Raw genomic sequence first — 57,296 nt, forward strand, 5'->3', positions numbered from 1 at the left:
GAACACCCGTTCGCCCATGCGTTTCAGGCCGCCTTTGACCACGCCCAGCGCGAACGAATAACCCAGTGAGCCGTTGGTGTAACTGGAGGTCACGTGCCCGACCATGCTCATCGGAATCGACTGTTTGGTGTCGAATACCAACTGCGCCCCTTCAGGCAGCCATTTGGTCGGATCGATCGGTTTCAGACCAACCAGCTGCTTACGTTGATCACGCACACAGTCTTCGCGGTTCATGCCACGCCAGCCGAGCCACGAGAACGGTTTGGTCCGGCCAACACACCAGCCCATGTTCAGGTCGTCAGGGGTCATCGAGCCATCGGTGTCCTGACCGACAATAATGAAACCCTTCTCGGCCCGCAGGACGTGCATGGTTTCAGTGCCGTACGGCGTCAGGTTGTACTGCTTGCCCGCTGCGACGATTTTTTCCAGCACACCCATGGCGTAGTCAGCCTGGATGTTGACCTCGTACGACAGCTCACCGGTAAAGGAGATACGGAACACCCGAGCCGGCACACCACCCACCAGACCTTCTTTCCAGGTCATGAACGGGAAAGCGTCCTTGCCCAGGTCGATGGCCGTGACTTCGCTGAGCAGCTTGCGGCTGTTAGGGCCGGATAAGGTCAGGGTTGCCCAATGGTCAGTGACGGACGTGAAGTACACCTTCAGGTCTGGCCATTCGGTCTGTTGATAGATTTCCAGCCATTGCAGCACGCGTGCAGCGCCACCGGTGGTGGTGGTCATCAGGAAGTGGTTATCGGCGATACAGGCGGTCACGCCATCGTCGAAGACCATCCCGTCTTCTTTACACATCAGGCCGTAACGCGCCTTGCCCACATCGAGCTTGGTCCAGGCGTTGCTGTAGATACGGTTGAGAAACTCACGTGCATCCGGACCTTGAATGTCGATTTTGCCCAGTGTGGAGGCATCGAGCAGGCCAACGCTGGCACGCACGGCTTTGCATTCACGGCTGACGGCAGCGTGCAGGTCTTCGCCATTTTTCGGGAAGTACCAAGGCCGCTTCCACTGGCCGACGTCTTCAAACTCGGCACCGTTCTTAACGTGCCAGGCATGCAGCGCGGTGAAGCGCACCGGCTCGAAAATGTGCCCGCAATGACGACCCGCTACAGCGCCGAAGGTAACGGGCGTGTAGTTCGGGCGGAACATGGTGGTGCCCATGTCGGTGATCGACATCTTCAGCGAACGGGCGGCAATCGCCAGACCGTTGACGTTGCCGAGCTTGCCTTGATCGGTGCCGAAGCCCAGCGCTGTGTAGCGTTTGACGTGCTCGACCGACTCGAAGCCCTCGCGGGTCGCCAGTTCGATGGCGGCAGCGGTGACGTCGTTCTGCAGGTCGACGAATTGCTTCGGCGCCCGTGCGGTGGCTTTTTCATGCGGCACCTGGAACAGTGCCAGAGTCGCTTCTTCATGGCGGGTCAGTGCTTTTGGCAAGACGCCTTCGACCACCCTAAAGCCTGCTTCGTTGGCTGCGCGAGCGCCGCCCTCGAAACCATCGGCCAAGGCATCAGCCAGTCCGTACACACCGTTTATGCCACCGACGCAGACGCGCTTTTGCGGCGCTTCGCCCGGTACGAAACCGAGGATGTCTTCACGCCAGATCGGCTTGCCGCCCAAGTGGGACGCCAAATGCACGATAGGGCTATAGCCGCCAGAGCTGCCTACCAGATCGCAATCGAGCCATTCGCCGGGGCTGGTAACGCGATGGCCTTTGACGTCGATGGCCGCAATGCGGGCAGCGGTTACATGCTTGCTGCCACGCGCTTCGACAACGGCGCTGGAGGTCAGGATACGAATCCCTTTGGCCCGTGCTTCTTCAACCAGTGCGCCACGCGGATTGCTCCGGGCATCAGCGATTGCCACCACTTGCAGGCTGGCATCGAGCCAGTCCAGCGCTACGCGGTAGGCATGATCGTTGTTGGTCGACAGCACCAGTTTTTTGCCAGGCGCCACACCATAACGGCGGACGTAGGTGGAAATGGCCCCCGCGAGCATGTTGCCCGGCACATCGTTGTTGCCATACACCAGCGGACGTTCGTGAGTACCGGTCGCCAACACCACGCGCTTGGCGCGAACCCGGTGCATACGCTGACGCACTTGACCAATCGGCGCGCGGTCACCGAGGTGATCGGCCAGACGCTCGTGAATGGTCAGGAAATTATGATCGTGATAGCCGTTCACCGTCGCCCGTGGCAGCAAGGTCACTTCCGGCATTTTTTTCAGCTCGGCCAGCACGGTGGCAACCCACTCGGCCGCCGGTTTGCCATCCAGGCTTTCACGGCTGTCCAGCAGACTGCCGCCAAACTCTTCCTGCTCATCCGCCAGAATCACCCGCGCACCGCTGCGACCGGCAGCCAGGGCTGCGGCCAGGCCAGCAGGGCCGGCGCCGACGATCAGCACGTCGCAGTGCTGGTTCATCGCGTCATAGCTGTCCGGGTCGTTCTCGGTAGGCGAGCGACCAAGGCCCGCCGCCTTACGGATGTACTTCTCGTAGGTCATCCAGAACGATTGTGGGTACATGAAGGTTTTGTAGTAGAAGCCCGGCGGCATCAGCTTGCCACCGACCTTGCCAAGAATCCCCATCACGTCGGTGTTTACGCTCGGCCAGCCGTTGGTGCTGGTAGCGACCAGACCTTGATACAGCGCTTGTTGCGTGGCTCGCACGTTAGGAATCTGGGTCGCTTCGGTGGCACCGATCTGCAACACCGCGTTCGGCTCTTCGGAACCTGCCGCGAAAATCCCGCGAGGACGCGAATACTTGAAGCTGCGGCCAATGATGTCGACGCCATTGGCCAGCAATGCTGCGGCCAGGCTGTCGCCTTCAAAACCTTGATACTGCTGACCGTTGAAGGTGAAATTCAGCACCTTGCTACGGTCGATACGGCCGCCGTTGGGCAGTCGATTATTCTGGCTCATACCTTGTCTCCCGCACGCGTACTAGCGGCTTTAGCCGTGAATTGCGGCTTGGCGCCAATCGGGTAGGTTTCGAGAATCTCGTACGTCACGGTGTCACGCGTGGCGTTGAAGTACTGACGGCAACCGGCAGCGTGATTCCACAGTTCATGGTGCAGCCCACGCGGGTTGTCGCGGAAGAACATGTAATCGCCCCACTGCTCATCGGTGCAGGCGTTCGGGTCCAGCGGACGCGGGATATGAGCCTGGCCCGACGCGTGGAATTCCTCTTCGGAGCGCAGTTCGCCACAGTGAGGACAGAAGATGTGCAACATAGGTATTTCTCCTGTAGTGGGCTTAGTGAGCTACGGCCGCGGCGCCGTGTTCGTCGATCAGCGCACCGTTGTGGAAACGGTCGATGGAGAATGGCTTGGCCAAGGGGTGCATTTCACCTTTGGCGAGACTGGCGGCAAATACGTTGCCCGAGCCCGGCGTGGCCTTGAAGCCACCGGTGCCCCAACCGCAGTTAAAGAACATATTCGGCACGGGCGTTTTGGAAATGATCGGGCAGGCGTCCGGCGTGGTGTCGACGATGCCGCCCCACTGACGGTTCATGCGCACCCGGGACAGGACCGGAAACATCTCGACGATGGCTTGAATAGTATGCTCAATCACCGGGTACGAACCGCGCTGGCCGTAACCGTTGTAGCCGTCGATACCGGCACCAATCACCAGGTCGCCTTTGTCCGACTGGCTGATGTATCCGTGAACCGCGTTGGACATGATCACGCTGTCGATAATCGGTTTGATCGGCTCGGACACCAGCGCTTGCAGCGGATGGGATTCAATCGGCAAGCGGAAGCCGGCCAGTTTCGCCATGTGCCCGGAGTTACCGGCCGTCACCACGCCGACGCGCTTGGCGCCGATGAAGCCTTTGTTGGTCTCGACGCCGATGCACACGCCGTTTTCCTTACGGAAACCGATCACTTCGGTCTGTTGAATCAGGTCGACGCCCAAGGCGTCGGCGGCACGCGCAAAACCCCAGGCCACGGCATCGTGACGAGCTACGCCGCCACGGCGCTGAACCGTCGCGCCAATGATCGGGTAACGGGTGTTTTTCGAGCAATCCAGGTACGGGATTTCTTCCGCGACCTGTTTGGCATTGAGCAACTCGCCATCCACGCCATTGAGGCGGTTGGCGCTGACCCGGCGTTCCGAGTCACGAATGTCTTGCAGGGTGTGGCACAGGTTGTACACGCCGCGTTGAGAGAACATCACGTTGTAGTTGATGTCCTGCGACAGGCCTTCCCACAGTTTCATCGCGTGTTCGTACAGGTGCGCCGACTCATCCCAGAGGTAGTTGGAGCGCACGATGGTGGTGTTGCGTGCGGTATTACCGCCGCCCAGCCAGCCTTTCTCGACCACGGCCACGTTGGTGATGCCGTGCTCCTTGGCCAGGTAATACGCAGTCGCCAAACCATGACCGCCGCCGCCGACGATGACCACGTCGTAGACTTTTTTCGGGGTCGGCGTGCGCCACATGCGCTGCCAGTTTTCGTGGTGGCTGAGAGAGTGCTTGAAGAGGCCGAAGCCTGAGTAATGCTGCATGGGGCTACTCCTGACTCAGCGATAAACCGGGAAATCGGCGCACAGTGCCGCAACCTGGCTGGCGACATTGGCCTCGACATCTGCATCGCCGAGGTTGTCGAGAATGTCACAGACCCAGCCGGCCAGTTCGACACATTGTGGAACTTTGAAACCTCGCGTGGTGACGGCCGGGGTGCCGATACGAAGACCCGAAGTCACGAACGGCGATTGTGGATCGTTCGGTACGGAGTTCTTGTTCACGGTGATGTGCGCACGACCCAAGGCGGCGTCGGCGTCTTTACCGGTAAGGCCCTGACGGATCAGGCTGACCAGGAACAGGTGGCAGTCGGTACCGCCGGACACCACGTCGTAACCACGGTCGATGAACACCTTCGCCATCGCCTGTGCGTTATCGATCACTTGTTGCTGATAGACCTTGAACCCTGGCTCCAGCGCTTCCTTGAAACACACGGCCTTGGCCGCGATAACGTGCATCAACGGGCCGCCCTGACCACCAGGGAATACTGCAGAGTTGAGTTTCTTCTCGATCTCTTCGTTGGCTTTGGCCAGGATCAGGCCGCCACGTGGACCGCGCAGGGTTTTATGGGTCGTGGTGGTCACCACGTCGGCGTACGGCAGCGGGTTCGGGTACAGGCCAGCAGCAACCAGACCGGCCACGTGGGCCATATCAACAAACAGATAGGCGCCCACTTTGTCGGCGATGGCGCGGAAGCGTGGGAAATCCAGGGTTTTCGAGTAGGCCGAGAAACCGGCAATGATCATTTTTGGCTTGCATTCAACGGCGATGCGCTCGACTTCGTCGTAATCGATCAAGCCGGTGGCGGTGTCGATGCCATATTGCACAGCGTTGTACAGTTTGCCGGAGAAGCTGACTTTGGCGCCGTGGGTCAGGTGACCGCCGTGGGCCAGGCTCATGCCCAGCACGGTGTCGCCCGCTTGCAGCAGGGCCAGATAGACAGCGGCGTTGGCCTGGCTGCCGGAGTGCGGCTGGACGTTCGCGTAATCGGCGCCGAACAGCTGTTTGGCGCGATCAATGGCCAACTGCTCGACCTTGTCCACATGCTCGCAACCACCGTAGTAGCGCTTGCCCGGATAGCCTTCTGCGTATTTATTGGTCAGGCCGCTGCCCTGGGCTTCCATCACGCGTTTGCTGGTGTAGTTTTCCGAAGCGATCAGCTCGATGTGGTCTTCCTGGCGTTGCTCTTCAGCATTCATCGCCGCCAACAGTACATCGTCATAGCCTTGGATTTTGTCTTGCTTGCTGAACATCGCGGTTCTCCCAGCGGCGGCGCTGCGCCTGACTTATCGATAGGGCGTGTAGAGTGCCCTTTGGATGCGATGTTAGGTCCGACGCAGAGAGGCCAAATGCCTATGGGCGCCACGCAAAGGTGCGTTTACGACATGGCTTGGCGCGCAGAGATAATTGGTAGCTGGGAAAGGCCCTGTTATGGGGCTTGGCGGGAGGTTTATGTTGTCTCAACCGACGCCTTCGCGAAAGAAGCCGGCGCGATCTGACCGATAGAACGCATTCACCCCGCCACCCAAAACCTGACCCCGACCAACAGCAAAAAATGCACGGGGTAGATCGCATACGCCCAGCGCCGCATTGGCCAGACCGCGACAGTCAGCCGGGTCTTCAGCAGTGCCAATCCGACCAGCGGCGCCATCAGGCACACCGCAATGCCCTGTATCGACACACTGTCGCCCCACCGCGCCGCCGCGAACATCTCTGGCCAGGCGTTGCTCGCCAGACACACCAGCCCCGGCAATAGTGCCCCGTACCATGGCCCGCGCAGCACCCACAAAAATGCCAGCGGCAGCGCGACGCCAAAAAAGCCGAACATCAGCTGCGCCTGGAAAACCGCCGCCACCAGCAACACCACGCCCGCCAGACACAACGCCCACGGCGTACGGTCGCGCCAACCCTGCGCCAGCAACAGCCCCAACCCCAGCGTCGGCAACACGTTCAAGGTGTCTGCGTGAAGCATGAACAACCGGTAAGGCAGCTCCGCCAGCCCGGCGAACACCAGCAGCCAGGCCAGATAGCGCCATTGAACGCCCTCAACCTGTCCAGCCCCGCCACGCGCCAGATTGGCGGCGATTGCCAAGCAAAACCACGGAAACGCAAATCGCCCCGGCACATACAGGAAGTCCACCGACCAGCCGACGTAACGCAGGTGATCGAGCACCATGCTCAGCATCGCCAGCCACTTGAGCAGGTCCAGCGCAGCGTCTCGCCCGGTGGTTATCGGATGCTTCAGCAACGACCTCATAAGGCTCCATGCACGTGATGAAAAAAGCGGGAAACAGAACAACGCATGACCCGCGCCAACAATCATGGTTAAAGTGCGACCTTATTCGATCACAGGGAATCGGCCATGACAGATAAAAGCCAGCAGTTTGCCAGCGACAACTATTCCGGGATCTGCCCCGAAGCCTGGGCCGCCATGGAACAGGCAAACCACGGCCATCAGCGCGCCTATGGTGACGATGAGTGGACCGCTCGCGCCTCTGATCATTTTCGCAAACTGTTCGAAACCGACTGCGAAGTCTTTTTCGCCTTCAACGGTACCGCAGCCAACTCTCTGGCGCTGTCGTCGTTGTGCCAGAGTTACCACAGCGTTATCTGCTCGGAAACCGCCCACGTCGAAACCGATGAATGCGGCGCACCGGAGTTTTTCTCCAACGGCTCCAAGCTGCTGACCGCCCGCAGCGAAAACGGCAAGCTGACCCCAGAATCGATTCGTGAAGTCGCACTCAAACGTCAGGACATTCACTACCCAAAACCTCGGGTCGTGACCCTGACTCAGGCGACGGAAGTCGGCAGTGTCTATCAGCCCGAAGAGCTCAAGGCCATCAGCGCCACCTGCAAGGAACTGGGCCTCAATCTGCACATGGACGGCGCGCGTTTCGCCAATGCCTGCGCCTACCTCAATTGCTCCCCGGCAGAACTGACCTGGAAATCCGGGATCGATGTGCTGTGCTTCGGCGGCACTAAAAACGGCATGGCGGTGGGCGAGGCGATTCTGTTCTTCAACCATAAACTGGCTGAAGACTTTGACTACCGCTGCAAACAGGCTGGGCAACTGGCCTCGAAAATGCGCTTTCTCTCAGCGCCGTGGGTCGGGCTGCTGGAGAACGATGCCTGGCTCAAACATGCACGCCACGCCAACCACTGCGCGCAATTGCTCAGCGAACTGGTGAAGGACATCCCTGGCGTAGAGCTGATGTTCCCGGTGCAGGCCAACGGCGTATTCCTGCAACTGTCGGAACCGGCGATCAAGGCGTTGACCCATAAAGGCTGGCGCTTCTATACCTTTATCGGCAACGGCGGCGCGCGCTTCATGTGCTCATGGGACACCGAAGAAGACCGCGTGCGCGAGTTGGCAGCGGATATCCGAACGGTGATGCAGGCGGGATAAAGCCGGTCTTCTGGATGGGATACTGCGCGGTCGCGTAGCAAATACGGCACTTGCAGGAGCGCGCTTGCCCGCGCGCCTGCAAAATAATCGTTTTTGTATTTGCCAGCTCAATTCAACCCTGAGCCAGGGTCTTGGAGATGACTTCAACCGTGGCGCTGACCTGCTCTTGATAACGGTTGAGGTCCATCTTGTGCTGGCGTTTGAGTTCTACCTGCTGCGAACACAGGTTCAACGCCGCCAATACCAGCAATTTATCGCCGATCAGGCTTGGGTATTTCTTTTTGGTGTCAGCCAGGGCGGCCTTGAGCATGACCGCCGCATCCAGCAAGGCCTGCTCTTCCCCCAGGGGGGCCTTGATCGAATAGTCGTTGCCCAGAATAGAGACGACCTTCACTGCATGACTATCGCTACTCATGCGCTGACAGGGTTGACGCTAGTGGCACGCTGAACCAATGCCTGAATACGGGCAGCGGTAGCGCCCTGTTTTTCTTCCTGCTCCAGCAGACTCAATTGCAGGCTGTCGTTGTCATCCTTGACCTGGACCAGCTCGGCACTCAATTGCGCGTTCGCGGCGTGAAGGGTCTGATTCTGCTGCACAAGGTCACTGACCAGTTGTTCCAATTGACTCAGGGATGCTTCCAACATTTTGATTTCTCGAGCAAATTTCAAAGGGCGCACACGATAAAGAAAAGTCACTGCACACGCCAGGCTTATCAAGGCGTTCACGCCTTTGATTCCTCGCCGATGCGCTTCTTTTCAAGAGTTGCCGATGTAAACGCATAGGAATGTTACTGACTGCATTTTCCTTGTGGGGTTCCTGCTGCTCGTCGGACCAAGCCGTCTGCGACAAATACGGACAAGTTCGCCAGCAATGCTCAAGACTTTAGTCTTATGTCCGATAGGTGATGCAAGCCACACTTTTTTGCCTTACCCGCATGGAACGCGCCCTCATCGGAACCCCTTATGTCCCTTCGCAATATGAACATCGCTCCCCGTGCGTTTCTCGGGTTTGCCCTGATTGGCAGCCTGATGCTAATCCTTGGCATCTTCGCCCTGACGCAGATGAGCAAGATCCGTGCGGCTGGCATGGCGATCGAGCAGAACAGCTTGCCCAGCATCAAGGCCCTTGATGAGTTCACCCAACTGACACTGCGTCTGCGCGTCCTGTCTTACCGCTTGCTGATCAATCGCGAGCCCGACGTTCAACAGAAAACCATTGAGTTGTTTCAGCTAAGAAACGAGCAGATTCGCGCCGCACAAAACATCTACGAGAAGCTGATCGTCCGTTCGGAGGAACGTACTGCGTATGACCAATACGTGCAAAAGCTCGCCGAGTACCGCCAGCTTGAAGAGAGAATCAAGACGCTGTCGCGCAACAACCAGGTTGATGAACTGCGTTCAATACTCAACGCGGACCTGCTGAGCAACTCGGAACAAATGAATGCCGTACTGAGCAAACTGGTCGATATCAATACCCGTCAGTTGAGCGAAAGCAACAAAGAAACGAGCGACCAGTACAGCATGGCATTCGATCTTCTGGTCGGGATCCTGATTGTCTCTACCCTCCTCACCGTCCTCTTCGCCTGGCTCCTGACCACCAGCATCACCCTGCCCATCTCCCAGGCCTTGGCCGCCGCCGAAGACATCGCCGAGGGTAATCTGACACGCCCGATCAAAGTCAATGGCAGTGATGAAGCCGGCCGCCTGCTGGCTGCCATGGAAAAAATGCAGGGAAAACTGCGCGATACCCTGCAACGGATTTCCGGCTCGGCCACTCAGCTCGCATCCGCAGCCGAAGAACTGAACGCCGTCACCGACGAAAGCGCGCGCGGACTCTCGCAACAGAACAAGGAAATCGAGCAGGCCGCGACGGCCGTCAATCAAATGACCAGCGCAGTGGAAGAAGTTGCGCGCAATGCCGTGAGCACTTCCGATGCCTCGAAAAGCGCGACCACCTCAGCGGGCGATGGCCGGGAACTGGTGATGGAAACGGTCGGTGCTATCGAGCGGATGAGCGGTGACGTGCAAAGCACCGCCGAGCTGATTGGTAATCTGGCCAACGAGTCGCGGGATATCGGCAAGGTACTTGATGTGATTCGTGGTCTGGCGGATCAGACCAACTTGCTGGCCCTCAACGCGGCCATTGAAGCGGCACGTGCCGGTGAAGCGGGTCGTGGGTTCGCGGTGGTTGCCGACGAAGTTCGCGCCCTGGCGCATCGCACCCAACAGTCGACCAGCGAAATCGAGCGGATGGTAGGCAGCATTCAGGGTGGCACCGAACAGGCTGTCAACTCGATGCGCAACAGCACCGAGCGGGCTGAATCGACGCTGAACATCGCCAAAGGCGCGGGCATGGCGCTGGATACCATCAATCAGGCCATCGTGCAGATCAACGAGCGCAATCTGGTAATCGCCAGCGCCGCCGAGGAGCAGGCACAAGTCGCCCGCGAAGTGGACCGTAATCTGGTGAACATCCGTGACCTGTCGGTGCAATCGGCGACGGGTGCCAATCAGACCAGCGCCGCCAGCAACGAATTGTCTCGCCTGGCGGTCGACCTAAACAGCATGGTTGCGCGGTTTAGTCTGTAAACGCTACACCATCATCGGCAGGCGTCAGCTTGTTGGCGAACGGCCTGATGCGGTGTGCCTGACACACCGCATCAGTAATCGATCCGCACATCACCTTTAGGCACACTGCAGCACGACAGGATATAACCCTCGGCCACGTCTTCATCGGTGATGCCGCCGTTGTGCTCCATCTCTACTTCCCCGCCCAGCTTCAACACCTTGCAGGTCCCGCAGATGCCCATGCCGCAGGCTTTTGGAATCATCAGGCCAAGCTTGGCGGCAGCAGCATGTACGGTTTCGCCCGGACCGACGCGGATGCTCTTGCCGGTCGAAATGAACTCCACTTGATGCAGGTCCGCCAGATCGATCTCAGGGGCGTCGGCCGCTTGCTCGGCTTGTTCCACCGCATCGGCGCGGGCTTCAGGCGGCGTCGCGCCGAACGACTCTTCATGGTACTGATCCATGTTGAAGCCATTGGCTTCGAGCAGGCGTTTGATGGCGTTCATGTAAGGCGTCGGTCCGCAGCAGAACACCTCGCGCTCAAGGAAATCCGGCACCATCAATTCGAGCATTTTCTGGTTCAGGTAACCGCGATAACCGGCCCATGGTTCGCCGAGGCCATGCTTCTCGCACACCAGGTGCAGGCTGAAGTTGTCGATTCGCGACGCCATGTGCTCCAGCTCGCGGTGGTAAATGATGTCTTTGGGCGAGCGGGCGCTGTGGACAAAAACCATGTCGACATTGGCGTTAGTGTCGTAAAACCAGCGCGCCATGGACATGACTGGCGTGATACCGACACCGCCGCTGAGGTAGAGAATTTTCGGGTTGGGGAAATCGATGGCGTTGAACAAACCCACCGGCCCGTGCACCGCCAGCTCCTGGCCTTCATGCAGAGTGTCGTGCAGCCAGTTCGAGACCTTGCCGCCGGGCACACGCTTGATGGTGATAGAGAAGCTGTACGGCACGGAGGGCGAGCTGGAGATGGTGTACGAGCGCATCACTGACTCGCCGTCGATTTCCAGCTCCAGGGTGACGAACTGACCCGGCTTGAAAAAGAACAAAATCGGCTGGTCGGCCATGAAACAGAAGGTGCGCACGTCCCAGGTTTCCTGGATCACCTTGACGACACGAACCAGGTGGCGGCCATTGGCCCAGGTCTGGGTATTTACCGGGCTGAGGAAACTGTTAGACATGCTCATCTCCACGGCCGACTGTCGGCCTTATGTTGAGGATTCTGCGTAAGCCGCAGATTGCCCACTTGCCTATCTGCGACATTGACGTACTTATCGCGACCAGCCCCTAACGACCGGGGTTCACGCGTCGGAAACGGATTCGGCCATGTCGCCCATGGATAAGGTTCGGTCAGCGCCGGACCCCACACTCGGCTCTAAGTATCCATGCCCGCTTTGCAATGAAAAGCGTAACCATGAGCATGAACGGCAAAAGAACCGTCGCCTTACGTGCAACTGACCTAAAGAACCTTATTAGCCACATTCGCCGACCGTTGAAACCGGTCATGAGGACTTGAAAGATGGACGTCACCGCAACCTTGAGCTTGGGCGATCCGCTGGAACCTGCACGTAAGGCCACCGCCGAAATGCTGCAGAACCGCGAACGCACGTTTTCGCTGCCGCAGCCTTTCTACAGTGACGAGCGGCTGTTTGAAATCGACATGCAGGAAATCTTTCAAAAAGAGTGGCTGGTCGCGGGCATGACCTGCGAGATTCCGACCAAGGGCAATTACCTGACCCTGCAAATCGGCAAGAACCCTATCATCGTCCTTCGGGGTCCTGACGGTCAGATCAACGCGTTTCACAACGTCTGCCGCCATCGTGGCTCGCGTCTGTGCACCGGGGAAAAAGGCAAGGTCGCCAAGCTGGTGTGCCCGTATCACCAGTGGACCTACGAGCTGAACGGTCGCCTGTTATTCGCGGGCAGCGAGATGGGCGCCGACTTCGATATGAAGCAGTACGGCCTCAAGCCGGTGAACGTAAAAACCGCAGGGGGTTACATCTTCATCAGCCTGGCGGAAAACCCACCAGCCATCGATGAGTTCCTGGCGACGCTCACTCATTACATGGAACCGTACGACATGGAGAACACCAAGGTGGCGGTGCAAACCACCTTGATGGAAAAAGCCAACTGGAAGCTGGTGCTGGAAAACAACCGCGAGTGTTACCACTGCAATGCATCGCACCCGGAACTGTTGAAAACCCTGCTGGAATGGGACGACGTCACCGACCCGCGTGCCGACCAGGCCTTCAAGGATCACGTGGCCGCGTCTGCCGCTGCCTGGGAAGCCGAGAAGATTCCCTACGCTCACGCCAGCTTCGGCCTGCGTAACCGCATCGTGCGCATGCCGCTGCTCAAAGGCACGGTGTCGATGACCATGGATGGTAAGCAAGGCTGCAAGAAACTCATGGGCCGGATCAAAAACCCGGACCTGGGCTCGATGCGCATTCTGCACTTGCCGCATTCCTGGAACCACTGCATGGGCGATCACATCATCGTCTTCACCGTGTGGCCGATCAGCGCACAGGAAACCATGGTCAGCACCAAATGGCTGGTGCACAAGGATGCGGTTGAAGGCGTCGATTACGACCCGGCCAATATGCGCAAGGTGTGGGACGCTACCAACGACCAGGACCGTCGTCTGGCAGAAGAAAACCAGCGAGGGATCAACTCTACGGCTTATCAGCCAGGCCCGTACTCCAAGACGTACGAGTTCGGCGTGGTCAACTTCATCGACTGGTACAGCGAACGCCTGCTGAGCAACCTCGGCGCAGAGCCGGCAGCGTACCTGAAGGGTGTGCCAGTCAGTCACGAGTAAGGGGAGATGGCGCGGTGTGTCCGTCACACTGCGCCGTCAACGAGTTCGCGCCTACAGCTGATTAATTTTTAACCAATGCCCGCCAACACCAACCCCGCCGACCCCCTCAGCCTTCCGCCAACAACTTATCCACAGACCCACCCACAGCAATTGTGGGCAAGTCGAATTTTGCCTGTGGAAAAACCCAAGAAAAACCGTGACTTATCAGGAAGTACCCTTTCAGGGCACTATTGATTGTTTTTTGATCATGTCGCGCAAAGCCACGTCGATAGTGGCCTGCAAAGGACCGTGAACATGTTATCCACAGAAGCGCCAACAGAGATTGTGGGCAAGTATTTTGATACCGCGCCAGCTTGCTTGCGAAAGCTATTTAACGAACACGCCTTATTCAATCAGCTGCTTAATTAAATTGCAGGAGCGAGCTTGCTCGCGATAGATCGCGAGGCGGTCCGAAGACACTGAACTCAGTTTCAGTCTGAAAATGCATTCACTGGTTTACGACCGCTGTACGGCAGCACGCCTCCTCCAAGAGCTACTTACACGAAGTCCCTGGCTGTTTTTGTGCTGTTTTTCCTGACTCGGCGTATGTTGTTGTCGAGTTTCATCGGTGTGCTGGTGTTTTTTGCAGCCAATGGCTCTTTGCTGGCGTGTGAATGATCGTGAAGGAGAAGAACGATGACAGTCAGGGTTTTGATCTTGCCGGGCCTGTTCAATTCGGGTGAAGCACATTGGCAGTCACAGTGGGAGCGGCAGTTTTCAGGCCTGCACAGGGTCGAGCAGCAAGACTGGGAAACGCCAAACGCGAAGGATTGGGTGGAGCGCTTAAATCAGGAAATTGCTGCTGCCGACAGGGAGGTCGTGCTGGTGGCCCACAGCCTGGCTTGTACCTTGATCACCCGCTGGGCGCAGCAGTATCCCGAGGCGCACAAGGTTCGTGGCGCATTGCTGGTGGCTCCGAGTGATACCGAGGCGGATAGCTATCCGTCAGGCACATCGGGATTTGTGCCGATGTCGACGCAATGCCTGCCTTTTCCAACGATCATGGTGGCGAGTACGGATGATCCGTATGTCACCCAGGAGCGGGCCAAGGCTTTCAGCCAGGCCTGGGGCAGTGAACTGGTCCGGGTGGAAAATGCCGGCCATATCAACGGCCAAACCGGGTATGGGCCCTGGCCCGAGGGCGTTGAGTTGCTGTTCAAACTCACGGGAGATCCGCAGTTCCAGCTTAAGTAGCTCGGGCCATGCAGGCCAGACATTCGCCCCCCCCGGCTGCAACGCCGGGGCGTGATATCCGGAGTAATCATCCAGAAGTCGCAGTGGTACTTCCTGCGCACCTACCGCACCACGCCTTCCTCAATCAACAACTTCAAAATCGCCTCGGCGCCTTCTTTGGCGCCGAGGCCTTTGAGTACTTGCCCACCGCCACCGCTGGCCTTGGCTGTTGCGGCTTTCATGCGGTCGGCGCCGCTTTTGCCTTTGATCACTTTCAGACGTTTTGGCCTTGGTTTGGCGGGTTGCAGTGATGACGCTGCGAGCAGTTCGTCCACCACCACTTCAACCTGATCAGCCGCAAGCACGCCGCGCTGTGCAGGCCCGTAGGCACTCTGCCGGGACTTGGGCGCGGCGTTATCCACAGTCGCGAGAAACGGCAGGCGGACCTTCAGACGACGACGTTGACCGCGTGGCAGCGCTTGCAGCACATGGGCCACGCCGTTATCCAGCGATTCGACCTGCGCCAATCCGACCACCAGCGGCCAGCCCAGTTTTTCCGCCAACAGAAACGGCAACATGCCCGAGCCTTCACCGGTTTCCGCCTGGCTGCCGGTGAGCACCACTTGAACATTGGCTTCGCGCAGATAATCGATCAGCGCTGGCAAGGCATCCGCGCCTGGGGGCTGCTCCAGTACATGCAGTTCGTCCAGGCCCATGCCCAAGTAAGCCCGCAGCGCAGGCTCGTCGACATTGCCCGCGTGCAGCACGTGCAAGTTGTCCCCAGCCAGTTGCAGGCCCAGTTCGACAGCGCGCGCATCTTGTTCGGCGCGGCGTGGACGGCCGGACGTCGGGTGCGCACCGATGGACACCAGGCTGATGATGTGAATTGCACTGTTATCCACAGGGGCCTTCGAATTATGCAGCATCGCGTTTCCCCTCATTGCGGTAAGCCTCAACGGCAACAATCAGTGCCTTGAGTATGTCCGCGCTTTCACCGATCACCGACAGGTCAGCACGTTTGATCATGTCGCACCCCGGATCGAGGTTGATCGCCACCACCTTGTCGCAGGCACCAATGCCTTGCAGATGCTGGATCGCGCCGGAGATACCGACAGCCACATACACCCGAGCTGTGACCCAAGTACCACTGGCGCCGACCTGACGATCACGCGCCATGTAGCCATCGTCCACCGCCACACGGGATGCGCCTTCGGTGGCGCCCAATGCCGCTGCAGTTCGGTGAAACAAATCCCAATCTTTCACGCCATTGCCACCCGAGAAGATGAACTCCGCTTCAGCCATGGGGACGGCTGCCGGGTCCACCGCCACTGCGCCGAGGTCTTCGATACGCGACAGACTGCGAGCGACGGCTGTGGATAACTCCACCGGCAAGGCTTCGTGAAGGGTTTCACTGACTGGCTCGGCGCATTCGACGGCGGCCAGAATCAAGCGAGCCAATGGACGGGCCAAGTCTTCACGACCCGCACCCGCGCGGCCGATGCACTGCTCGTCAGTCACCTGCCAGACCCGTGTTGCCGGACGTTCGCCCAGGCTTGCGGCAAAACGTCGACCCAGCTCACCGCCACCGCTGCGGCTGTCAGGCAGCAGCCAATGACGCGGATTGAACTGGTTATCCACAGCCCGTAGACCCTGAACACGCTGTTCCGGTGAATAACCGCTGAACTCGCTGCCGTCGAGCAGCAACAGACGGTCGACGCCGGCGGTGGCAAACGCAGTTTCCTTGTGCTCGCCGAATACCACGGCCAGCACTGCACCGTCGTTGCCGGCCAATTGACGAGCCTGGCCCAACACGTCGCGGTCGTGACTGCTCAAGCGGCCGCCGACCATGTCCGGTGCGACGCAAATGTAGAACGCCGGTTGCGCGATGACATGCAGCGGCAACTGCACGTCGGCCGCAGCAGAACGTTTGACTGCACCGCCCTGCTGCGCGCCGCTGCGGTCGATCCGCTTGATACCATTGGGGCCAATGAAACCCACGTTGTGCACATCTTTGCGCACGATGCCGTTGGGCCCCATCCAGCGGGTTTGCGCGGGTTGCATGGCCGCGTGCAGCGGGTGCAGGCGGTTACGGGCGATCCATTCGGCGCGGGGGTCGCGGCGGATAATGTCGCTCATCAATTCACCTCCGCAGGTTGGCGTTTAACAGGTGTCGGTTTGCTGGTGACGACGTCTTCCAGCAACGCATCGGCGACCAGTTCAGCAATGTCTTTGATCAGTGGCCGAGGCTCGACCACCCCTTCAAGCATCGCCGTACATTGCGGGCAACCCACAGCCACCAGCTCGGCGCCGGTTTCGCGGATGTCTTCCATGCGCATGTCGGGAATCCGCTGCTTGCCAGGAATGTCGGTGATCGGCGCGCCGCCACCTCCGCCGCAGCAACGGGAGCGAAAACCGGAACGCTGCATTTCCTTGATCTCGATACCCAGTGCGCGCAATACCTCACGCGGCGCCTCGTATTCGCCGTTGTAACGACCGAGGTAGCACGGGTCGTGATACGTCACGCTGGAGCCTTTGTGTTGGCCAAGGTTCAACGCGCCCGCCTGGATCAACTCGGCCATGTAGGTGCTGTGGTGCTGCACTTGATAGTTGCCATCAAAAGCACCGTACTCGTTTTTCAGCACATGGAAGCTGTGCGGATCGCAGGTGACAATACGCTTGAAAGCGTACTTGGACAGGGTCTGGATGTTGCGTTTGGCAAGCATCTGAAACGTCGCTTCATCGCCCAAACGGCGAGCCACGTCGCCACTGTCGCGCTCTTCGAGACCCAACACCGCGAAGTCGACATTGGCGGCTTTCAGTACTTTGACGAAGGCGCGCAAGGTCCGCTGATTACGCATGTCGAACGCGCCGTCGCCGACCCAGAACAGCACGTCGGCGGTCTTCTTCTCGCTTAGCAGATTGAGGTTTAGGTCGGCCGCCCAGTTCATCCGGCCACCCGGCGCAAAGCCGCCTGGGTTGTCCGTGGCGATCAGGTTGTCCAGCACTTCGGCGCCCTTGTTCGGCGTCGCACCTTTTTCCAGGGTCAGGAAACGGCGCATGTCGACGATGGCGTCAACGTGCTCGATCATCATCGGGCATTCTTCGACGCAGGCGCGGCAGGTGGTGCAAGACCACAGGGTTTCGGCGTCCACCAGACCGTTGACGATCGGTTGATGGGCATTGCCGCCGTGTTCGCCGATCGGTTTGCCCCTGCCGTCAAGAGATGGATACGGGCTCCCCGCGAACTTGGCATCGGTGCCGCCAGCCAAGCCGACCACCATGTCTTGAATCAGTTTTTTCGGGTTCAGCGGCTGGCCGGCAGCGAACGCCGGGCAGGCGGCTTCGCATTTGCCGCACTGCACACAGGCGTCGAAGCCCAGCAGTTGGTTCCAGGTGAAATCCTCGGGCTTTTCCACGCCCAAAGGTGCGCTGCGGTCACTCAAGTCCAGCGGTTTCAAACCGGTGGAACGGCCGCCACCAAAGCGCTCGGCGCGACGGTGCCAGGCCAGGTGCAAAGCGCCGGCAAAGGCGTGCTTCATCGGCCCGCCCCAAGTCATGCCGAAGAACATTTCCGTCAAGCTCAAGGCCACGGCCACGCCCAGCAGCACGACGAGAACCCAACCGCCAAAGTGCTCCGGCAGGATGCCCGCCACTGGCAGGGTCACCAGAAAGAAGCTGACGGAAAAGGCCATCAGGCTTTTCGGCAGGCGCATCCATGGACCTTTCGACAGCCGCGCAGGCGGATTGAGCCGGCGCAGTGCCATGAAAATTGCGCCGACAAACATGATCGCCGACGCCAACAGCAAGGCGTAGCCGAGGATCCGGTTATGCAAGCCGAAGCCGTGTACCAGGATCGCCAGTACGGCCGCCAAGACAAAACCGCCCGCCGTCGCAACGTGGGTGTTGGCGATGTATTTATCCCGTGCCACGACGTGGTGCAGATCGACCATATAGCGCTTGGGCATGGCCAGCAGACCGCCGAGCAAGTCGACCTTGGCCGCCCGGCCTTGGCGCCACAGCAGCATCCGCCGCACTGCGCCCAACACGGCCAGGGCCAGGGCGACGAACAACAGGATGGGAAGAAGGGTGTTCAACATGTGGAGCTCCCACCGGGAAAGCGGAGAAACGCATTTACCGTAGGAGTGAACGTGTTCGCGATAAGGCCGGGGCGGCCTTCAGGCGTTCATCAAATGAACAAATCCTTTTTGGCCGCTCCGCGCCCAATCGCGAACACGTTCACTCCTACAGAGGTATTGATTTAAAAATCCTTACACAACCGCAATGCGTCGTAGATCGCCGCATGGATGTTGCGCTGGGCCACGCAGTCGCCGATGCGGAACAGCAAGTAACCTTCGCCCGGCTGACTCAGCGAAGGTTGCGGCTGGATAGCGAACAACGCTTCGATGTCGATCTGGCCCTTGTTACGCGAGGCCTCTTTCAGCGCGTAGTAGATTTCTTCGTCTGGACGCACGCCGTTCTCGATCACCACTTGGTCGATCACCCGCTCCTCTTTGGCGCCGGTGTACTCGTTCTCCAGCACCGCGACCAACTTGTCACCCTCGCGATAGACCTTCTCCAGCATCAGGTCGCCGGTCATGATCACTTCTTTGGGGTACATGCTGCGGTAGTACGTCGGGAACGATGTTCCGCCAATGGCCACGCCCGGTTTGATGTCGTCAGTGACAATCTCGACCTGACTGCCTTTGTCCGCGAGGAAGTCGGCAACCGACATCCCGGTGAACTCACAGATGGTGTCGTAGACCAGCACGTTCTTGCCCGGCGCAACTTTGCCGTCGAGGATGTCCCAACTGCTGACCACCAGGCCTTCATCCGCGCCCCAATGTTCATTCTGTTCCAGGAACGGGTGACCGCCGTTTGCCAGCACGACCACGTCCGGACGCAAGTCCAGGATGGTTGCAGGGTCGGCCGCAGTCCCCAGACGCACGTCGACTTTCAAGCGCGCCAATTCCAGCTGGAACCAGCGGGTGATACCGGCGATCTGATCGCGCTGCGGCGCTTTCGATGCGGTAGTGATCTGCCCGCCGAGCACGTCTTTTTTCTCGAACAACGTCACATCATGCCCACGCTCGGCAGCCACGCGTGCGGCTTCCAGGCCTGCAGGACCTGCACCGACCACCACCACTTTGCGTTTCACGCCGGTGGATTTTTCGATGATGTGCGGCACGCCCATGTACTCACGGGAGGTCGCGGCGTTCTGGATGCATAGCACATCCAGCCCTTGGTACTGACGGTCGATGCAGTAGTTGGCACCCACGCATTGCTTGATCTGATCGACCTGGCCCATTTTGATCTTGGCGATCAGGTGCGGGTCCGCGATGTGCGCACGGGTCATGCCGACCATGTCGACGTAGCCGCCTTCCAGAATCCGTGTCGCCTGGTTCGGGTCCTTGATGTTCTGCGCGTGCAGGACCGGGGCCTTGACCACTTCTTTGATACCGGCGGCCAAATGCAGGAACGGCTCCGGTGGATAACTCATGTTGGGGATAACGTTGGCCAGGGTGTTGTGGGTGTCACACCCCGAACCGACCACACCGATAAAGTCGAGCATGCCGGTGTCGTCGTAGTACTTGGCGATCTGCTTCATGTCCTCATGGCTCAGGCCATCGGGATGGAATTCATCGCCGCACAGACGAATGCCGACGCAGAAATCCGGACCGACTTCCTTGCGCACAGCCTTGAGCACTTCCAGACCGAAACGCATGCGGTTTTCGAAACTGCCGCCCCACTCATCGGTGCGTTTGTTAACCCGAGGGCTCCAGAACTGATCGATCATGTGCTGGTGCACGGCGGACAGTTCGACGCCATCCAGGCCACCGGCCTTGGCCCGCCCGGCAGCGCTGGCGTAGTTGCCGATCACGCGCCAGATTTCTTCCGGCTCGATGGTTTTGCAGGTCGCGCGGTGTACCGGCTCACGAATGCCGGACGGTGACAGCAGGGTCGGCCAATGGTCGCCGTCCCAGCGCGAACGACGACCCATGTGAGTAATCTGAATCATGATCTTGGCGCCATGCTTGTGCATGGCATCCGCCAGGTTCTGGAAGTGCGGGATGATCTTGTCGGTGGCCAGGTTGACCGATTTCCACCAGCCTTGCGGGCTGTCGATGGCCACGCTGGAGGACCCGCCACAAATGGCCAGGCCGATGCCGCCCTTGGCTTTCTCCTCGTAATACTTCACGTACCGGTCAGTGGTCATGCCGCCATCGGTGGCATAAACCTCGGCGTGTGCGGTACTGAGTACGCGGTTGCGGATGGTCAGTTTGCCGATCTGGATAGGCTGGAACATTGCTTCGAAAGCCATGACGGAAACCTCGACTTACAACGGTTTGACGATGAACAGGCCATCGTCGTGGCCTTCTTCAGAACCACCGTAAACCTGCTCGGCCACAGTGCGGATCGGACTGCCTTTGGCGGCCAGGATTTGATCCATGGCACCCGCGAACCAGCCGGTGAACATATAATCGACCTTGCGCCCGACCTTGCCGTACACATAGACGAAGCACGAGTGCTCCAGGCGGATGCTGGCGGTGCCTTTTTCCAGGTCAATGGCTTCGATCTTGAACAGCCCCCAGCCGCGTTGCGACAAACGCTTCATGTAGTGTTCGAACACCGCGACGCCTTCCAGGCCGTGGCATTCAGCTTCTTTCTCGCACCAGTGCCAGGCCGATTTGTAACCCGCCTTGTAGAGAATTTCGGCGTAGGCGTCAGCGCCCAACACTTCTTCGATGCCCATGTGGTTGTTGACGAAAAAGTGACGTGGCACGTAGAGCATCGGCAACGCATCAGACGTCCAGACACCGGTTTCGCTGTCGACTTCGATAGGCAGTTGCGGGGCGATTTTAGCCATGGGGTAACACTCCAGAAATTCGGGTTGCGCCCACTGCGCGGATGGCAGTGGGGTCAGCTATTCAATGCAGATACGGTGTGAGCGTTACTCGCCCCAAACATCCTTGAGGACGCTTACCCAGTTCTCGCCCATGATTTTGCGCACGACGCGCTCGGGGTGGCCGCGTTTGAGCAGGGTTTCGGTCAGGTTGGGGAACTCACCCACGGTACGAATACCCAGCGGGTTGATGATCTTGCCGAAGCTGGTCAGACGCCGCGCGTAGCCCTTGTCGTGGGTCAGGTATTCGAAGAAGTCCTGACCGTGACCCTGTGTGAAGTCAGTGCCGATACCGATGGCGTCTTCACCGACAATGTTCATCACATATTCGATGGCTTCGGCGTAGTCGTCGATGGTCGAATCGATACCCTTGGCGAGGAACGGCGCAAACATGGTCACGCCGACAAAACCGCCATGGTCAGCGATGAACTTCAGTTCTTCATCGGACTTGTTGCGCGGATGTTCTTTCAAGCCGGACGGCAGGCAATGCGAGTAGCAGACCGGTTTTTTCGATTCGAGGATGACTTCTTCGGAGGTTTTTGAACCCACGTGAGACAGGTCGCACATGACACCGACGCGGTTCATTTCGGCAACGATCTCGCGACCGAAGCCCGACAGGCCGCCGTCACGTTCGTAACAGCCGGTGCCGACCAGGTTTTGCGTGTTGTAGCACATCTGCACAATGCCAACGCCGAGCTGCTTGAAGATCTCGACGTAGCCAATCTGGTCTTCATAAGCGTGGGCGTTCTGGAAACCGAAGAGGATGCCGGTCTTGCCTTGTTCTTTAGCCTTGCGGATATCCGCCGTGGTACGCACGGGGATGACCAGGTCACTGTTTTCACGCATCAGCTTCTGGCTGGTGCAGATGCTGTTGATGGTCGCCTGGAAACCTTCCCACACCGACACGGTGCAGTTGGCTGCGGTCAGGCCGCCTTTGCGCATGTCTTCGAACAGCTCACGGTTCCACTTGGCAATGATCAGCCCGTCAATAACGATGCTGTCGGCGTGCAATTCGGCTGGGCTCATCAGGCTGTCCCCTCTGGGTGATTCATGCGCCGAATCGTCTGCCGGCGCTTTGGGGCCAGCATATGCCTGAGGGTTGAGCGAGCCGGGTGCAAAAACGACAGGGGGTTTGCCGAAAGCGTCAAGAAACGACAAAGGGTAAGCGCCGTCTACATAGATAGACCATTGGGCCTCTATTCTTTACGCGGCGGCTGGGGGAAAATCCTTGGCGATTGCTCTGAACAACCGGCGAGGATGTTGCAAATGAGGTCAATGTTATTGGTGCTGGCAGTGCTGGCAACCGGTGCTCAAGCCGAAGACAGCACCCCCTGCGACAACGTGGAAACCACCCAGCAGAGCTTCGAGTGCTCAGCCTTCAACAAAACCACCTCCCAGCACGAGCTGGACAGCGCTTATAAAGACCTGGTCGACCGGATCAGCTCTCAGTACGCCAACCACCCGGCGCAGCTGAACGACTACCTCGCCAAAATAAAAAATGCCCAACAAATCTGGACCAAACTGCGCGAGGCTGACTGCGCGGTACAAACCTTCCTGAGCGAAAAAGGCAGCCAGACCCTAGAAATCGGGCAAAACGATTGCTTCTCGCAGATGAGCGATCAACGGTCGGAGTATTTGCAGTCGATCGGGATGGAGTGAAGCAGCGCCTGATAGTGATTCACGCATTCGTCCGCTGTCGATCCTCTCTCGGGCAGCGCGCAAACCGCGCGCGGTAACTGCGAGTGAAATACGATGGCGATTCAAAGCCGCAGGCCAGGCTGACTTCCAGCACACTCATGTCGGTCTGGCGCAGCAGTTGCCGCGCCTTCTCCAGGCGCAGCCCGAGATAGAAATTGCTCGGTGTGTCTTTCAAATGCAGGCGAAAAAGGCGCTCCAGCTGGCGGCGGGTGACCTGGATGCCTTCTGCCAGGTCCAGGGTGCTGAGCGGTGGCTCAGTGTGCTGCTCCATTTCGCCAATCACCTGCACCAGCTTTTTGTTGTTGATACCGTAACGCGTGGCGATCTGCATGCGTTGGTGGTCTTTGCGTGGGCGAATCCGGCCGAGCACGAACTGTTCCGAGACCTGAATCGCCAGTTCCGGCCCGTGGGCCTGGCCGATCAGGTCGAGCATCATGTCGATGGACGCCGTGCCGCCTGCGGACGTGATGCGGCGACGGTCGATTTCAAACAACTCCTGAGTCACTGCCAGCTGTGGATAAGACTCCTTGAACGCCCCCAGCGCCTCCCAATGCAGGGTCAGACGATGGCCGTCGAGCAGGCCTGCCTGCGCCAGGATAAAACTGCCGGTGTCGATGCCACCAAGGGTCACGCCTTCGTGGTCGAGTCGACGCAGCCAGTGCTCCAGTGCCGGGGTGCAGAATTTCAGCGGCTCAAAGCCAGCCACCACCCACAACGTCGTGCCTTTCTTCAGCGGCTCCAGCGCGGCATCGGCGTTGACCGACATGCCATTACTGGCAACCACCGCCCCGCCATCGACACTCAGCACATGCCAGCGATACAGCTCGCCACCGAAGCGATTGGCGACGCGCAGCGGCTCGACGGCCGAGACGAAGCCCATCACCGAGAACCCTGGCATGAGCAAAAAGTAATAGTCCTGGGACATCGGCGGTACTCGCGAGGTCAGCATCACTCACCACATACGCCAGTTGAATGAGGACAGCAAGAGAACAAGTCGCTACTGTGCAAGAGCGCGTCGCCGCTGTGCGTTTTCCAGGGGCTGCGGCTGCGTAACGTTGCATCACGGCGCGCAGACGTCGGAACCCCACAATAACGACTGCCGAGGGAATCCATCATGAAACGACTGATCAGCTGTTGTTTGCTGGCACTCACCGGAACCACCTTCATCGCCAACAGCGCCAGTGCAGCTGAAGCGGCAACCTGTCAGAACGTACGCCTGGGCGTGGTCAACTGGACCGACGTTATGGCTACCAGCGCCATGACCCAGGTTCTGCTCGATGGCCTGGGCTACAAGACCAAACAGACCAGCGCCTCACAGCAAATCATCTTCGCCGGTATCCGCGATCAGCGCCTGGACATGTTCCTCGGCTACTGGGACCCGTTGATGACCCAGACCATCACCCCGTTCGTGGAAAAAAATCAGGTGCGCATCCTGCCTGAACCCAGCCTCAAAGACGCTCGCGCGACCCTCGCCGTTCCAACCTACCTCGCCGACAAGGGCCTGAAAACCTTTGCCGACATCGCCAAGTTCAAGAAAGAACTGGGCGGCAAAATCTACGGCATCGAGCCAGGATCGGGCGCCAACACCCAGATCAAGGAAATGATCGCCAAGAACCAGTTTGGCCTCGGCGACTTCCAGTTGGTGGAATCAGGCGAAGCCGGAATGTTGTCGGCAGTCACCCGGGCGGTCAATCGCAACGAAGCCATCGTGTTCTTCGGGTGGGCGCCGCACCCAATGAACGTCAACCAGAAAATGACCTACCTCACCGGCAGTGATAACGCCCTCGGCCCGAATGAAGGCGAGGCCAAAGTCTGGACCGTTACCGCACCGGATTACGCCCAGCGTTGCCCGAACGTCGACAAGCTGCTGACCAACCTGAGTTTCACCGCTGAAGACGAGAGTCGGATGATGCAGCCGTTGCTCAACCACAAAGACGCGCTTGAATCAGCCCGGCAATGGCTCAAAGACCATCCGCAAGACCTCAAGCGCTGGCTCGCTGGGGTGAAAACCTTTGACGGCAAAGACGCCGCTGAAAACCTGAAACTTAGCAGCAACCCGTAGCGTATCCGAACCACCGATCCGCAGCCTGAACAGGCTGCGGAAGGGATCACCACACTCTAAAAACCGCCTGTAAGGAACCTGAAATGAACCATGACGTCATCATCACCTGCGCACTGACCGGTGCTGGCGACACTACCGGGAAGAGCCATCTGGTCCCGGTCACTCCCAAACAAATCGCTGCCGCCGCCGTTGAAGCCGCCAAAGCCGGGGCGACCGTGGTCCATTGCCATGTACGCAACCCTGACACCGGCAAGTTCAGCCGCGACGTGGCCCTGTACCGTGAAGTGATGGAGCGCATTCGCGAAGCCGACGTCGACATCATCGTCAACCTCACCGCCGGCATGGGTGGCGACCTAGAGATTGGCGCAGGCGAGAACCCGATGGAGTTCGGTCCGAACACCGACCTGATCGGCCCGCTGAGTCGCTTGGCACACGTCGAAGCACTGCTGCCGGAAATCTGCACCCTCGATTGCGGCACCCTGAACTTTGGCGATGGCGACACCATCTACGTGTCCACCCCGGCCCAACTGCGCGCTGGCGCCAAACGCATTCAAGAGCTGGGCGTGAAAGCCGAGCTGGAAATTTTCGACACCGGTCACCTGTGGTTCGCCAAGCAGATGATCAAGGAAGGTCTGCTCGACGACCCACTGTTCCAGCTGTGCATGGGCATCCCGTGGGGCGCGCCTGCTGACACCACAACCATGAAAGCCATGGTCGATAACCTGCCGGAAAACGCCGTGTGGGCAGCCTTTGGTATCGGCCGCATGCAGATGCCGATGGCAGCCCAGGCCGTGCTGCTCGGCGGCAACGTGCGTGTGGGTCTGGAAGACAACATCTGGCTTGATCGCGGCGTGCTGGCCAGCAATGGCGCACTGGTCGAACGCGCCTCGGAAATCCTCAGCCGCTTGGGCGCCCGGGTTCTGACCCCTGCTGAAGGCCGGGTCAAGATGGGCCTCAAGAAACGCGGCTAACGACACCCCGAACTGTAGGAGCTGACTTGTCACTACGCGTCCCGCTGCGAAGACCATTCAGCGCGGTGTATCTGATAGACCGTGTCGTCTGGCATTCGCAGACAAGCCAGCTACAAAAGCGACTTTTTTCAGGAATTTTCGATGACTTTTATCACTGACATCAAAATCTTCGCCGCGCTCGGTAGCGGTGTTATCGGCAGCGGTTGGGTTTCCCGCGCACTGGCTCACGGCCTGGACGTGATCGCCTGGGACCCGGCGCCCGGCGCTGAGGAGGCCCTGCGCAAACGCGTGGCCAATGCCTGGTCCGCCCTGGAAAAACAGGGCCTAGCCCCTGGGGCGTCGCAAAGTCGCCTGCGCTTTGTCGCGACGATTGAAGAATGCGTGCGTGACGCCGACTTTATTCAAGAAAGCGCCCCCGAGCGTCTCGACCTGAAGCTGGACCTGCACAGCAAGATCAGCGCCGCAGCCAAGCCCAATGCCTTGATCGGCTCCAGCACCTCGGGGCTGTTGCCCAGCGAATTTTACGAAAGCGCCATCCACCCGGAACGCTGCGTGGTTGGTCACCCATTCAACCCGGTCTACCTGCTGCCACTGGTTGAAGTGGTCGGTGGCAAACACACGGCCCCCGAGGCCGTACAAGCGGCGATCAAGGTGTATGAATCCCTGGGCATGCGGCCGCTGCATGTGCGTAAGGAAGTGCCGGGCTTTATCGCCGACCGTCTGCTTGAAGCGCTGTGGCGCGAGGCCTTGCACCTGGTCAACGACGGGGTGGCCACCACCGGCGAAATCGACGATGCGATCCGCTTTGGCGCAGGCCTGCGCTGGTCGTTCATGGGCACCTTCCTCACCTACACCCTGGCAGGTGGCGATGCTGGCATGCGCCACTTCATGGCGCAATTCGGCCCGGCGCTGCAACTGCCGTGGACTTATTTGCCGGCCCCCGAACTGACCGACAAGCTGATCGACGATGTGGTCGACGGCACCACCGACCAGCTCGGCAGCCACAGTATTTCAGCCCTGGAACGCTATCGCGATGACTGCCTGCTGGCCGTACTTGACGCGGTGAAAACCACTAAAGCCAAGCATGGAATGGCGTTTAGCGAGTAGCCCGCTCCTACAGGGAATTCATTCCAGATAAAAATTGATGAGACTGCCATGCCAACACTCACCACCTACACAACCCCAGTCCTCGCCGACTGGGTCGATTACAACGGGCATCTGCGCGATGCGTTCTATCTGCTGATTTTCAGCTACGCCACGGACGCTTTCATGGACCATTTGGGCCTGGACAGCGACAACCGCGAAGCCAGCGGTCACTCGTTGTTCACCCTCGAATGCCATCTCAATTATCTGCATGAAGTGAAGCAGGGTGAAGAGGTCGAAGTCCGCACTCAAGTCATCGGCCACGACCGTAAACGCGTGCACCTCTACCACAGCCTGCACACACCCGGCAGCGACGAACCCTTGGCCGCCAACGAACAAATGCTGTTGCACGTCGACCTGGCGGGCCCACGCTCGGCACCGTTCAGCGAGCCGGTATTGAACACCCTGCTGGCCTTGGTCGAAACCCAAAAAGACCTGCCGCGGCCCGCCTACATCGGCCGCGTGATTGGTTTGCCCGTCTGACCCTCTGCCGCCACCTACGACAATAGAAAAGGAGATCGCCATTAACACTCCCGCCGTCGCCGACTTTCGCAATTACCCGTTGATCAGCGCGTTGACCGCCGTACAACCCTTGGCGGACAGGTTGCACGTGCAATGGGCCGATGGGCGGCTCAGCCCCTTTCATCATCAATGGCTGCGGGATAACTGCCCGTGCCCTGAATGCGTGTACAGCGTGACCCGTGAGCAGGTGCTGGAAATCGTCGATGTCGCTGAAGACCTGGTGCCCAACACCAGTCTGATCGACGCCCAGGGTTGCCTGTGGGTGGAATGGCAGGACGGCCATCAAAGCCGCTTCGATCCTGGCTGGCTGCGTGCCCATGCTTACGACGAGGCATCGCGCGCCGAGCGGTTCGAGGCCACACCGAAAAGCCAACTGTGGACCGCCAACCTGCAACTGCCGGTGTTCGAATATCACGCGATCATGGAGGACCCGAAGGCGCTGCTTCAGTGGCTGCTGGCGCTGCGTGATATCGGCCTGACGCAGGTGCGCGGCGTGCCCACGGAACCTGGCTCATTGGCGCAAATCGCCAAGCGGATTTCGTTTATCCGCGAGAGTAATTTCGGCGTGCTGTTCAATGTGCAATCAAAAGCCGATGCCGACAGCAACGCCTACACCGCCTTCAACCTACCGTTACACAGCGACCTACCAACCCGCGAGCTGCAACCGGGGTTGCAATTTCTGCATTGTCTGGTGAATGACGCGGTGGGCGGCGAAAGTGTGTTCGTCGACGGCTTCGCGATTGCCAATGCCCTGCGCCATGAAGACCCGGAAGCGTTTCGCAGCCTGTGCGAGATTCCGCTGGAGTTTCGCAACAAGGATCGCCACAGCGACTACCGGTGCCTCGCGCCGATCATTGCATTGGACACCTTGGGCCAGGTCCGTGAAATCCGCATGGCAAACTTCCTGCGCGGCCCGTTCGATGCACCCGCAGAGCAGATGCCCGCACTGTATCGGGCCTATCGACGCTTTATCGCCATGACCCGCGAAGCGCGCTTTCGAGTGAGTGCGCGGCTGAGCCCCGGCGACATGTGGTGCTTCGACAATCGCCGCACCCTTCACGCCCGTAATGCGTTCGACCCGGCAACCGGGGCGCGGCACTTCCAGGGTTGCTACATAGACCGCGATGAACTGCTGTCGCGCATTCGGGTATTGCAACGGTAGATGCAGCGCTGCTACAGGTAACTTGAGGTATAAAAAAACCCGCATCGCTGCGGGTTTTTTCAATCAACTCAAACTCAGTTGACCTTGGCGTTCAACTCGCCTTTGGCATAACGCAGGTACATTTTTTCCAGCGACATCGGCTTGATCTTCGATGCCTGACCAGCAGTACCGAACGCTTCGTAACGCGCGATGCAGATGTCACGCATGGCAACGATGGTTTCGCCGAAGAATTTACGTGGGTCAAATTCGCTCGGGTTGGTGGCCATCAGGCGACGCATCGCACCGGTGGACGCCAGACGCAGGTCGGTGTCGATGTTGACCTTGCGCACGCCGTACTTGATGCCTTCGACGATTTCTTCGACGGGTACACCGTAGGTCTCTTTAATGTCGCCGCCGTATTGGTTGATGATTTTCAACCATTCTTGCGGGACCGAAGACGAACCGTGCATCACCAAGTGGGTGTTGGGGATGCGCTTGTGGATTTCTTTGATGCGTTCAATCGCCAAGGTGTCGCCGGTAGGCGGCTTGGTGAACTTGTACGCGCCGTGGCTGGTACCGATGGCGATAGCCAGGGCATCGACCTGAGTCCTTTTGACGAAGTCAGCGGCTTCTTCCGGGTCGGTCAACAGTTGGCTGTGATCAAGCACGCCTTCTGCACCCACGCCGTCTTCTTCGCCAGCCATACCGGTTTCCAGGGAACCCAGGCAACCCAACTCGCCTTCGACCGATACGCCGCAGGCATGCGCCATGGCCACGGTTTGCTGAGTTACGCGTACGTTGTACTCGTAATCAGTCGGGGTCTTGCCGTCTTCGGCAAGGGAGCCATCCATCATGACCGAGCTGAAACCCAACTGGATCGAGCGCTGGCAGATATCAGGGCTGGTGCCGTGATCCTGGTGCATGACCACCGGGATGTGCGGGAATTCTTCGATGGCGGCGAGGATCAAGTGACGCAGGAACGGAGCACCGGCGTATTTGCGGGCGCCGGCCGAAGCCTGAACGATCACCGGGGAATCGGTCTTGTCGGCCGCTTCCATAATGGCGCGCATCTGTTCCAGGTTGTTGACGTTGAAAGCTGGGACGCCGTAGCCGAACTCGGCTGCGTGGTCCAACATCTGGCGCATGCTGATAAGTGCCATTTTAGGTTTCTCTCCCGGTTGGGTCGTTAATCGTGCAAGCCTGCCTTAACGGCGGCTGCTATTCAAATTTTGCGCATCGGACAATGGCCGAGCGCGCTCAACAGGCAGTCGCAAACATACTCAGCGCCGAACTAGGGAGCCTTGCAAGCGCGACCGATCAAATCATTGGTGGCGACCCAGTACACCAGGCCTTCCTCACCCTTTATGTGAAACGCCAAGACACCGTCGCTGTACAACTCCCCGGAAGCGCCAGGCTCAGGCTTCAAACGATAGACCTGATCTTTGCCACCCAGGCGAACATCGACTTGAGTCTTGGTACTGTCGGTGAAATGCCATAGCACTTCGGCCTGACTGTCACACACCCAACGGGTCCACGCGCTCTGTTGTTCCGGTGCATTCATACTGGCGCATCCGCCCAGCACTGCAAATGTCGCAAGGGCGATTAAGCCTTTCATTACTTCTCCTGGCCACCCCATGAAGCTCGGCAAGTGCCAATCACTTCGGTCGATCAGGGGCGGTTTTGTTCCTGATTGCATCATCGTAGGCTCAATCGCACCCCAAGCCTCAAGGACAGCCTGCCTTTACCTCAGCAGGCATGACCTCATACTTGTCCAGTACATCCGGGCCGCCGCGCTTATAGATGATCGGCACGGTTTCCGCCTGCCAGTCAGCTTCGTAACAGCTTGCCCGAGGTGCCTTGGGCGCGGCTTTTGCGTCTTCAGCGCCGGGCTCACTGGCACACCCGGCCATCAGACCGGCAATGACAAACAGTGGTAACCGCTTGACCATGTAAATCCCCTTCACCCACACCGGACGCTCAGGCCTTGGCCCGCTGCTCCAATACTTCAACCGCGGGCAGGACTTTGCCTTCGACGAACTCAAGGAAAGCGCCGCCACCGGTAGAAATGTAGGAGATTTTATCCGCTACGCCATATTTATCGATGGCCGCCAGCGTATCGCCACCGCCCGCAATGGAAAATGCATCGCTAGCCGCAATAGCCTTGGCCAACGTCTTGGTGCCTTCGCCGAATTGATCGAACTCGAACACGCCAACCGGACCGTTCCACAGGATAGTCTTCGACGATTTCAACAAGTCGGCGAAGTGCGCTGCAGTTTGCGGACCGATATCCAGAATCATGTCGTCGTCAGCCACGTCAGCGATCAGTTTGACCGTCGCTACAGCGTTTTCGGCGAATTCCTTGGCCACTACCACATCCACCGGCAGCGGCACGCTGACTTTGGCGGCGATGGCGCGGGCGGTGTCCAGCAGATCAGGCTCGTACAGCGATTTGCCGACATTGTGCCCGGCCGCTGCGAGGAAGGTGTTGGCGATGCCGCCACCGACGATCAACTGGTTGCAGATCTGGCTCAGGCTGTTAAGCACATCCAGTTTAGTGGAGACCTTGGAGCCCGCGACGATAGCCGCCATTGGCTGGGCCGGAGCGCCAAGGGCTTTGCCCAATGCATCCAGCTCGGCAGCCAGCAACGGGCCGGCACACGCGACTTTGGCGAACTTGCTGACGCCGTGGGTCGAGCCCTCGGCGCGGTGAGCTGTACCGAAAGCGTCCATCACGAATACATCGCACAGGGCAGCGTATTTTTGCGCCAGCTCGTCGGTGTTTTTCTTCTCGCCCTTATTGAAGCGCACGTTCTCGAATAGCACGATGTCGCCCGCCTTGATCTCGACACCGTTCAGGTAGTCGGCAATCAGCGGTACGTCACGACCCAACGCCTTGCTCAGGTAGTCGGCAACGGGTTTGAGGCTGTTTTCAGCGGAGAACTCGCCCTCGGTCGGACGGCCCAAATGCGAGCAGACCATGACGGCGGCGCCCTTTTCCAGCGCCAGTTTGATGGTCGGCAGCGAAGCAAGAATCCGCGCATCGCTGGTTACCACACCGTCCTTGATCGGGACGTTAAGGTCTTCACGGATCAATACACGCTTACCTTGCAGATCGAGGTCGGTCATCTTCAACACGGTCATGAGGCTGTCCCTGGTTTACTGTTGTGTGTGAGCAACGCGCAGATAGTGATCGGCGACGTCGAGCATTCGATTGGCAAAACCCCATTCGTTGTCGAACCAGGCCAGCAGGTTCACCAGCCGTGGGCCGGAAACGCGTGTCTGACTGGCATCGACAATCGCCGAATGAGGGTCATGATTGAAATCACAGCTGGCATGCGGCAGTTCGGTATACGCCAACAACCCTTTGAGCGGGCCGCTGGTGGCGGCGTCGCGAAGTATCCGGTTGATCTCGGCGGCATCGGTATCACGCGCTGTCTGCAGGGTGATATCGAGGCAAGAGACGTTAACCGTTGGCACACGCACTGCTTTGGCCTGAATTCGCCCGGCAAGTTCCGGCAAAAGCCGTTCGATGCCGCGCGCCAGACCAGTGGACACCGGAATAATCGACTGAAAGGCCGAACGCGTACGGCGCAGGTCTTCGTGATGATAGGCGTCGATCACCGGTTGGTCGTTCATCGCCGAGTGGATGGTGGTGATGGAAATGTATTCCAGGCCGATGGCCTGATCGAGCAAACGCAACAGCGGCACACTGCAATTAGTGGTGCAGGAAGCATTGGACACCAGCAATTCGGTGCCCGTCAGTTTGTCCTGATTGATGCCATACACGATGGTGGCATCAACATCCGCTTCGCTGGCCATCGGTTGCGAGAACAACACGCGGGGGGCGCCTGCGTCGAGAAAGCGCTGGCCATCTTCCCGTGTGTTGTAAGCACCCGAGCATTCAAGCACCAGATCGACGCCTAGCCCAGCCCAATCGATCCCTTCAGGGGTTGCGCTGCGCAGCACCTTGATGCCGTGCTCGTTGATGTACAAGTAGTCGTCTTCGACCCGCACTTCGCCAGGAAAGCGACCGTGGGTTGAGTCAAAGCGCGTGAGGTATTCGAGACTGGCTATGTCTGCCAGATCGTTCAATGCAACCACTTCAAACCCGGCTTTCGCCCCTCGCTCACACAGCGCGCGCAAGACGCAACGACCGATACGGCCGTAGCCGTTGAGAGCAACTTTATACAGGCGTGGCTGAGGCATGGGGTTCTCGCTGGCAGGTGTTAAAACCTGTAGGAGCGCGCTTGCCCGCGATAAGGCCGGAACGGCCTTCCGATGCAAGACAACATCGTGTGACTGCTGCGCAGCCAATCGCGGGCAAGCGCGCTCCTACAAGGGGAACGCATTACTACTTAGTCTTCAAGCAGCTCTTCAGCCGTACCCAGGATGTTTTCCAGGGTGAAACCGAACTCTTCGAACAAGGCCGGCGCAGGTGCCGACTCGCCGAAGGTGGTCATGCCGATGACCCGACCTTCCAGACCAACGTATTTGTACCAGTAGTCCGCGTGAGCGGCTTCGATGGCGATACGCGCGCTGACTTGCAACGGCAGAACCGTTTGCTTGTACATCGCATCCTGGGCATCGAAGACGCTGGTGCACGGCATGGAAACCACGCGCACGTTACGGCCTTGTGCAGTCAGTTTCTCGTAAGCCAGTACCGCCAGGCCCACTTCGGAACCGGTGGAGATCAGGATCAGCTCAGGCTCACCCACACAGTCGCGCAGCACGTAACCGCCACGGGCGATTTCCGCCACTTGAATGGCATTGCGGGATTGGTGAGTCAGGTTCTGACGAGAGAACACCAGGGCCGATGGACCGTCGTTACGCTCAATCGCGTATTTCCAGGCCACTGCCGACTCCACGGCATCTGCCGGGCGCCAGGTATCGAGGTTCGGCGTGCCACGCAGGCTGGCCAGTTGCTCGATCGGCTGGTGCGTCGGACCGTCTTCGCCCAGACCGATGGAGTCGTGGGTGTAGACGAACAGCACGCGTTTTTTCATCAGCGAAGCCATGCGCACTGCGTTGCGCGCGTATTCCATGAAAATCAGGAAGGTCGCGCCGTACGGTACGAAACCGCCATGCAGGGCGATACCGTTCATGATCGCGCTCATGCCGAATTCGCGAACGCCGTAATGCAGGTAGTTACCGCTGAAATCTTCAGCCGTGAGGCTCTTGCAGCCTTTCCAGATAGTCAGGTTGGAGCCTGCCAGGTCAGCCGAACCGCCAAGGAACTCAGGCAGCAGTGGACCGAAGGCATTCAATGCGTTCTGGCTGGCTTTACGGCTGGCGATGGTTTCGCCCTTGGCATCGACTTCGGCGATGTAGGCATCGGCCTTTTCGGCAAAATCAGCCGGCAGCTCGCCACTCATGCGACGGATCAATTCGTTGGCCAGTTCCGGGTGTTCGGCGGAGTAGGCAGCAAAACGTTGATCCCACTCGGCTTCTACAGCAAGACCCGCTTCCTTGGCGTCCCACTCGGCGTAGATATCCGCCGGAATTTCAAAAGGGCCGTAATTCCATTTCAGCGCGGCACGGGTCAGCGCAATTTCCGCGTCGCCCAGTGGAGCGCCGTGGCAGTCTTCCTTGCCTTGCTTGTTTGGCGAGCCGAAACCAATGGTGGTCTTGCAGCAGATCAGCGTGGGTTGCGCGCTTTTACGTGCTGTCTCGATGGCGATCTTGATTTCTTCGGCATCGTGGCCGTCGACATTACGGATCACTTGCCAGTTGTAGGCTTCGAAACGCTTCGGCGTATCGTCGGTGAACCAGCCTTCGACTTCGCCATCGATGGAAATGCCGTTGTCATCGTAGAACGCGATCAGTTTGCCCAGACCCAAGGTACCGGCCAGCGAGCCGACTTCGTGGGAAATGCCTTCCATCATGCAGCCATCACCCAGGAACACGTAGGTGTGGTGATCGACGATATTGTGGCCCGGACGGTTGAACTGCTCGGCCAGCACTTTTTCAGCGATGGCAAAACCGACGGCATTGGCCAAGCCCTGCCCCAAAGGACCGGTGGTTGTCTCGACGCCAGGGGTGTAGCCATATTCAGGGTGACCCGGCGTACGGCTGTGCAACTGACGGAAATTTTTCAGGTCGTCGATGGACAGGTCGTAACCGGTCAGGTGCAGCAGCGAGTAAACCAGCATCGAGCCGTGGCCGTTGGACATGATGAAGCGGTCACGGTCGGCGAACGATGGATTGCTCGGGTTGTGTTTGAGGTAATCACGCCAAAGCACCTCGGCGATATCCGCCATGCCCATAGGGGCACCGGGATGGCCGCTGTTGGCTTTTTGCACGGCATCCATGCTGAGGGCACGAATGGCGTTGGCACGCTCACGACGGCTGGGCATCGCTGATCTCCTGGAACTGAAAGGATGGGATCGGAAAAAAGGTGAGCATTTTCCCTCAGGCATTGCTTCGGGGCAATGACAGATAGTCGTTGGAAGGCCTTTTTCCTGCGCTGTCCTCGTTATTACACGGCCAAACCGGATATTCCTCAGACACAAACCTGTCTGGCGCGTTCACTCGGTGCCGAATGCGCATGACGGACACCACCCATCGACCAATATCAAAACTTTTTGATATTGGTCTTGCGAGACGAACAATCGCTCTCTAGACTGCCAGCCTTATGAACCTTCGCGTGCCTGCAATCCGCCATGATGACAGCGACGATCTGGCTGCCTTGTGCAAAGCCGGAGGCGATCCGCTGCGACTCAATGTGCTGCGCGCGCTGGCCAACGATTCGTTCGGGGTCCTGGAACTGGCGCAGATTTTCGCCATCGGTCAATCCGGCATGAGCCACCATTTAAAGGTGCTGTCTCAGGCCGAGCTGGTAGCGACGCGCCGCGAAGGCAATGCGATTTTTTACCGTCGCGCCCTGCCCCATACCGAACAACCGGGCGGCAGGCTGCACGCGGCACTGCTCGACGAAGTCGATAACCTGGCCTTGCCCGGCGATGTCCAGGCGCGCATTGGTCTGGTGCACCGGCAACGGGCGACCGCCAGTCAGGACTTCTTCGCGCGGGTCGCGGAAAAATTTCGTGCCCAGCAGGACTTGATCGCCGGTCTGGCGCAATATCGCGAGAGCCTGCTATCACTTCTGGACACGCTGAGTTTCAGCCACGACGCCACTGCGGTGGAAGTCGGCCCGGGCGATGGTGGTTTTCTACCGGAACTGGCGCGGCGCTTTTGCCACGTCACCGCGCTCGACAACAGCCCAGCGATGCTGGAACTGGCCCGCCAGGTCTGCGAGCGCGAAGCGCTGGGCAATGTCGAGCTGCAACTGGCCGACGCCTTGAACAACGTCACGGTGCGCGCCGACTGCGTTGTATTGAATATGGTGCTTCACCATTTTGCTGCACCGGCCGAAGCACTTAAACAGCTGGCCCACCTGGTGCAACCAGGCGGTAGTCTGTTGGTGACAGAGTTGTGTAGCCACGACCAGAGCTGGGCCAAGGAGGCCTGCGGCGATCTCTGGTTGGGTTTTGAACAGGATGATCTGGCCCGTTGGGCCACTGCTGCGGGACTCGTTCCCGGGGAAAGCCTCTATATAGGGCTACGTAATGGTTTCCAGATCCAGGTTCGCCACTTTCAGCGACCGGCTGGCAACACTCACCATCGGTAAATTCAGGAAACCCGTCGATATGAGCGAATACTCACTTTTCACCTCCGAATCCGTGTCCGAAGGACATCCGGACAAAATCGCCGACCAGATTTCCGATGCGGTTCTGGACGCCATTATTGCCGAAGACAAGTTTGCCCGCGTCGCCTGCGAAACGCTGGTCAAAACCGGCGTAGCGATCATCGCGGGTGAAGTGACCACGTCGGCCTGGGTCGACCTGGAAGACATCGTCCGTAACGTTATTCTAGATATCGGCTACAACAGCTCCGACGTCGGCTTTGACGGCGCGACGTGCGGCGTGATGAACATCATCGGCAAGCAGTCGGTGGACATCGCCCAAGGCGTTGACCGCAGCAAGCCTGAAGATCAGGGCGCTGGCGATCAGGGCCTGATGTTCGGCTACGCCAGCAACGAAACCGACGTGCTGATGCCTGCGCCGATCACCTTCTCCCACGCACTGGTAAAGCGTCAGGCCGAAGCCCGCAAATCCGGCCTGCTGCCATGGCTGCGCCCGGATGCCAAATCCCAGGTTACTTGCCGTTATGAACACGGCAAGGTCGTGGGCATCGACGCGATCGTGCTCTCCACCCAGCACAATCCTGAAGTGTCCTACAAAGACCTGCGCGAAGGCGTGATGGAGCTGATCGTCAAACACGTGCTACCAGCCGAGCTGCTGCACAAAGACACTCAGTTCCACATCAACCCTACCGGCAACTTCATTATCGGTGGCCCCGTGGGCGACTGCGGCCTGACCGGTCGCAAGATCATCGTCGACACCTACGGCGGCATGGCCCGTCACGGCGGTGGCGCGTTCTCCGGCAAGGATCCATCTAAGGTTGACCGTTCCGCAGCGTACGCGGGTCGTTATGTGGCGAAGAACATCGTCGCCGCAGGCTTGGCTGAGCGTTGCGAGATTCAGGTGTCCTACGCCATCGGCGTTGCACAACCGACCTCGATTTCGTTGAACACGTTCGGCACCGGCAAGTTGCCAGACTCGAAGATTATCGCCCTGGTGCGTGAACACTTCGACCTGCGCCCTTACGCAATCACCACCATGCTCGACCTGCTGCACCCGATGTACCAGGCCACTGCTGCCTACGGCCACTTCGGTCGTACGCCAGTAGAAATGACTGTTGGCGATGACACCTTCACCGCCTTCACCTGGGAGCGCACCGACCGCGCCGACGCCCTGCGCATCGCTGCCGGTTTGTAATAGCACCAGCGTTTCAGGTTAGAAAAAGCCCCCGTCGACGTTGGTCGGCGGGGGCTTTTTTGTGTCCGCTGGAAATCCCTCCGCCATCGCGGGCACTGCAAAATCCTGTAACCAGTCAATGCTCTTCCCCCCCAACCTAGCAACTAGCCTCATAAGCAAACCCCAAGCAAGGATGCTTCGATGCTGTCCGTTCTGCGTGTATTGACCAGTGCTGTTTTCGCGCTCGCCTCGTTAACCGTCAACGCCGACACCTGCCCCGACTGGCCGCCCGCCAAGGTCCGCACCGAAATAGTTGCTCTGCAACAACACATTGCCCAATGGGATGACAGCTATCACCGCCAGGGAGTTTCTCTGATCGCGGATGAGCTTTATGACCAGTCTCGCGCACGCCTGTCGCTGTGGCGTGGGTGCTTTGCTCAGAAGGCGCCTGACGACAATCCGCTGAAAACAGCGGCCGGTCCGCTCGTTCATCCCATACCCCATACCGGGCTGAGCAAACTGCGCAACGAACGCGCAGTCCAAGCCTGGCTCAAGGACCGTGAGGACGTGTGGATTCAGCCCAAGGTCGACGGAGTCGCGGTCACGCTGGTGTATGAAAGCGGCCAGTTGAAGCAGGTCATTAGCCGAGGCGATGGGCTCACAGGACAGGACTGGACCCACAACGCACGCCAGTTACCCGCCATCGCGCAGCACCTGCCCTGGCGGGAAAGTCTGGTGCTGCAAGGCGAGTTGTACTGGCGGCTGGCAGACCACGTGCAAGCCGACGGCGGCAGCCTGAACGCGCGCAGCAAGGTCGCCGGGTTGCTGGCACGCAAGACCATTACCCCGGACGAGGCGGCAAATGTAGGCCTGTTCGTCTGGGACTGGCCAAACGGGCCGGAGCACCTGACCGAACGCCTCGACGGATTGAGTGCCATGGGGTTCACCGACAGTGCGCTCTATAGCAAGCCCCTGCAAAACTTCGCTCAAGCGCAGCAATGGCGCGAGCACTGGTACCGCAATGCGCTGCCCTTCGCCACCGATGGAGTGGTCATGCGCCAGAGCCAGCGACCCTCTGCACAACGTTGGCAAGCCAAGGCGCCCTACTGGATCGCAGCCTGGAAATACCCCTACGCCCAAGTGATCGCGAACGTGCGCAAGGTCAACTTCAACATCGGGCGCAGCGGCCGAATCACGCCGGTTCTGGACGTGGACCCGGTGCGTCTGGATGATCGGAACGTCAAGCGGATCAATGTCGGGTCCCTGGTACGCTGGCAAAAAATGGACATCCGCCCCGGCGACCAGATCGCAATCAGTCTGGCAGGATTGACCATCCCACGCCTGGACAGCGTGGTGTCACGCAGCGTTGAACGGGCTGAGTTCAACGTGCCGCAGGCGAGCGACTACCACGCCCTCAGTTGCTGGCAGCCGAGCCCGGGATGCGAAAGCCAGTTTCAGGCGCGCCTGGTTTGGCTCGGCGGCAAGCAAGGGCTGGCAATGCCCGGAGTGGGACCTGGCACGTGGGATGCGTTGCTCAGGGCCGGAAAGATTAACGGCCTGCTCGATTGGATGACCCTTGATGCCGTGCAGCTTGCTAACATTGCCGGCCTCGCCGAGCGCAGCAGCGCTAAACTGCTTGGCAGTTTTCAACAGGCTCGACAGCAACCGTTTCATCGCTGGGTGAAAGCGCTCGGGTTACCGCCGACCGCTGGCGTTGACCTCGGTAGCCAGTGGAGTGAACTGGCGGCCAAGAGTGTCGAACAGTGGATAAGCGAGCCGGGAATCGGTCCAGGAAGGGCCGCACAGCTCAATGCGTTTTTTCAAAATCCGCAGGTACAGGCATTGAGTGAGCAATTGCGGGTGCAAGGGATAGAAGGTTTTTAGGTCAATATCATTTTTCAGGGACAGGCGAGTCTTCGTTCGCTTATCGCGTCACTATTTTCAAGGGAGCCCCCATGAAGTGCTTGTCACCGCTGACCCTGTTCACGGCATGCAGCCTGCTGGCAGCACCGCTGTTCGCCGCCGAGGAAGCCCCCCAACTGACGGGCTGCGCGGCCAAGCGCCAGGACATCAGCGCCCGGATCGAACTCGCCAAGGCCAACGGCAACAGCGACCAGCAAGCCGGGCTGGAAAATGCCTTGAGTGAGGTATCGACCACCTGCGCCGACGCCTCCTTGCTCAAGCAACTTGAACAGAAAGTGCTGGAGGCCAAACGCGACGTCAGCCGGCGCCAGTCAGACCTGACCAAAGCGATGAGCAAAGGCGACCCGGACAAGATCAACACGCGCAAAGACAAACTCGCCGAGTCGCGTAAAGAACTGCATGACGCTCAAGTGGAGCTGGAGAAGGTCGAGCCGAACTATGATTGATACACCGCAAAGCAGTGTGTCAATCACTGCACATCAATGATCGCGAAACTCTTTATGGCATGCCTCGCACGCATCTTCGACCTTCTGCACCGCAGGGCTCAGGGTGCTGGCCTTGAAGGGCTTGGCATTGGTGGCGAGCACCAGTTCCCCGGTGGCCGATTCGAGTGACCGGGCCAGTTCCTGGAAATGTGCCTGTTTTTGCCAGACATCATCCTTGGCGCTGGTATGGTCGGCTTCCTTGACCACGGGGAAATGCTTCCACGGCTCGTGGGCCAGGCTGTCGAGCTTGATCGCGCCGTCGGTGAAGCGCTGGCCGTCGAACGTCACGCGGCCACGCAGCATGCCGCCCAAGTCTTCGCTGGTTTTGAGCATCTCTTTGAAGATCGCCTTGCGCTGACCCAAAGGCGAGTTTGGATCAACGCCGCCACAGGCACTCAGGGTCAGGCAGGCCAGCAATACCACGGAAAGTCTTTTCAAGGTCATGATCACTACAGGCTGGTGGAAACGGCGGCCAGTATCCTCGGCTCATCGCAAAAGACCAAGCGTACCGTTGCCGCAGCAGGAACTTCTCTTAGGCGGAAACGATGAACAACGTCACGATAACCCCCATGCCAATTGCCCAGGCCAGGGAGCGCAAAACTGCCAGGTCCGCCAGGTAAAAAATGATGTACAGCAGACGACTGGTGATAAACAGCACCGCCAGCACATCAATGGTGACCGCTTGGGCGTTACCGACGATGTCGGCAATGATCACTGCGGCGGCAAACGCTGGCGTCACCTCAAAGCTATTGAGTTGCGCTGCATGCGCACGCTTGGCAAACCCTTCAAGATTGTCGAGAAAGGTGCGCGGGTCATGGTTCTCCCGCAGGCCGAACTTGCCGCCACTGAACTTGGCCACGCCGATACATAGGTAAGGCAGGCATATCGCGATCAATATGCACCAGAAAGCAGGAGTCATAAGCAAATCCTTATAGTTTCAGCTTCATTAGAAGCATGCCGAGCAACACTAGCCCACACGCTAAGAGCCTGGGCCGACCAAAAGGTTCTTTCAGGTAGCGCATGCCGAACAACACCACCAGCACCACACTGATTTCGCGCAAGGCCGCAGCCTCTGCCACCGACCCCAGCTGCATGGCCCATAGCACCAGAGCGTAGCTGAACAACACACACAACCCGACGCCTAGCCCAAGGCGCCACTGCTCGCACCAAAACAGGGTAAACGCCTGACGCTTGTTGCATATCGCCAACAATGGAAACGGCCAGGCACTGATCAGCGTCAGCCATACCAGATAGTCCAGTGGCTGCGCGCCGATCCTGAGTGCCTGGCCGTCGATCCACGTGTAGCAGCCGATGCATAGGCCGATCAACCCAACCACCGGCAGCATCGACCAAGGCAAACGCTCGCCGCCACCACCCTGCCACAACAGGCAGACCATGCCGCACGGGATCAATAAAATGCCGAGAATTTGTTGTGTGCTCAATTGTTCGCCAGCAAACATCAGCGTCAACCCCAACACCACCAGGGGTGAAAGCCCGCGCATCAACGGATAGACCAGGCCCAGATCGCCCACTCGGTACGCCCTGATCAGCAGGCCACGATAAACCAGTTCGAAAGCGGCCGAGGCCAGCATCCACGGCCAGACTTCAGCAGGCGGCGGTGTCACGAAAGTAAGCGCCAATACGGCGAAAACCAGAGCGACCCCATCCATGCTGGCGATGACCAATAGCCGTTCGCCACTGAATTTGATCAGGGTATTCCAGGTCGCATGCAGGAGGGCTGCAATCAACACCAAAGCCGTCGCCAGCACTGGCCGCTTCCTTGTTCAAAAGGGTCGTTATCCGGGAAGTTACCGCCGGGAGCAATTGATTCGCCATCTACCAGCAGCTGGATATACTGACACCGATTACGTCACACCCCCGTTGCGCACCCTAACTATTCCAATAATTTTGCTTCTACGGACTCAGCCTTTACCGGATCGAGTTCAGTCGCTCGCCTGCGCACGCCTGATCGGGACGTCAAGACTATCGACATATCCCTTAAGACGGAGCCTCTACACATGCCACTCGCTTTGCTTGCACTCGCCGTTGCCGCTTTCGGTATCGGCACCACCGAATTCGTGATCATGGGCTTGCTGCCCGAGGTCGCCAATGATCTGAGCGTCAGCATTCCTGACGCCGGCCTGCTGATCACCGGCTACGCGTTGGGCGTGGTGTTTGGCGCGCCGATCCTCGCCATTGCTACCGCGAACATGCCGCGCAAAGCCACATTGCTGGGCATGACACTGATGTTCATCCTCGGCAATGTCCTCTGCGCGCTGGCGCCGACCTATGCCACGCTGATGGCCGCACGGGTGATTACCGCCCTGTGCCACGGTGCGTTCTTTGGCATTGGCTCCGTGGTGGCGGCAGGGTTGGTCGCGCCGAACAAACGCGCGCAGGCCATCGCGCTGATGTTCACCGGATTGACCCTGGCGAATGTATTGGGCGTGCCGCTGGGCACCGCGCTCGGGCAATACGCAGGCTGGCGTTCAACCTTCTGGGCAGTGGCCGTAATTGGTGTGATCGCGGTGATTGCGCAAATGGTCTGGCTGCCCAAGGAGATCCCTATGGAAAAGGGCAATCTGGTCACCGAATTCCGCGTATTGGGCAAACCCAATGTATTACTGGCGCTGGCGATGAGCGTCCTGGCGTCGACCAGTCTGTTCAGCGTATTCACCTACATCGCCCCGATTCTGCGCGACGTTACCGGTGTCACCCCGCACGGCGTGACCTTCATGCTGCTGTTGTTCGGCCTGGGCCTGACCGGCGGCAGCATGCTCGGAGGCCGACTGGCCGACAGTCGTTTGCTGCCTGCGCTGCTAGGAATGTCGATTGCCGTCGTACTGATCGTGGCCTTGTTCAGCCAGACCAGCCATTCGGTCATTCCCGCTGCCATTACCCTGCTGCTGTGGGGCGTGGTGGCGTTCGCGTTGTGCCCGATTCTGCAGTTGCTGATCATCGACCAAGCCAGCGATGCGCCGAATCTGGGTTCAACCCTCAATCAAAGCGCTTTCAACCTCGGCAACGCGGCCGGTGCCTGGATCGGCGGCCTGGTGGTTGCCAGCGGCGCCGACCTTGCCGACCTGCCGTGGACGGGCGCAGCCGTCGGGGTATTGACCGTACTGACTGCGCTGTTCTACCTCTATTTGCAGCGGCGTCAGGCGCAAATGGTCAACGTCTGATACTCAGCCGGGTCTACGACATCCTCAATGAGTGTCGCTGTCCTTGAACTGGTCCTTCACGTAGGTGATTTCGGTCTTGCCGTGCGGGGCTGGCAGGCCGTCTTCACCGAGGTTGACGAAGACCAGCTTTTCCACTGTAAGGATGCTTTTGCGCGTAATTTTGTTGCGCACCTGACAGGTCAGGGTAATCGAGGTCCGACCAAATTCGGTCGCGGTGATGCCCAGCTCAATGATGTCGCCCTGCCGCGAGGCGCTGACGAAGTTGATCTCGGAAATGTACTTGGTGACCACCCGTTGATTGCCCAGCTGGACGATGGCGTAGATCGCGGCTTCTTCGTCGATCCAGCGCAACAGACTGCCACCAAACAGCGTGCCGTTGGGGTTGAGGTCTTCGGGTTTAACCCACTTGCGGGTGTGGAAATTCATGCTCACTCCTGACCGTATTGCCAATTGATGGCGCTAATAATGGCAGACCCGGCGCGTTACCTCTATCGGGCATCGGCTTACGTAGCGATTAGTTTTTTGCAGGGTTATGCGATGGAAAGGTCTTGGGCTACGCCTCGAGCACGGCTATAATCGCCGAGCTTCAAAAACGGTCACCGTCGGCTCGATTGTCTAAACAGCCCATGACCGTTCCCGCCACCTGTCCGAGGGGCGCTGCAGCAGGCTTGTCCTGTCAGGCTCGGATGGGGCGTTGCTTGATCGGCTGATCTTACTGAATCAGTCCGGACGGGCCTTAAACGCACAACGGCGCCCATTCGCACACTACGAATGGAGACTCTAAATGAGTGCTGTAATCACGCCTGCAGATTTTAACGACTACAAAGTCGCCGACATGTCCCTGGCTGCCTGGGGCCGTCGCGAAACCATCATCGCCGAATCCGAAATGCCTGCCCTGATGGGTCTGCGCCGCAAATATGCTGGCGAGCAACCGCTCAAGGGCGCGAAGATTCTCGGTTGCATCCACATGACCATCCAGACGGCCGTGCTGATCGAAACCCTGGTTGCTCTGGGTGCCGAAGTACGCTGGTCGTCCTGCAACATTTTCTCGACTCAAGACCAGGCTGCTGCTGCTATCGCGGCTGCCGGCATCGCGGTTTACGCCTGGAAAGGCGAGACCGAAGAAGAGTACGAGTGGTGCATCGAGCAAACCATCCTTAAAGATGGCCAGCCTTGGGACGCCAACATGATCCTCGACGACGGCGGCGACCTGACCGAGATCATCCACAAGAAATACCCGGCGATGCTGAACAAGATCCACGGCGTTACCGAAGAAACCACCACCGGCGTACACCGCCTGCTGGACATGCTGGCCAAGGGCGAGCTGAAAATCCCGGCCATCAACGTCAATGACTCGGTGACCAAGAGCAAGAACGACAACAAGTACGGCTGCCGTCATAGCCTGAACGATGCGATCAAGCGCGGTACCGACCACCTGCTGTCCGGCAAGCAAGCGCTGGTCATTGGCTACGGCGACGTGGGCAAGGGCTCTTCGCAGTCGCTGCGCCAGGAAGGCATGATCGTCAAGGTTTCCGAAGTTGACCCAATCTGCGCGATGCAAGCGTGCATGGACGGTTTCGAACTGGTTTCGCCGTTCATCGACGGGATCAACGACGGCACTGCCGCCAGCATCGACACTGCACTGCTGGGCAAGATCGACCTGATCGTGACCACCACAGGTAACGTCAATGTCTGCGACTCGAACATGCTCAAGGCCCTGAAGAAACGCGCGGTCGTGTGCAACATCGGTCACTTCGACAATGAAATCGACACCGCTTTCATGCGCAAGCACTGGGCATGGGAAGAAGTGAAGCCACAGGTGCACAAGGTTCACCGCACCGGCGCTGGCACCTTCGATCCGCACAACGATGACTACCTGATCCTGCTGGCCGAAGGCCGTCTGGTAAACCTGGGTAACGCTACCGGTCACCCGAGCCGGATCATGGACGGTTCGTTCGCTAACCAGGTACTGGCGCAGATCTTCCTGTTCGACCAGAAGTACGCCAACCTGGCACCGGCACAGAAAGCCGAGCGTTTGACGGTTGAAGTACTGCCGAAAAAACTCGACGAAGAAGTGGCGCTGGAAATGGTCCGTGGTTTCGGTGGCGTGGTCACTCAGTTGACCAAGCAACAAGCCGACTACATCGGCGTGACCGTTGAAGGTCCGTTCAAGCCGCACGCCTACCGCTACTGATTGATCAGGTAGCCCGCTCCCCATAGGAGCGGGCTTGGTCTGGGCCGCATCCGGATGATCGGCCGCGTAGCGGTCGTCGCGATCAGACACGCGAACCGATGTGGTTTCAGCATTTTGAAGGTCGTTCCGACCTTATCGCGGGCTTGCCCGCTCCTACAATGAGATCGGCGTCCATGTCTAACGACCGTCGCTTCAGCTTCGAATTCTTCCCGACGAAGACCGATGCAGGGCATGAAAAACTGCTCACCACGGCCCGTCACCTGGCCAGCTACAACCCTGATTTTTTCTCCTGCACCTACGGTGCCGGTGGCTCGACCCGCGACCGCACGATCAGCACCGTGCTGCAGCTGGAAAGCGAAGTCAAAGTCCCTGCGGCCCCGCATTTGTCCTGCGTGGGCGACAGCAAGGCTGACCTGCGCGCACTGCTAACGCAGTACAAAGACGCCGGGATCAAACGCATCGTCGCCCTGCGCGGTGACCTGCCCTCAGGCATGGGCATGGCCAGCGGTGAGCTGCGCCACGCCAACGATCTGGTGAGCTTCATTCGTGAAGAGACCGGCAGTCACTTCCATATCGAGGTCGCCGCCTACCCGGAGATGCATCCGCAGGCACGCAACTTCGAAGACGATCTGCAAAACTTCGTGCGCAAGGCCAAGGCCGGTGCCGACAGCGCTATCACCCAATACTTCTTCAACGCCGACAGCTACTTCTACTTCGTCGAGCGTGTGCGGAGGATGGGCGTGAACATTCCTATCGTGCCGGGCATCATGCCGATCACTAACTACAGCAAGCTCGCGCGCTTCTCTGACGCCTGCGGTGCAGAAATCCCGCGCTGGGTCCGCAAGCAGCTGGAAGCTTACGGCGATGACGTGCAAAGCATCCAGGCGTTCGGCGAACAGGTCATCACACAAATGTGCGAGCGCCTGTTGCAAGGTGGCGCACCAGGGCTGCATTTCTATACCCTTAACCAGGCAGAACCCAGCCTGGCGATCTGGAATAACCTCAAGCTTCCACGTTAAAAACCAATCTAACGTGATCATCTTGCGCGTGTAACATCCAGCACGTTGAATCAGCCGGATCTCGCCTCATCGAGACTCGGCTGACACCTTGGACTACGTGACTACTTCCAGCGATGCTTCGCATGGCTGCTGTTGGCAAGATGATGCAACGCCGACATGAACAGAAGTGATCCATTAGCCGCAGAGGTCCGATCCGGCGCTTCTATTTAGGCAACGTCCGTCGTAATCTCAGGCGATGTCTCACATTGTCCGACTCCTGACTGCCCTGGTCCTCACTTGTCTTAGCTTCACTGCTTTAGGCGAAAAACTGCGCATCGTCACCGAACCCTGGGCACCTTACGTGTACATGGAGGATGGTCAGGCACGCGGGCTGGACTACGAAACAACGTCGATCATCTTCCAGCGCCTGGGCATCGAAGTGGAGTGGCATTTCCTGCCCTGGAAGCGTTGCCTGGCGATGCTTGAACAGGGCCAGGCCGACGGCGCACTGGATATTTTCCAGAACGCCGAGCGCACTGATTCATTGCTGTACCCCAGCGAACCTCTGTCCGATGTCGAGTTCGTGCTGTTCTACGCCAACGCCCGTCCCCACCCGTTTCAAAGCCTGGAAGACCTGCGCGGCCTGACCGTAGGGGTTTCGCCGGGCTATCTTTACAGCCCGGAATTTAGGGATTCACCGCTGTTCGCCCGTGAAGAAGCGCCCACCCATGAAGCCAATTTCGGCAAGCTTCTGCGCGGGCGGATCGATCTGGTGATTACCGACCGCCGTGTCGGCCAGTATCTGCTTGATGAATTGAAGGTTCGCGAGCAAATCAGCCAGTTGCCAACCGTCATCAGCCGTGAGCCGCAATACCTTGCTCTGCGCAAAAATGTGGGCATGGACCTGCTGGTGCAGCGCTTTGGTGCCGAGCTCAAACGCTTCAAACGCGAACCGGCGTACGCCGAGTTGAGTGCCCGCTATGCTGGCGAGGCGACGCCAACGGCTACCACGTTGCTCACCACGCCACTGCAGCCGGCGTCTGCGCCTGAAAAAACCGTTGAGCAGCAGGAAAGCAGCGCGTTGTGATTGCTCTGTTATACTCCGGCATTCCCGCCAGGCTTACGCCCGGACGCTCGGCCTTGCATAAGGCATCTCGATCACGTCAGTCGCGACTTTTCTTTCCCGCGCCGATATGCCGAGACGCACGTCAAGACCCAGCAGGACCGGACGGGATTGCGTCCTCTAAACGCCATTCACGCCAGGCAAGACCTTCTCAATGGGCCCAGCCCTAACTAAAACAGGATTACTCATGTCCTTTGCTTCCCTCGGTCTCTCCGAGGCTTTAGTCCGCGCCATCGAGGCAGCGGGCTATACCGAGCCTACTCCGGTGCAACAGCGGGCCATTCCCGCCGTGTTGCAAGGTCGCGACCTTATGGTTGCGGCGCAGACAGGTACTGGTAAAACCGGCGGCTTCGCCCTTCCGATTCTGGAACGGTTGTTCCCCAACGGTCATCCGGACAAATCCCAGCGTCACGGCCCGCGCCAACCGCGCGTTTTGGTCCTGACCCCAACCCGCGAGCTCGCGGCGCAAGTACACGATAGCTTCAAGGTGTATGCCCGGGATCTGAAGTTCGTCAGCGCCGTTATTTTTGGCGGTGTCGGCACGAACCCGCAAGTCCAGGCCATGGCTAGAGGCGTTGACGTGTTGGTGGCCTGCCCAGGCCGTCTACTCGATCTGGCCGGTCAAGGCAGCGTCGATTTGTCCCGCGTTGAAATTCTGGTGCTCGATGAAGCCGACCGGATGCTCGACATGGGCTTCGTGCATGATGTGAAGAAAGTCTTGGCTCGCCTGCCAGCCAAGCGCCAGAACCTGCTGTTCTCGGCGACCTTCTCCAACGACATCACGGCCTTGGCAGGCAAGCTGCTGCACAACCCGGAACGCATCGAAGTCACGCCGCCGAACACCACGGTCGAGCGTATCGAACAGCGCGTATTCCGTCTGTCTTCGAGCCATAAACGCTCGTTGCTGGCGCATTTGATTACCGCAGGTGCCTGGGAACAGGTGCTGGTTTTCACCCGGACCAAGCACGGTGCAAACCGTCTGGCTGAGTACCTGGACAAGCACGGCCTCACGGCGGTGGCGATCCACGGTAACAAGAGCCAGAACGCCCGAACCAAAGCACTGGCTGACTTCAAGGCTGGCCAGGTGCGGATCATGGTCGCCACCGATATCGCCGCGCGCGGTCTCGATATCGACCAGCTGCCCCACGTCGTCAACTTCGAACTGCCGAACGTCGACGAAGACTACGTGCACCGTATCGGCCGTACAGGCCGTGCGGGCCGTAGCGGCGAAGCGATTTCGCTGGTCGCGCCGGACGAAGAGAAGCTGCTCAAAAGCATTGAGCGCATGACCAAACAGAAAATCGCCGATGGCGACCTGATGGGCTTCGATATCACAACGGTTGAAGCAGAGAAGCCAGAAGTACGTGAGCGTCCGGATGTGCGTAACCCACGCGCACCCCGTGGCCCTCGCGGCGATGGCCCGACCGGCAGTGGCGGTGGTGGCGGCCGTAAGGATAAAGGCAAGGACAAGGGTCAGGAAAAGCCGGCAGCCGCCGCACGTCCTGAGCGTCCAGCTCAGAAGCCGCGCGAGGGCACACCTGCCCGCGAGCAGCGTCAGGCAACCCCGCGTGCCGACCGTGCCCCGGACGAGTTCCTGGACGACGAAGTGGATAACTTCGGCAACCGCGCTGACTACGTGAGCCCGTACCCGAATAAAGGCCAGAGTCGTGGTCGTCGTCCGGGCGCTCCGGCACCTGCGGCTACCGCAGGCGGTACAGCACCTGCTGCTCGCGCGCCAAGCTCGGGTCGCCCAAGCGGTCCTCGCACCGGCGCTGGCTCGACCACGGGTACACCGCCTGCCGCCCGTTCTGGTCCACGTAACGGCGCGCCACGCGATGGCCAGGCCCGTCGTGACGACGCGCCACGCAATCGTCGCCCTGCCGCCGCTCGCGATGATCAGCCCGCACGTCAGGAACCTGTGGTCAAAGGTCCTCGCGAAGGTGCACCGCAGCCGAAGATCGTGCACAAAGAGTCAAAAAGCGATCGCTTCCCGTCGGCTGATCAACTCGACCAACTGCCAAGCCGTCCACGTGGCGAGAAACCCGCATTGCTGACCCGCAACCGCGAAGGTTAAAGCCAGACACGCTGCATAAAAAAACGCCCCGACCGGGGCGTTTTTTTTGGTCTGGATATCATGCGACTCCAGACATAAAAACGCCGACCCAAAGGTCGGCGTTTTTATGTTGCGAGCAAACCTTACTTGGCTTGAACGCCTTCAAACGAGAAGATCAGCTCAAGTTCCTGGGTTTTAGGGCCCAGATCTTTCTGAATCGCGAAGTCCTTCAGCTTGATAGTGGTGGTGCCTTCAAAGGCTGCACGGTAGCCGCCCCATGGATCTTTGCCTTCGCCCAGGAAATGCGCAGCGATCACGACTGGCTTGGTCACGCCGTGCAGTGTCAGGTTACCGGTCACGTCAGCCGTGTCGGTGCCAGTCGACTTGACCGAAGTCGATACGAATTTGGCTTCCGGGAATTTTGCTACGTCCAGGAAATCAGGGGTGCGGATGTGCTTGTCACGTTCAGCATGGTTAGTGTCGACGCTGGCAGTTTTCAGCGTGACATTAATCTTGCTGGCTTCCGGGTTCTTCGCGTCGAAGCTGAAGGTGCCGTCCCAGTCCTTGAACGTGCCGTAGATGTAGCTGAAGCCCAAATGGCTGATCTTGAAGTTAACGAAGGCGTGCTGGCCTTCCTTATCGACTTTGTAATCAGCGGCCATCACTTGCCCGGCGGACAACAGAGCAGTACCCAGAGCCAGAGCGGCGAGCGTCTTCTTCAACATGCGTTTATTTCCGTTTAGGTTGAACATTAGTCGCGACCCAACATGCGCGTAAGGGTCGCATCGCGATCAATAAAGTGGTGTTTCAATGCGGCCAGGGCGTGAAATCCAGCGAAAATCACCAATGCCCAGGCCAGGTACTCATGAACAGCGCCCGCGACGTCTGCCTGATCGGGGATGCTGGAAATCAACGCCGGCACCTCGAACAGATCAAACACCGGAATCCCCACACCGTCGGCGGTGGAAATGAGGTAACCGGCAAACATCACGGCAAACAAACCGACATAAAGAAACAGATGTCCGAACTTAGCCCCCCATTGGACGAGCCGACTCTGAGCGGACAGTGCAGGAGGTGGCGGGCTGATGAAGCGCCAGACCACCCTGACCACCATCACAGCGAACAAGGTAAGACCGATGCTCTTGTGCAGGTCAGGAGCCGCTTTGCGCCAGGTATCGTAGTAGTCGAGGTCGACCATCCACAGACCCAGTGCGAACAAACCAAAGACAACAAGCGCCACACCCCAGTGCAGCAAGATGCTGACCAGACCGTAACGAGAGGAGGAGTTGCGTAGCTGCATCACAGTTACCTTCAAAAGTGGGTCTCAGACTAACTTTTTATCTATCGAATGAAAGCGCAAAATTTCGCTTTGAAATATCGAGAAATACGATCATAGGCTGACTCCTTTCAGCCGGATGCCAGCATCCCGTTAATGCCCGACCGACAATACTGCACCGTGACAATCGGACATTCGATCCCGATGAGTGGCACCACATTGTCATTCTGCGTCACAAGAGGTTGTTCCGCAGCCACGCATTGCATAGGCTTGCGCGATTGTTTGCCCTCGCGCCATGCGAGTTGCCACCCGGAGATTGCCAATGGGCCTGAATAACCAGTGGATGCAACGCGACCTTGCGGTGCTGTGGCATCCGTGCACCCAGATGAAAGACCACGAAAGCCTGCCGCTGATCCCGATCAAGAGCGGCAAAGGCGTCTGGCTAGAAGATTTTGAAGGCAAGCGTTACCTGGATGCCGTGAGCTCCTGGTGGGTCAACGTGTTCGGTCACTCGAACCCGCGCATCAATCAACGGATCAAAGATCAGGTCGACCAGCTGGAGCACGTGATTCTTGCCGGTTTCAGCCACCAACCGGTGATCGAACTGTCCGAGCGTCTGATCAAGATGACGCCCGAGGGCCTGACCCGCTGCTTCTACGCAGATAATGGTTCGTCCTGCATCGAAGTCGCGCTGAAAATGAGCTTTCACTACTGGCTCAACCGCGGCCAGCCGAATAAAAAGCGCTTCGTCACTCTGACCAACAGCTACCACGGCGAAACCATGGCGGCGATGTCGGTGGGCGACGTGCCGCTGTTTACCGAGACGTACAAAGCGCTGCTGCTCGACACCATCAAGGTGCCGAGCCCGGACTGCTACCACCGGCCTGAAGGCATGGGCTGGGAAGAACACTCGCGCAACATGTTCGCCGCCATGGAGCAGACCCTGGCTGAGAACCACGACACTGTCGCGGCGGTGATTGTCGAGCCGTTGATTCAGGGCGCGGGCGGCATGCGCATGTATCACCCGGTGTACCTCAAGCTGTTGCGCGAGGCCTGTGATCGGTATGGCGTGCATTTGATTCACGACGAAATCGCCGTCGGCTTCGGGCGCACCGGAACGATGTTCGCGTGCGAACAGGCTGGCATCCGTCCGGACTTCCTCTGCCTGTCCAAAGCCCTGACCGGTGGTTATCTGCCCTTGGCGGCGTGCATCACCACCGATGACGTGTACAACGCGTTCTACGATGACTACTCGACCCTGCGCGCCTTCCTCCATTCGCACAGCTACACTGGCAATCCGCTGGCGTGTGCGGCGGCACTGGCGACGCTGGACATCTTCGAGCAAGACAACGTCATCGAGAACAACAAGGCCCTGGCGCAACGCATGGCCAGCGCCACCGCGCATCTGGTCGATCACCCCCATGTCGCCGAAGTCCGTCAAACCGGCATGGCGCTGGCCATCGAGATGGTGCAGGACAAAGCCACTAAAGCCGCTTACCCCTGGCAAGAACGACGCGGTTTGAAGGTGTACCAGCATGCCCTCGAACGGGGTGCCCTGCTGCGGCCGCTCGGCAGCGTGGTGTATTTCCTGCCGCCATATGTCATCACCCCGGAAGAAATCGACTTTCTTGCCGAAGTGGCCACCGAAGGCATCGACATCGCGACCCGCACCAGCATCAGCGTTGCGGTGCATGAAAACTTTCATCCAGACTTTCGAGATCCAGGCTGATCCCTTGTGGAAGCGCACTTGCCCGCTCCTACAAGGACCTAAACACTTTCAGAGAACGAACATGAAACTGTCCCGCTTTTTTATCGATGCGCCCTTGAGCCTCGGCGAGCACGAGCTGCCAGAAGCCCAGGCGCACTACATCGGTCGCGTATTACGCATGGCCGAAGGTGACGCGCTGCAAGTATTCGACGGCTCGGGCAGCGAGTTTCGCGGCACATTGCTCGAAGTGGGCAAGAAGCGCGTGCGGGTGCAGCTGAATGAACAGTTTGCCGGGCAAATCGAATCGCCGTTGCGGATTCATTTGGGGCAGGGGCTGTCACGCGGCGAGCGTATGGACTGGGCGATTCAGAAGGCGACCGAACTGGGCGTCAGCGAAATCACGCCCATCGTCAGTGAGCGTTGTGAAGTTCGCCTCAAAGATGAGCGTGCAGAAAAGCGCCAGGCCCACTGGCAACAGATTGCAATCAGCGCGTGCGAGCAATGCGGGCGCTCTGTGGTGCCGGTGATTCATGCGCCCATGGTGCTGGCTGACTGGATCAAGAAGACCGAAGCCGACCTGAAGCTGGTATTGCACCCGGTCGCAGAACCGCTGACCAGCCACAACAAACCCGGCACCCTGGCCTTTTTGATCGGCCCGGAAGGCGGGCTTAATGATGCCGAAGTCGATCAGGCCCAGGATGCGGGCTTCCACGCCGCCCGCCTCGGCCCGCGCGTACTGCGCACAGAAACCGCACCCGTGGTCGCATTGAGCGTGGCGCAGCAATTGTGGGGTGATTTCTAAACTGTCGTACCACACCATCCGTAGGAGCTGACTTGTCTGCAATCCAGTGCGGAGCGCTGGCCAAGATGGTGAGTTCACCACCGCTGGAAGGTCCTTCGGGTCGAGCGCGACCCAGGCTTATCGCAGACAAGGGGGACCAAGCGCCTACGGGTTATGTGTCAAAGCACATAAAACATGATTGCCACAAAGTGCAGCAAACTGCCGGCGATCACGAACAAGTGCCAGATACCGTGCCAATGCCGGAAGCGGCTATCGAAAGCAAAAAAGATAATCCCCACGGTATAAAACACCCCGCCGGCCGCCAGCCAAGTGAAGCCCGCCGTTCCCAGCGCAGCCATCAGTGGCTTGACTGCCACCAGCACGATCCAGCCCATCACCGCGTAGATCACGAGGGACATCACGCGCGCCTCGGAGCGTGGCTTGATCTCCTGCAACATGCCGATCACCGCCAGTCCCCAGACAACCCCGAACAGTGTCCAGCCCCATGGCCCACGCAACGTCACCAGGCAGAACGGGGTGTAGCTGCCCGCGATCAGCAGATAGATCGACAGATGATCAACCTTTTGCATGATCACCTTCGCCCGTCCCCGGACGCTGTGATACACGGTCGATACGCTATACAGCAGCAACAAGGTCACGCCGTAGATCGCCGTGCTGACGATCTTCCATACATCGCCGTCCATGCTTGCCAGCACCAGCATCCAGACCGCACCGACAAAAGCCAGCACCGCGCCGACCAGATGCGTCCAGGCGTTGAAGCGTTCTCCGTGATACATGTTCGCAAACCTCCAAAAACACCGACTGCGCAAGGCTCAGGGTTCTACGCGAAAAGTGCAATGCCCCACGCGGGCCCACGCGATATTTTTAAAGCCCTAAATGCTGAAATCGCTTGCAGCCAGCACGCGCTGAGTTAGGCACAATCCACCTGCTCACATTATTGAAGAGCTACGAATAAGAGTCCCTGCCATGCTGATCGACGAAGAACTGACCCTCAAGAAGCTGGAGATCTTCCTGGCTTTTATGCGCACCGGCAATCTGGCGCGGGCCGCAGTGGAGTTGCAGACCAGCAATGTCAGCGTGCATCGGGCTATCCATTCACTGGAGAGCGCCCTGCGCTGCCCACTGTTCAAGCACGAAGGTCGCAACCTGACGCCGCTCGAAAGCGCTTACGTGCTGGAAGAGCGCGCGCAGAAATTGATTCAGGACGTGGTCGCCACAGTGGAGTTGACCCGTCAGGCCGCCGGCTTTTCAGCCGCACGGTTCAAGTTGGGCTCGCTGTACTCGTTGACCATCAAGACAGTGCCGCAGCTGATCATGGGCCTGAAACTGCGTCGCAGTGAGCTGAACATCGATTTGATCATGGGCTCCAACATCGACCTGTTCTACAAACTGAAGAACATGGAAGTGGACGCGATTCTGGTATCGCTCAATGAAAGCGTCAACGATCCGGACTGCGAACACCTGCCGCTGTTTTCCGATGATATTTTCCTCGCCGCGCCCGCAGAGTCACCGTTTTCACAGCAAAGCGAAGTGGATTTGAGCGATCTGCGCGAAGCGACATTCATTACCCTGGCACAGGGTTTCGCGACGCATCAGGACGGGGTTCGAGTGTTCCAGCAGGCGGGCTTCGAGCCAAAGGTGGCGATGCAGGTCAACGACATTTTCACCCTGCTGAGCATGGTCAGCTCCGGGGTCGGTTATGCGTTGCTGCCAGGACGAGTGGCCGCCGTTTATGAGAATAGGGTGCGCTTGATTCCGTTGCAGGCACGCTATCGGATGCAGCAGCATATTGGTGTCGTGTTCCTCAAATCGAAGGAACGCGACCCAAACCTGCTGGCGTTTGTGGCCGAATGCCGGATGTACGCCAACCGGCATTCGCAGCCTGAGACTTGAAAAGCTTCGTAGCGGGACGCGTAGGTATAAGTGACTATGCGTCCCGCTGCGAATGGCGTTGTTACGCCCCCATAATCCCGCGCACGATGAAGTACAACACCGACGGCCCCAACAGGCAGCCCAACCCGGTGTGGAAGGTCGCGGTCAGGGCGCCGTAAGGCACCAGCCGACGGTCCGTCGCCGCCAGGCCTGCGGTCACGCCGCTGACCGTGCCGGCCAAGCCACCGAACACCATCGCCGAGCGCGGGTTATCCAGGCCCATCCAGCGTGCAGCCATCGGTGTGCCGACCATCACAAAAATCGCTTTGATCAAGCCTGTCGCGATGGACAGCGCCACCACATCCGAACTCGCGCCAATCGCTGCGCCGGTTACCGGCCCGACGATGTAAGTCACCGCACCTGCGCCGATGGTGGTCATGCTGACCGCATCACGATAACCGAACATCCAGGCGATGCTCGCGCCAACAATGAACGGCAGTGTGGTGCCCAATAGCAAGGCAACGACCCCTATCAATCCGGCCTTGCGCGCCTCACTGGCTTGCACTTCGAACGCTGTAGCGACAATGGCGAAGTCACGCAACATGGCACCGCCCATCAAGCCGATGCCCGAAAACAGCGTGAGGTCCGCCAAGCCTTTTTGTCCGCCCGTCATGGTACCGCCGACCCACGCCAGTACCAGCCCGATAACGATGGCAATGGCCGAGCCGTGAATGCGCCCGAACGTCAGTCTTCTTGAGATCACCACCGAAATCCACATCACCACGCCGATAAAGGCGAACGCAGTGACCAGGCCGTTATTTGCCAAACCTTTTTCCATGAGCGCCCACATATCAACGCCCCCCTACCGACGTCACACCGGGAATAAGCGTCGGCTCTTCGTCCGGCAAAGGTTCGCCCTTATGAGTTCGACTGATCAGCGCAATGGCACAAGCACAAACCACCACCGAGCCAATGGCCGCCAATACCGCAACCGGTCCACCGTGCAAGGCTGCGACCACGTTCTGTTGCGCGGCCATGGCGACCACGACAGGAATGTACATGGCACCCCAGAAACCCACGCCCAAGTCGCATTCCTTGGTCATACCGCCGCGGTTGTGCATCCACAGACGGGCGCAGATCAACAGGATCATGGCAATGCCAACCCCGCCCACATTGGATTTAACGCCCAGCAGCATGCCGAGCATATCGCCGAGAATGACGCCTGCCAGGGTGCAGATAGCCAGTAAGGCCACACCGTAAATAATCATTATTTTTATCCTCACATTGCGTTGCCGAAGTTGTTGTTTTTATCCTTCGCAGCTGGCGTACGGTCTAGGGGTTGCGGGTTTCCTCCTCTCGCAGCAGCGCACTCAGCGTATCCAGGCGAGCCCCTTGAAAGGCGACTGCCGCTCCTTGTTCGAACACTTTTCTGGCCAGGCACGTCAACACGGTGCCTGGCGGTAACTCGATCTGTAGACGCACGCCGCGCTCATACGCGGTTTGCACGGTGCTGCGCCAATCAATCACCCGGCACATGTTGAACGCCAGGTCGTCGCGTAATTTATCGGCGGTCAGCACCAACCGCGCAGTACTGCCGCTGAGATAGCGCAAGGTCGGGGCCTGAACAGACACTTTGGCAAAAGCCTCCGCCAACGTTACAGCGGGTTGCTCCAACAAGGCGCAATGAGATGGCACACTGACCGCCAGGCGCTTGACCGCCGAAGCACCGATTTTTTTTGCTCGCTCGGCGACCTCTGCCATCGCGCCATCGCTGCCCGCGATCACCAACTGGTTATCCGCATTGATATTGGCAAGATAAACCGGCGTGTCCGGGCCGTGAACCTGCCCGATCAACGCTTCGACAGCAGGTTGATCCAGC

The 57,296-nt window shown here is 59.0% G+C and carries 53 protein-coding genes and 1 riboswitch (2 of these 54 cut by a window edge); of the genes, 22 read left to right on the forward strand and 31 right to left on the reverse strand.

Going from position 1 to position 57,296, the window contains the following annotated elements; translation table 11 throughout:
- From QN399_RS11755 to QN399_RS11775, 5 genes are all read right to left on the reverse strand, one after another.
- Positions 1–2,931 carry the 5' portion of a sarcosine oxidase subunit alpha gene (locus QN399_RS11755; protein WP_330200971.1) on the reverse strand. 87 nt of this gene lie to the left of the window's left edge, so 2,931 of the gene's 3,018 nt are visible here — the first part of the coding sequence; it begins with the start codon at positions 2,929–2,931; its stop codon lies beyond the left edge, outside the window.
- Positions 2,928–3,242 (reverse strand): sarcosine oxidase subunit delta, encoded by a 315-nt coding sequence (locus QN399_RS11760; protein ID WP_219064047.1) that lies wholly within the window; start codon positions 3,240–3,242, stop codon positions 2,928–2,930. Before QN399_RS11760 ends, QN399_RS11755 begins: the two co-directional genes overlap by 4 nt.
- Positions 3,243–3,264: 22 nt before the next feature.
- A complete protein-coding gene (locus QN399_RS11765; protein WP_219064046.1) occupies positions 3,265–4,515 on the reverse strand; it encodes a sarcosine oxidase subunit beta family protein in 1,251 nt (416 codons plus the stop codon).
- A gap of 15 nt (positions 4,516–4,530) precedes the next feature.
- Positions 4,531–5,784 carry a serine hydroxymethyltransferase gene (gene glyA / locus QN399_RS11770; RefSeq protein ID WP_219064045.1) on the reverse strand — a complete coding sequence of 418 codons (1,254 nt, stop codon included), beginning with the start codon at positions 5,782–5,784 and terminating at the stop codon, positions 4,531–4,533.
- 260 nt (positions 5,785–6,044) lie between these two features.
- Positions 6,045–6,788: a TraX family protein gene (locus tag QN399_RS11775; RefSeq protein WP_322182637.1), complete on the reverse strand. Its 744-nt coding sequence runs from the start codon at positions 6,786–6,788 to the stop codon at positions 6,045–6,047.
- 105 nt (positions 6,789–6,893) lie between these two features.
- Between QN399_RS11775 and QN399_RS11780 the strand changes: the two genes are divergently transcribed.
- A complete protein-coding gene (locus QN399_RS11780) occupies positions 6,894–7,937 on the forward strand; it encodes a low specificity L-threonine aldolase (protein ID WP_322182639.1) in 1,044 nt (347 codons plus the stop codon).
- Positions 7,938–8,049: 112 nt separating this feature from the next.
- Here the strand turns inward: QN399_RS11780 and QN399_RS11785 are convergent, their stop codons facing one another.
- Both QN399_RS11785 and QN399_RS11790 read right to left on the reverse strand, forming a co-directional pair.
- Positions 8,050–8,352, reverse strand: coding sequence for a cell division protein ZapA (locus tag QN399_RS11785; RefSeq protein WP_219064042.1), 303 nt, complete (start codon positions 8,350–8,352; stop codon positions 8,050–8,052).
- A complete protein-coding gene (locus QN399_RS11790) occupies positions 8,349–8,582 on the reverse strand; it encodes a hypothetical protein (RefSeq protein WP_322182642.1) in 234 nt (77 codons plus the stop codon). The genes QN399_RS11785 and QN399_RS11790 overlap by 4 nt, the downstream gene beginning before the upstream one ends.
- 318 nt (positions 8,583–8,900) lie before the next feature.
- Between QN399_RS11790 and QN399_RS11795 the strand changes: the two genes are divergently transcribed.
- Positions 8,901–10,526: a methyl-accepting chemotaxis protein gene (locus QN399_RS11795; RefSeq protein WP_322218387.1), complete on the forward strand. Its 1,626-nt coding sequence runs from the start codon at positions 8,901–8,903 to the stop codon at positions 10,524–10,526.
- A 71-nt stretch (positions 10,527–10,597) separates the two neighbouring features.
- On the opposite strand, the gene gbcB is transcribed toward QN399_RS11795, so the two are convergent.
- Positions 10,598–11,698, reverse strand: coding sequence for a glycine-betaine demethylase subunit GbcB (gbcB, locus tag QN399_RS11800; protein WP_322182646.1), 1,101 nt, complete (start codon positions 11,696–11,698; stop codon positions 10,598–10,600).
- A 338-nt stretch (positions 11,699–12,036) separates the two neighbouring features.
- Between gbcB and gbcA the strand changes: the two genes are divergently transcribed.
- Positions 12,037–13,335: a glycine-betaine demethylase subunit GbcA gene (gbcA, locus tag QN399_RS11805; protein WP_330200972.1), complete on the forward strand. Its 1,299-nt coding sequence runs from the start codon at positions 12,037–12,039 to the stop codon at positions 13,333–13,335.
- A gap of 675 nt (positions 13,336–14,010) precedes the next feature.
- The gene (locus QN399_RS11810; RefSeq protein ID WP_322182650.1) at positions 14,011–14,568 is read left to right on the forward strand and encodes an alpha/beta hydrolase; all 558 of its coding nucleotides are present in this window, start codon (positions 14,011–14,013) and stop codon (positions 14,566–14,568) included.
- A gap of 101 nt (positions 14,569–14,669) precedes the next feature.
- Here QN399_RS11810 and QN399_RS11815 read toward each other — a convergent pair whose 3' ends face one another.
- The 6 genes from QN399_RS11815 to QN399_RS11840 form a co-directional block, all read right to left on the reverse strand.
- Positions 14,670–15,473, reverse strand: a complete 804-nt coding sequence (locus QN399_RS11815) for an electron transfer flavoprotein subunit beta (protein ID WP_322182652.1) — start codon at positions 15,471–15,473, stop codon at positions 14,670–14,672.
- Positions 15,463–16,683 (reverse strand): electron transfer flavoprotein subunit alpha/FixB family protein, encoded by a 1,221-nt coding sequence (locus QN399_RS11820; RefSeq protein ID WP_323566138.1) that lies wholly within the window; start codon positions 16,681–16,683, stop codon positions 15,463–15,465. Before QN399_RS11820 ends, QN399_RS11815 begins: the two co-directional genes overlap by 11 nt.
- Complete coding sequence (dgcB, locus tag QN399_RS11825; RefSeq protein WP_322182657.1) at positions 16,683–18,644, reverse strand: dimethylglycine demethylation protein DgcB; 1,962 nt, start codon at positions 18,642–18,644, stop codon at positions 16,683–16,685. The genes QN399_RS11820 and dgcB overlap by 1 nt, the downstream gene beginning before the upstream one ends.
- A gap of 161 nt (positions 18,645–18,805) precedes the next feature.
- Positions 18,806–20,866: a dimethylglycine demethylation protein DgcA gene (gene dgcA / locus QN399_RS11830; RefSeq protein ID WP_322182660.1), complete on the reverse strand. Its 2,061-nt coding sequence runs from the start codon at positions 20,864–20,866 to the stop codon at positions 18,806–18,808.
- Positions 20,867–20,881: 15 nt separating this feature from the next.
- Positions 20,882–21,412 carry a DUF5943 domain-containing protein gene (locus QN399_RS11835; protein WP_219064030.1) on the reverse strand — a complete coding sequence of 177 codons (531 nt, stop codon included), beginning with the start codon at positions 21,410–21,412 and terminating at the stop codon, positions 20,882–20,884.
- Between the two features lie 84 nt (positions 21,413–21,496).
- Complete coding sequence (locus QN399_RS11840) at positions 21,497–22,474, reverse strand: dipeptidase (protein WP_322182663.1); 978 nt, start codon at positions 22,472–22,474, stop codon at positions 21,497–21,499.
- Positions 22,475–22,714: 240 nt separating this feature from the next.
- Between QN399_RS11840 and QN399_RS11845 the strand changes: the two genes are divergently transcribed.
- Positions 22,715–23,107: a lysozyme inhibitor LprI family protein gene (locus QN399_RS11845; RefSeq protein WP_322182665.1), complete on the forward strand. Its 393-nt coding sequence runs from the start codon at positions 22,715–22,717 to the stop codon at positions 23,105–23,107.
- A gap of 19 nt (positions 23,108–23,126) precedes the next feature.
- On the opposite strand, the gene QN399_RS11850 is transcribed toward QN399_RS11845, so the two are convergent.
- Complete coding sequence (locus QN399_RS11850) at positions 23,127–24,071, reverse strand: GlxA family transcriptional regulator (protein WP_322182911.1); 945 nt, start codon at positions 24,069–24,071, stop codon at positions 23,127–23,129.
- Positions 24,072–24,260: 189 nt separating this feature from the next.
- Between QN399_RS11850 and choX the strand changes: the two genes are divergently transcribed.
- From choX to QN399_RS11875, 5 genes are all read left to right on the forward strand, one after another.
- On the forward strand, positions 24,261–25,208 hold the full coding sequence (gene choX / locus QN399_RS11855; protein ID WP_322182667.1) for a choline ABC transporter substrate-binding protein: 948 nt from the start codon (positions 24,261–24,263) through the stop codon (positions 25,206–25,208).
- Between the two features lie 83 nt (positions 25,209–25,291).
- Entirely contained in the window at positions 25,292–26,179 is an 888-nt protein-coding gene (locus tag QN399_RS11860) for a 3-keto-5-aminohexanoate cleavage protein (RefSeq protein WP_322182669.1), read from the forward strand.
- Positions 26,180–26,320: 141 nt separating this feature from the next.
- Positions 26,321–27,286, forward strand: coding sequence for an L-carnitine dehydrogenase (locus QN399_RS11865; protein ID WP_322182671.1), 966 nt, complete (start codon positions 26,321–26,323; stop codon positions 27,284–27,286).
- Between the two features lie 48 nt (positions 27,287–27,334).
- Positions 27,335–27,805, forward strand: a complete 471-nt coding sequence (locus QN399_RS11870; protein WP_322218396.1) for a thioesterase family protein — start codon at positions 27,335–27,337, stop codon at positions 27,803–27,805.
- Between the two features lie 40 nt (positions 27,806–27,845).
- Complete coding sequence (locus QN399_RS11875; RefSeq protein WP_330200985.1) at positions 27,846–29,006, forward strand: gamma-butyrobetaine dioxygenase; 1,161 nt, start codon at positions 27,846–27,848, stop codon at positions 29,004–29,006.
- Positions 29,007–29,080: 74 nt separating this feature from the next.
- On the opposite strand, the gene fba is transcribed toward QN399_RS11875, so the two are convergent.
- The 6 genes from fba to tkt form a co-directional block, all read right to left on the reverse strand.
- A complete protein-coding gene (gene fba / locus QN399_RS11880) occupies positions 29,081–30,145 on the reverse strand; it encodes a class II fructose-bisphosphate aldolase (RefSeq protein WP_219064023.1) in 1,065 nt (354 codons plus the stop codon).
- Positions 30,146–30,276: 131 nt separating this feature from the next.
- Complete coding sequence (locus tag QN399_RS11885) at positions 30,277–30,600, reverse strand: MliC family protein (RefSeq protein WP_219064022.1); 324 nt, start codon at positions 30,598–30,600, stop codon at positions 30,277–30,279.
- A gap of 109 nt (positions 30,601–30,709) precedes the next feature.
- The gene (locus tag QN399_RS11890; RefSeq protein WP_322176832.1) at positions 30,710–30,934 is read right to left on the reverse strand and encodes a hypothetical protein; all 225 of its coding nucleotides are present in this window, start codon (positions 30,932–30,934) and stop codon (positions 30,710–30,712) included.
- Positions 30,935–30,962: 28 nt separating this feature from the next.
- The gene (locus QN399_RS11895) at positions 30,963–32,126 is read right to left on the reverse strand and encodes a phosphoglycerate kinase (RefSeq protein ID WP_322218399.1); all 1,164 of its coding nucleotides are present in this window, start codon (positions 32,124–32,126) and stop codon (positions 30,963–30,965) included.
- Between the two features lie 15 nt (positions 32,127–32,141).
- Positions 32,142–33,191: an erythrose-4-phosphate dehydrogenase gene (gene epd / locus QN399_RS11900; protein WP_322176834.1), complete on the reverse strand. Its 1,050-nt coding sequence runs from the start codon at positions 33,189–33,191 to the stop codon at positions 32,142–32,144.
- Between the two features lie 149 nt (positions 33,192–33,340).
- Entirely contained in the window at positions 33,341–35,338 is a 1,998-nt protein-coding gene (tkt, locus tag QN399_RS11905; RefSeq protein WP_322218401.1) for a transketolase, read from the reverse strand.
- Positions 35,339–35,616: 278 nt separating this feature from the next.
- Between tkt and QN399_RS11910 the strand changes: the two genes are divergently transcribed.
- The 4 genes from QN399_RS11910 (at position 35,617) to QN399_RS11925 (ending at position 40,170) form a co-directional block, all read left to right on the forward strand.
- On the forward strand, positions 35,617–36,612 hold the full coding sequence (locus tag QN399_RS11910) for a metalloregulator ArsR/SmtB family transcription factor (RefSeq protein WP_322218404.1): 996 nt from the start codon (positions 35,617–35,619) through the stop codon (positions 36,610–36,612).
- A 19-nt stretch (positions 36,613–36,631) separates the two neighbouring features.
- Complete coding sequence (gene metK / locus QN399_RS11915; protein WP_219064016.1) at positions 36,632–37,822, forward strand: methionine adenosyltransferase; 1,191 nt, start codon at positions 36,632–36,634, stop codon at positions 37,820–37,822.
- 180 nt (positions 37,823–38,002) lie between these two features.
- Positions 38,003–39,685, forward strand: a complete 1,683-nt coding sequence (gene ligB, locus QN399_RS11920) for an NAD-dependent DNA ligase LigB (protein WP_330200973.1) — start codon at positions 38,003–38,005, stop codon at positions 39,683–39,685.
- A gap of 71 nt (positions 39,686–39,756) precedes the next feature.
- Positions 39,757–40,170, forward strand: a complete 414-nt coding sequence (locus QN399_RS11925; RefSeq protein WP_322176838.1) for a DUF1090 domain-containing protein — start codon at positions 39,757–39,759, stop codon at positions 40,168–40,170.
- Between the two features lie 33 nt (positions 40,171–40,203).
- Here QN399_RS11925 and QN399_RS11930 read toward each other — a convergent pair whose 3' ends face one another.
- From QN399_RS11930 to QN399_RS11940, 3 genes are all read right to left on the reverse strand, one after another.
- Entirely contained in the window at positions 40,204–40,653 is a 450-nt protein-coding gene (locus tag QN399_RS11930) for a cytochrome c (protein WP_219064013.1), read from the reverse strand.
- An 88-nt stretch (positions 40,654–40,741) separates the two neighbouring features.
- The gene (locus QN399_RS11935; protein WP_322176839.1) at positions 40,742–41,128 is read right to left on the reverse strand and encodes an MAPEG family protein; all 387 of its coding nucleotides are present in this window, start codon (positions 41,126–41,128) and stop codon (positions 40,742–40,744) included.
- Positions 41,129–41,138: 10 nt separating this feature from the next.
- The gene (locus QN399_RS11940) at positions 41,139–41,978 is read right to left on the reverse strand and encodes a DMT family transporter (protein ID WP_322176840.1); all 840 of its coding nucleotides are present in this window, start codon (positions 41,976–41,978) and stop codon (positions 41,139–41,141) included.
- 249 nt (positions 41,979–42,227) lie between these two features.
- On the opposite strand from QN399_RS11940, the gene QN399_RS11945 reads away from it, so the two are divergent.
- The gene (locus tag QN399_RS11945; protein ID WP_322218409.1) at positions 42,228–43,391 is read left to right on the forward strand and encodes an MFS transporter; all 1,164 of its coding nucleotides are present in this window, start codon (positions 42,228–42,230) and stop codon (positions 43,389–43,391) included.
- A gap of 24 nt (positions 43,392–43,415) precedes the next feature.
- Here the strand turns inward: QN399_RS11945 and QN399_RS11950 are convergent, their stop codons facing one another.
- On the reverse strand, positions 43,416–43,817 hold the full coding sequence (locus tag QN399_RS11950; protein ID WP_322176842.1) for a hotdog domain-containing protein: 402 nt from the start codon (positions 43,815–43,817) through the stop codon (positions 43,416–43,418).
- Positions 43,818–44,034: 217 nt separating this feature from the next.
- Positions 44,035–44,154: riboswitch (S-adenosyl-L-homocysteine riboswitch) on the forward strand.
- Positions 44,155–44,175: 21 nt separating this feature from the next.
- On the opposite strand from QN399_RS11950, the gene ahcY reads away from it, so the two are divergent.
- From ahcY to QN399_RS11970, 4 genes are all read left to right on the forward strand, one after another.
- Entirely contained in the window at positions 44,176–45,585 is a 1,410-nt protein-coding gene (ahcY, locus tag QN399_RS11955; protein WP_322176843.1) for an adenosylhomocysteinase, read from the forward strand.
- Between the two features lie 173 nt (positions 45,586–45,758).
- Positions 45,759–46,604 (forward strand): methylenetetrahydrofolate reductase [NAD(P)H], encoded by an 846-nt coding sequence (gene metF, locus QN399_RS11960; protein ID WP_322176844.1) that lies wholly within the window; start codon positions 45,759–45,761, stop codon positions 46,602–46,604.
- Between the two features lie 235 nt (positions 46,605–46,839).
- Positions 46,840–47,670: a transporter substrate-binding domain-containing protein gene (locus QN399_RS11965; RefSeq protein ID WP_322218411.1), complete on the forward strand. Its 831-nt coding sequence runs from the start codon at positions 46,840–46,842 to the stop codon at positions 47,668–47,670.
- A 223-nt stretch (positions 47,671–47,893) separates the two neighbouring features.
- Positions 47,894–49,780, forward strand: coding sequence for a DEAD/DEAH box helicase (locus tag QN399_RS11970; RefSeq protein ID WP_322218414.1), 1,887 nt, complete (start codon positions 47,894–47,896; stop codon positions 49,778–49,780).
- Between the two features lie 122 nt (positions 49,781–49,902).
- Here the strand turns inward: QN399_RS11970 and QN399_RS11975 are convergent, their stop codons facing one another.
- Both QN399_RS11975 and QN399_RS11980 read right to left on the reverse strand, forming a co-directional pair.
- Positions 49,903–50,484 carry a YceI family protein gene (locus QN399_RS11975; protein WP_219064003.1) on the reverse strand — a complete coding sequence of 194 codons (582 nt, stop codon included), beginning with the start codon at positions 50,482–50,484 and terminating at the stop codon, positions 49,903–49,905.
- Positions 50,485–50,510: 26 nt separating this feature from the next.
- Complete coding sequence (locus tag QN399_RS11980) at positions 50,511–51,059, reverse strand: cytochrome b (protein WP_322218416.1); 549 nt, start codon at positions 51,057–51,059, stop codon at positions 50,511–50,513.
- Positions 51,060–51,357: 298 nt separating this feature from the next.
- On the opposite strand from QN399_RS11980, the gene QN399_RS11985 reads away from it, so the two are divergent.
- The gene (locus tag QN399_RS11985; protein ID WP_330200974.1) at positions 51,358–52,764 is read left to right on the forward strand and encodes an adenosylmethionine--8-amino-7-oxononanoate transaminase; all 1,407 of its coding nucleotides are present in this window, start codon (positions 51,358–51,360) and stop codon (positions 52,762–52,764) included.
- A gap of 61 nt (positions 52,765–52,825) precedes the next feature.
- Positions 52,826–53,545: a 16S rRNA (uracil(1498)-N(3))-methyltransferase gene (locus QN399_RS11990; protein ID WP_330200975.1), complete on the forward strand. Its 720-nt coding sequence runs from the start codon at positions 52,826–52,828 to the stop codon at positions 53,543–53,545.
- Positions 53,546–53,703: 158 nt separating this feature from the next.
- On the opposite strand, the gene QN399_RS11995 is transcribed toward QN399_RS11990, so the two are convergent.
- Positions 53,704–54,321 carry a hemolysin III family protein gene (locus QN399_RS11995; protein ID WP_322176850.1) on the reverse strand — a complete coding sequence of 206 codons (618 nt, stop codon included), beginning with the start codon at positions 54,319–54,321 and terminating at the stop codon, positions 53,704–53,706.
- A gap of 190 nt (positions 54,322–54,511) precedes the next feature.
- Here QN399_RS11995 and QN399_RS12000 point away from each other — a divergent pair, with 190 nt between their 5' ends.
- Entirely contained in the window at positions 54,512–55,438 is a 927-nt protein-coding gene (locus QN399_RS12000; RefSeq protein WP_219063997.1) for a LysR substrate-binding domain-containing protein, read from the forward strand.
- Positions 55,439–55,499: 61 nt separating this feature from the next.
- Here QN399_RS12000 and madM read toward each other — a convergent pair whose 3' ends face one another.
- The 3 genes from madM to mdcH all read right to left on the reverse strand — a co-directional run.
- On the reverse strand, positions 55,500–56,267 hold the full coding sequence (gene madM / locus QN399_RS12005; RefSeq protein WP_322176852.1) for a malonate transporter subunit MadM: 768 nt from the start codon (positions 56,265–56,267) through the stop codon (positions 55,500–55,502).
- A 1-nt stretch (position 56,268) separates the two neighbouring features.
- Positions 56,269–56,685, reverse strand: coding sequence for a malonate transporter subunit MadL (gene madL / locus QN399_RS12010; protein ID WP_322176853.1), 417 nt, complete (start codon positions 56,683–56,685; stop codon positions 56,269–56,271).
- A 64-nt stretch (positions 56,686–56,749) separates the two neighbouring features.
- Positions 56,750–57,296 carry the 3' portion of a malonate decarboxylase subunit epsilon gene (gene mdcH, locus QN399_RS12015; protein ID WP_322218420.1) on the reverse strand. Its footprint extends 389 nt past the window's final position, so the window shows 547 of its 936 coding nt (coding positions 390–936); the start codon falls outside the window, past its right edge — the gene reads right to left on this strand; it ends in the stop codon at positions 56,750–56,752.

This window comes from Pseudomonas sp. 10C3 (assembly GCF_036346185.1).
GTDB lineage: Bacteria > Pseudomonadota > Gammaproteobacteria > Pseudomonadales > Pseudomonadaceae > Aquipseudomonas.

What these genes read in the sequence shown, in the direction of transcription:
- QN399_RS11765 (WP_219064046.1), bottom strand. Translation starts at nt 4,515, where the DNA reads ATGCAGCATTACTCAGGCTTCGGCCTCTTCAAGCACTCTCTCAGCCAC.
- metF (WP_322176844.1), top strand. Translation starts at nt 45,759, where the DNA reads ATGTCTAACGACCGTCGCTTCAGCTTCGAATTCTTCCCGACGAAGACC.
- QN399_RS11890 (WP_322176832.1), bottom strand. Translation starts at nt 30,934, where the DNA reads ATGGTCAAGCGGTTACCACTGTTTGTCATTGCCGGTCTGATGGCCGGG.
- QN399_RS11945 (WP_322218409.1), top strand. Translation starts at nt 42,228, where the DNA reads ATGCCACTCGCTTTGCTTGCACTCGCCGTTGCCGCTTTCGGTATCGGC.
- ahcY (WP_322176843.1), top strand. Translation starts at nt 44,176, where the DNA reads ATGAGTGCTGTAATCACGCCTGCAGATTTTAACGACTACAAAGTCGCC.
- QN399_RS11795 (WP_322218387.1), top strand. Translation starts at nt 8,901, where the DNA reads ATGTCCCTTCGCAATATGAACATCGCTCCCCGTGCGTTTCTCGGGTTT.
- QN399_RS11990 (WP_330200975.1), top strand. Translation starts at nt 52,826, where the DNA reads ATGAAACTGTCCCGCTTTTTTATCGATGCGCCCTTGAGCCTCGGCGAG.
- QN399_RS11820 (WP_323566138.1), bottom strand. Translation starts at nt 16,683, where the DNA reads ATGAGCGACATTATCCGCCGCGACCCCCGCGCCGAATGGATCGCCCGT.
- QN399_RS11995 (WP_322176850.1), bottom strand. Translation starts at nt 54,321, where the DNA reads ATGTATCACGGAGAACGCTTCAACGCCTGGACGCATCTGGTCGGCGCG.
- QN399_RS11910 (WP_322218404.1), top strand. Translation starts at nt 35,617, where the DNA reads ATGAACCTTCGCGTGCCTGCAATCCGCCATGATGACAGCGACGATCTG.
- QN399_RS11870 (WP_322218396.1), top strand. Translation starts at nt 27,335, where the DNA reads ATGCCAACACTCACCACCTACACAACCCCAGTCCTCGCCGACTGGGTC.
- QN399_RS11985 (WP_330200974.1), top strand. Translation starts at nt 51,358, where the DNA reads ATGGGCCTGAATAACCAGTGGATGCAACGCGACCTTGCGGTGCTGTGG.
- QN399_RS11835 (WP_219064030.1), bottom strand. Translation starts at nt 21,412, where the DNA reads ATGGCTAAAATCGCCCCGCAACTGCCTATCGAAGTCGACAGCGAAACC.
- QN399_RS11925 (WP_322176838.1), top strand. Translation starts at nt 39,757, where the DNA reads ATGAAGTGCTTGTCACCGCTGACCCTGTTCACGGCATGCAGCCTGCTG.
- QN399_RS11965 (WP_322218411.1), top strand. Translation starts at nt 46,840, where the DNA reads ATGTCTCACATTGTCCGACTCCTGACTGCCCTGGTCCTCACTTGTCTT.
- QN399_RS11895 (WP_322218399.1), bottom strand. Translation starts at nt 32,126, where the DNA reads ATGACCGTGTTGAAGATGACCGACCTCGATCTGCAAGGTAAGCGTGTA.
- epd (WP_322176834.1), bottom strand. Translation starts at nt 33,191, where the DNA reads ATGCCTCAGCCACGCCTGTATAAAGTTGCTCTCAACGGCTACGGCCGT.
- tkt (WP_322218401.1), bottom strand. Translation starts at nt 35,338, where the DNA reads ATGCCCAGCCGTCGTGAGCGTGCCAACGCCATTCGTGCCCTCAGCATG.
- QN399_RS11810 (WP_322182650.1), top strand. Translation starts at nt 14,011, where the DNA reads ATGACAGTCAGGGTTTTGATCTTGCCGGGCCTGTTCAATTCGGGTGAA.
- madL (WP_322176853.1), bottom strand. Translation starts at nt 56,685, where the DNA reads ATGATTATTTACGGTGTGGCCTTACTGGCTATCTGCACCCTGGCAGGC.
- QN399_RS12000 (WP_219063997.1), top strand. Translation starts at nt 54,512, where the DNA reads ATGCTGATCGACGAAGAACTGACCCTCAAGAAGCTGGAGATCTTCCTG.
- dgcB (WP_322182657.1), bottom strand. Translation starts at nt 18,644, where the DNA reads ATGTTGAACACCCTTCTTCCCATCCTGTTGTTCGTCGCCCTGGCCCTG.
- QN399_RS11975 (WP_219064003.1), bottom strand. Translation starts at nt 50,484, where the DNA reads ATGTTGAAGAAGACGCTCGCCGCTCTGGCTCTGGGTACTGCTCTGTTG.
- choX (WP_322182667.1), top strand. Translation starts at nt 24,261, where the DNA reads ATGAAACGACTGATCAGCTGTTGTTTGCTGGCACTCACCGGAACCACC.
- QN399_RS11790 (WP_322182642.1), bottom strand. Translation starts at nt 8,582, where the DNA reads ATGTTGGAAGCATCCCTGAGTCAATTGGAACAACTGGTCAGTGACCTT.
- dgcA (WP_322182660.1), bottom strand. Translation starts at nt 20,866, where the DNA reads ATGGCTTTCGAAGCAATGTTCCAGCCTATCCAGATCGGCAAACTGACC.
- QN399_RS11850 (WP_322182911.1), bottom strand. Translation starts at nt 24,071, where the DNA reads ATGTCCCAGGACTATTACTTTTTGCTCATGCCAGGGTTCTCGGTGATG.
- QN399_RS11780 (WP_322182639.1), top strand. Translation starts at nt 6,894, where the DNA reads ATGACAGATAAAAGCCAGCAGTTTGCCAGCGACAACTATTCCGGGATC.
- glyA (WP_219064045.1), bottom strand. Translation starts at nt 5,784, where the DNA reads ATGTTCAGCAAGCAAGACAAAATCCAAGGCTATGACGATGTACTGTTG.
- fba (WP_219064023.1), bottom strand. Translation starts at nt 30,145, where the DNA reads ATGGCACTTATCAGCATGCGCCAGATGTTGGACCACGCAGCCGAGTTC.
- QN399_RS11815 (WP_322182652.1), bottom strand. Translation starts at nt 15,473, where the DNA reads ATGCTGCATAATTCGAAGGCCCCTGTGGATAACAGTGCAATTCACATC.
- metK (WP_219064016.1), top strand. Translation starts at nt 36,632, where the DNA reads ATGAGCGAATACTCACTTTTCACCTCCGAATCCGTGTCCGAAGGACAT.
- QN399_RS11885 (WP_219064022.1), bottom strand. Translation starts at nt 30,600, where the DNA reads ATGAAAGGCTTAATCGCCCTTGCGACATTTGCAGTGCTGGGCGGATGC.
- QN399_RS11840 (WP_322182663.1), bottom strand. Translation starts at nt 22,474, where the DNA reads ATGAGCCCAGCCGAATTGCACGCCGACAGCATCGTTATTGACGGGCTG.
- QN399_RS11865 (WP_322182671.1), top strand. Translation starts at nt 26,321, where the DNA reads ATGACTTTTATCACTGACATCAAAATCTTCGCCGCGCTCGGTAGCGGT.
- gbcB (WP_322182646.1), bottom strand. Translation starts at nt 11,698, where the DNA reads ATGTCTAACAGTTTCCTCAGCCCGGTAAATACCCAGACCTGGGCCAAT.
- QN399_RS11760 (WP_219064047.1), bottom strand. Translation starts at nt 3,242, where the DNA reads ATGTTGCACATCTTCTGTCCTCACTGTGGCGAACTGCGCTCCGAAGAG.
- QN399_RS11845 (WP_322182665.1), top strand. Translation starts at nt 22,715, where the DNA reads ATGAGGTCAATGTTATTGGTGCTGGCAGTGCTGGCAACCGGTGCTCAA.
- madM (WP_322176852.1), bottom strand. Translation starts at nt 56,267, where the DNA reads ATGTGGGCGCTCATGGAAAAAGGTTTGGCAAATAACGGCCTGGTCACT.
- QN399_RS11980 (WP_322218416.1), bottom strand. Translation starts at nt 51,059, where the DNA reads ATGCAGCTACGCAACTCCTCCTCTCGTTACGGTCTGGTCAGCATCTTG.
- ligB (WP_330200973.1), top strand. Translation starts at nt 38,003, where the DNA reads ATGCTGTCCGTTCTGCGTGTATTGACCAGTGCTGTTTTCGCGCTCGCC.
- QN399_RS11970 (WP_322218414.1), top strand. Translation starts at nt 47,894, where the DNA reads ATGTCCTTTGCTTCCCTCGGTCTCTCCGAGGCTTTAGTCCGCGCCATC.
- QN399_RS11860 (WP_322182669.1), top strand. Translation starts at nt 25,292, where the DNA reads ATGAACCATGACGTCATCATCACCTGCGCACTGACCGGTGCTGGCGAC.
- QN399_RS11930 (WP_219064013.1), bottom strand. Translation starts at nt 40,653, where the DNA reads ATGACCTTGAAAAGACTTTCCGTGGTATTGCTGGCCTGCCTGACCCTG.
- QN399_RS11935 (WP_322176839.1), bottom strand. Translation starts at nt 41,128, where the DNA reads ATGACTCCTGCTTTCTGGTGCATATTGATCGCGATATGCCTGCCTTAC.
- QN399_RS11775 (WP_322182637.1), bottom strand. Translation starts at nt 6,788, where the DNA reads ATGAGGTCGTTGCTGAAGCATCCGATAACCACCGGGCGAGACGCTGCG.
- QN399_RS11950 (WP_322176842.1), bottom strand. Translation starts at nt 43,817, where the DNA reads ATGAATTTCCACACCCGCAAGTGGGTTAAACCCGAAGACCTCAACCCC.
- QN399_RS11785 (WP_219064042.1), bottom strand. Translation starts at nt 8,352, where the DNA reads ATGAGTAGCGATAGTCATGCAGTGAAGGTCGTCTCTATTCTGGGCAAC.
- gbcA (WP_330200972.1), top strand. Translation starts at nt 12,037, where the DNA reads ATGGACGTCACCGCAACCTTGAGCTTGGGCGATCCGCTGGAACCTGCA.